This window comes from Sphingobacterium sp. BIGb0116 (assembly GCF_024808035.1).
GTDB lineage: Bacteria > Bacteroidota > Bacteroidia > Sphingobacteriales > Sphingobacteriaceae > Sphingobacterium > Sphingobacterium paramultivorum.
On the sequence record NZ_JANUDT010000004.1, the window covers coordinates 288,357 to 346,027 of the forward strand.

Annotated in this window: 48 protein-coding genes and 1 tRNA gene (2 of these 49 cut by a window edge); 20 read left to right on the plus strand and 29 right to left on the minus strand. The window is 39.3% G+C overall.

The window, feature by feature from the left end:
- Window positions 1-558: the 3' portion of a hypothetical protein gene (locus M2419_RS12310; protein WP_159731814.1), read on the plus strand. Its footprint begins 93 nt before the window's first position; the window shows 558 of its 651 coding nt (coding positions 94-651); its start codon lies beyond the left edge, outside the window; it ends in the stop codon at window positions 556-558.
- A 64-nt stretch (window positions 559-622) separates the two neighbouring features.
- Window positions 623-1,831, plus strand: a complete 1,209-nt coding sequence (locus M2419_RS12315; RefSeq protein ID WP_259255199.1) for a class A beta-lactamase-related serine hydrolase — start codon at window positions 623-625, stop codon at window positions 1,829-1,831.
- A gap of 117 nt (window positions 1,832-1,948) precedes the next feature.
- On the opposite strand, the gene M2419_RS12320 is transcribed toward M2419_RS12315, so the two are convergent.
- The gene (locus M2419_RS12320; RefSeq protein WP_075991306.1) at window positions 1,949-2,956 is read right to left on the minus strand and encodes a D-alanine--D-alanine ligase family protein; all 1,008 of its coding nucleotides are present in this window, start codon (window positions 2,954-2,956) and stop codon (window positions 1,949-1,951) included.
- 146 nt (window positions 2,957-3,102) lie between these two features.
- Between M2419_RS12320 and M2419_RS12325 the strand changes: the two genes are divergently transcribed.
- From M2419_RS12325 to M2419_RS12350, 6 genes are all read left to right on the plus strand, one after another.
- Entirely contained in the window at window positions 3,103-4,089 is a 987-nt protein-coding gene (locus M2419_RS12325) for a PASTA domain-containing protein (RefSeq protein ID WP_153846566.1), read from the plus strand.
- 143 nt (window positions 4,090-4,232) lie between these two features.
- Window positions 4,233-5,273 (plus strand): endolytic transglycosylase MltG, encoded by a 1,041-nt coding sequence (mltG, locus tag M2419_RS12330; protein ID WP_259255200.1) that lies wholly within the window; start codon window positions 4,233-4,235, stop codon window positions 5,271-5,273.
- The gene (locus M2419_RS12335) at window positions 5,273-5,680 is read left to right on the plus strand and encodes a thioesterase family protein (protein WP_153846564.1); all 408 of its coding nucleotides are present in this window, start codon (window positions 5,273-5,275) and stop codon (window positions 5,678-5,680) included. Before mltG ends, M2419_RS12335 begins: the two co-directional genes overlap by 1 nt.
- 1 nt (window position 5,681) lies before the next feature.
- The gene (locus tag M2419_RS12340) at window positions 5,682-6,647 is read left to right on the plus strand and encodes a YihY/virulence factor BrkB family protein (RefSeq protein ID WP_259255201.1); all 966 of its coding nucleotides are present in this window, start codon (window positions 5,682-5,684) and stop codon (window positions 6,645-6,647) included.
- A gap of 227 nt (window positions 6,648-6,874) precedes the next feature.
- Window positions 6,875-8,806, plus strand: coding sequence for a 30S ribosomal protein S1 (rpsA, locus tag M2419_RS12345; RefSeq protein WP_153846562.1), 1,932 nt, complete (start codon window positions 6,875-6,877; stop codon window positions 8,804-8,806).
- Between the two features lie 100 nt (window positions 8,807-8,906).
- Complete coding sequence (locus M2419_RS12350; protein WP_159731822.1) at window positions 8,907-9,746, plus strand: sulfurtransferase; 840 nt, start codon at window positions 8,907-8,909, stop codon at window positions 9,744-9,746.
- Between the two features lies 1 nt (window position 9,747).
- Here M2419_RS12350 and M2419_RS12355 read toward each other — a convergent pair whose 3' ends face one another.
- From M2419_RS12355 to gyrB, 4 genes are all read right to left on the minus strand, one after another.
- Complete coding sequence (locus M2419_RS12355; protein WP_153846560.1) at window positions 9,748-11,649, minus strand: ATP-dependent DNA helicase RecQ; 1,902 nt, start codon at window positions 11,647-11,649, stop codon at window positions 9,748-9,750.
- Complete coding sequence (locus M2419_RS12360) at window positions 11,646-13,730, minus strand: ComEC/Rec2 family competence protein (protein ID WP_182329966.1); 2,085 nt, start codon at window positions 13,728-13,730, stop codon at window positions 11,646-11,648. Before M2419_RS12360 ends, M2419_RS12355 begins: the two co-directional genes overlap by 4 nt.
- Window positions 13,727-15,706: a hypothetical protein gene (locus M2419_RS12365; protein WP_159731826.1), complete on the minus strand. Its 1,980-nt coding sequence runs from the start codon at window positions 15,704-15,706 to the stop codon at window positions 13,727-13,729. The genes M2419_RS12360 and M2419_RS12365 overlap by 4 nt, the downstream gene beginning before the upstream one ends.
- Window positions 15,707-15,918: 212 nt before the next feature.
- Window positions 15,919-17,877, minus strand: a complete 1,959-nt coding sequence (gene gyrB, locus M2419_RS12370) for a DNA topoisomerase (ATP-hydrolyzing) subunit B (protein ID WP_153846557.1) — start codon at window positions 17,875-17,877, stop codon at window positions 15,919-15,921.
- Between the two features lie 191 nt (window positions 17,878-18,068).
- Between gyrB and M2419_RS12375 the strand changes: the two genes are divergently transcribed.
- Together M2419_RS12375 and M2419_RS12380 are read left to right on the plus strand one after the other, a co-directional pair.
- Window positions 18,069-18,686, plus strand: a complete 618-nt coding sequence (locus M2419_RS12375) for an OmpH family outer membrane protein (protein ID WP_088160428.1) — start codon at window positions 18,069-18,071, stop codon at window positions 18,684-18,686.
- An 88-nt stretch (window positions 18,687-18,774) separates the two neighbouring features.
- Window positions 18,775-19,680 carry a CorA family divalent cation transporter gene (locus M2419_RS12380; RefSeq protein WP_153846556.1) on the plus strand — a complete coding sequence of 302 codons (906 nt, stop codon included), beginning with the start codon at window positions 18,775-18,777 and terminating at the stop codon, window positions 19,678-19,680.
- Here M2419_RS12380 and tsaB read toward each other — a convergent pair.
- The 5 genes from tsaB to mscL form a co-directional block, all read right to left on the minus strand.
- Entirely contained in the window at window positions 19,675-20,382 is a 708-nt protein-coding gene (gene tsaB, locus M2419_RS12385) for a tRNA (adenosine(37)-N6)-threonylcarbamoyltransferase complex dimerization subunit type 1 TsaB (protein WP_259255202.1), read from the minus strand. The two genes, M2419_RS12380 and tsaB, sit on opposite strands and share 6 nt — an antisense overlap.
- 14 nt (window positions 20,383-20,396) lie before the next feature.
- Window positions 20,397-20,651 carry a membrane protein insertion efficiency factor YidD gene (gene yidD / locus M2419_RS12390; RefSeq protein WP_159731830.1) on the minus strand — a complete coding sequence of 85 codons (255 nt, stop codon included), beginning with the start codon at window positions 20,649-20,651 and terminating at the stop codon, window positions 20,397-20,399.
- On the minus strand, window positions 20,614-21,030 hold the full coding sequence (locus tag M2419_RS12395; protein ID WP_159731832.1) for a ribonuclease P protein component: 417 nt from the start codon (window positions 21,028-21,030) through the stop codon (window positions 20,614-20,616). The genes yidD and M2419_RS12395 overlap by 38 nt, the downstream gene beginning before the upstream one ends.
- 60 nt (window positions 21,031-21,090) lie before the next feature.
- Window positions 21,091-21,249 carry a 50S ribosomal protein L34 gene (rpmH, locus tag M2419_RS12400; RefSeq protein ID WP_075991291.1) on the minus strand — a complete coding sequence of 53 codons (159 nt, stop codon included), beginning with the start codon at window positions 21,247-21,249 and terminating at the stop codon, window positions 21,091-21,093.
- 240 nt (window positions 21,250-21,489) lie between these two features.
- A complete protein-coding gene (mscL, locus tag M2419_RS12405; protein WP_046673978.1) occupies window positions 21,490-21,897 on the minus strand; it encodes a large-conductance mechanosensitive channel protein MscL in 408 nt (135 codons plus the stop codon).
- Window positions 21,898-22,175: 278 nt separating this feature from the next.
- Here mscL and M2419_RS12410 point away from each other — a divergent pair, with 278 nt between their 5' ends.
- Complete coding sequence (locus M2419_RS12410) at window positions 22,176-22,817, plus strand: response regulator transcription factor (RefSeq protein ID WP_120335355.1); 642 nt, start codon at window positions 22,176-22,178, stop codon at window positions 22,815-22,817.
- 29 nt (window positions 22,818-22,846) lie between these two features.
- Here M2419_RS12410 and M2419_RS12415 read toward each other — a convergent pair whose 3' ends face one another.
- The 14 genes from M2419_RS12415 to mraZ all read right to left on the minus strand — a co-directional run bounded on the left by M2419_RS12415 (window position 22,847) and on the right by mraZ (window position 39,882).
- Window positions 22,847-23,989 carry a sugar phosphate isomerase/epimerase gene (locus M2419_RS12415; RefSeq protein ID WP_153846552.1) on the minus strand — a complete coding sequence of 381 codons (1,143 nt, stop codon included), beginning with the start codon at window positions 23,987-23,989 and terminating at the stop codon, window positions 22,847-22,849.
- 88 nt (window positions 23,990-24,077) lie between these two features.
- Complete coding sequence (gene ftsZ / locus M2419_RS12420) at window positions 24,078-25,775, minus strand: cell division protein FtsZ (RefSeq protein ID WP_259255203.1); 1,698 nt, start codon at window positions 25,773-25,775, stop codon at window positions 24,078-24,080.
- A gap of 140 nt (window positions 25,776-25,915) precedes the next feature.
- Window positions 25,916-27,292, minus strand: coding sequence for a cell division protein FtsA (gene ftsA, locus M2419_RS12425; RefSeq protein WP_070564959.1), 1,377 nt, complete (start codon window positions 27,290-27,292; stop codon window positions 25,916-25,918).
- 25 nt (window positions 27,293-27,317) lie between these two features.
- A complete protein-coding gene (locus tag M2419_RS12430; protein WP_120335351.1) occupies window positions 27,318-28,154 on the minus strand; it encodes a cell division protein FtsQ/DivIB in 837 nt (278 codons plus the stop codon).
- A complete protein-coding gene (gene murC / locus M2419_RS12435) occupies window positions 28,147-29,502 on the minus strand; it encodes a UDP-N-acetylmuramate--L-alanine ligase (protein ID WP_259255204.1) in 1,356 nt (451 codons plus the stop codon). The genes M2419_RS12430 and murC overlap by 8 nt, the downstream gene beginning before the upstream one ends.
- A 9-nt stretch (window positions 29,503-29,511) precedes the next feature.
- Entirely contained in the window at window positions 29,512-30,612 is a 1,101-nt protein-coding gene (gene murG / locus M2419_RS12440) for an undecaprenyldiphospho-muramoylpentapeptide beta-N-acetylglucosaminyltransferase (RefSeq protein WP_259255205.1), read from the minus strand.
- Window positions 30,613-30,625: 13 nt separating this feature from the next.
- The gene (locus tag M2419_RS12445; RefSeq protein WP_153846547.1) at window positions 30,626-31,831 is read right to left on the minus strand and encodes an FtsW/RodA/SpoVE family cell cycle protein; all 1,206 of its coding nucleotides are present in this window, start codon (window positions 31,829-31,831) and stop codon (window positions 30,626-30,628) included.
- A 30-nt stretch (window positions 31,832-31,861) separates the two neighbouring features.
- Entirely contained in the window at window positions 31,862-33,235 is a 1,374-nt protein-coding gene (gene murD, locus M2419_RS12450; protein ID WP_182333234.1) for a UDP-N-acetylmuramoyl-L-alanine--D-glutamate ligase, read from the minus strand.
- 2 nt (window positions 33,236-33,237) lie between these two features.
- Window positions 33,238-34,482, minus strand: a complete 1,245-nt coding sequence (gene mraY / locus M2419_RS12455; protein WP_075991283.1) for a phospho-N-acetylmuramoyl-pentapeptide-transferase — start codon at window positions 34,480-34,482, stop codon at window positions 33,238-33,240.
- 4 nt (window positions 34,483-34,486) lie between these two features.
- A complete protein-coding gene (locus M2419_RS12460; RefSeq protein ID WP_153846546.1) occupies window positions 34,487-35,947 on the minus strand; it encodes a UDP-N-acetylmuramoyl-L-alanyl-D-glutamate--2,6-diaminopimelate ligase in 1,461 nt (486 codons plus the stop codon).
- Window positions 35,947-38,064 (minus strand): penicillin-binding protein, encoded by a 2,118-nt coding sequence (locus M2419_RS12465; protein ID WP_182329971.1) that lies wholly within the window; start codon window positions 38,062-38,064, stop codon window positions 35,947-35,949. Before M2419_RS12465 ends, M2419_RS12460 begins: the two co-directional genes overlap by 1 nt.
- Window positions 38,065-38,072: 8 nt before the next feature.
- Complete coding sequence (locus M2419_RS12470) at window positions 38,073-38,486, minus strand: FtsL-like putative cell division protein (RefSeq protein ID WP_075991280.1); 414 nt, start codon at window positions 38,484-38,486, stop codon at window positions 38,073-38,075.
- A 15-nt stretch (window positions 38,487-38,501) separates the two neighbouring features.
- Window positions 38,502-39,416 (minus strand): 16S rRNA (cytosine(1402)-N(4))-methyltransferase RsmH, encoded by a 915-nt coding sequence (gene rsmH / locus M2419_RS12475; RefSeq protein ID WP_153846544.1) that lies wholly within the window; start codon window positions 39,414-39,416, stop codon window positions 38,502-38,504.
- A 4-nt stretch (window positions 39,417-39,420) separates the two neighbouring features.
- The gene (gene mraZ / locus M2419_RS12480; RefSeq protein ID WP_159731836.1) at window positions 39,421-39,882 is read right to left on the minus strand and encodes a division/cell wall cluster transcriptional repressor MraZ; all 462 of its coding nucleotides are present in this window, start codon (window positions 39,880-39,882) and stop codon (window positions 39,421-39,423) included.
- Window positions 39,883-40,317: 435 nt separating this feature from the next.
- Between mraZ and aspS the strand changes: the two genes are divergently transcribed.
- The 3 genes from aspS (at window position 40,318) to M2419_RS12495 (ending at window position 44,763) form a co-directional block, all read left to right on the plus strand.
- Window positions 40,318-42,069, plus strand: a complete 1,752-nt coding sequence (gene aspS / locus M2419_RS12485) for an aspartate--tRNA ligase (protein ID WP_153846542.1) — start codon at window positions 40,318-40,320, stop codon at window positions 42,067-42,069.
- 96 nt (window positions 42,070-42,165) lie between these two features.
- Complete coding sequence (locus M2419_RS12490; RefSeq protein WP_153846541.1) at window positions 42,166-43,554, plus strand: LutB/LldF family L-lactate oxidation iron-sulfur protein; 1,389 nt, start codon at window positions 42,166-42,168, stop codon at window positions 43,552-43,554.
- A gap of 72 nt (window positions 43,555-43,626) precedes the next feature.
- Window positions 43,627-44,763 (plus strand): acyltransferase, encoded by a 1,137-nt coding sequence (locus M2419_RS12495; protein ID WP_182329973.1) that lies wholly within the window; start codon window positions 43,627-43,629, stop codon window positions 44,761-44,763.
- 187 nt (window positions 44,764-44,950) lie between these two features.
- On the opposite strand, the gene M2419_RS12500 is transcribed toward M2419_RS12495, so the two are convergent.
- Window positions 44,951-45,487, minus strand: a complete 537-nt coding sequence (locus M2419_RS12500) for a hypothetical protein (RefSeq protein ID WP_259255206.1) — start codon at window positions 45,485-45,487, stop codon at window positions 44,951-44,953.
- A gap of 100 nt (window positions 45,488-45,587) precedes the next feature.
- Complete coding sequence (locus tag M2419_RS12505) at window positions 45,588-46,496, minus strand: energy transducer TonB (RefSeq protein WP_088160411.1); 909 nt, start codon at window positions 46,494-46,496, stop codon at window positions 45,588-45,590.
- A gap of 72 nt (window positions 46,497-46,568) precedes the next feature.
- Between M2419_RS12505 and M2419_RS12510 the strand changes: the two genes are divergently transcribed.
- Window positions 46,569-47,390 (plus strand): hypothetical protein, encoded by an 822-nt coding sequence (locus tag M2419_RS12510; protein WP_088160410.1) that lies wholly within the window; start codon window positions 46,569-46,571, stop codon window positions 47,388-47,390.
- 68 nt (window positions 47,391-47,458) lie between these two features.
- On the opposite strand, the gene tsaD is transcribed toward M2419_RS12510, so the two are convergent.
- Window positions 47,459-48,460 carry a tRNA (adenosine(37)-N6)-threonylcarbamoyltransferase complex transferase subunit TsaD gene (gene tsaD, locus M2419_RS12515; protein ID WP_088160409.1) on the minus strand — a complete coding sequence of 334 codons (1,002 nt, stop codon included), beginning with the start codon at window positions 48,458-48,460 and terminating at the stop codon, window positions 47,459-47,461.
- Between the two features lie 52 nt (window positions 48,461-48,512).
- Here tsaD and M2419_RS12520 point away from each other — a divergent pair, with 52 nt between their 5' ends.
- A complete protein-coding gene (locus tag M2419_RS12520; protein ID WP_153846536.1) occupies window positions 48,513-52,892 on the plus strand; it encodes a translocation/assembly module TamB domain-containing protein in 4,380 nt (1,459 codons plus the stop codon).
- A gap of 295 nt (window positions 52,893-53,187) precedes the next feature.
- Here the strand turns inward: M2419_RS12520 and M2419_RS12525 are convergent, their stop codons facing one another.
- On the minus strand, window positions 53,188-54,513 hold the full coding sequence (locus M2419_RS12525) for a trigger factor (protein ID WP_153846535.1): 1,326 nt from the start codon (window positions 54,511-54,513) through the stop codon (window positions 53,188-53,190).
- 68 nt (window positions 54,514-54,581) lie between these two features.
- Window positions 54,582-54,663, minus strand: a tRNA-Leu gene (locus M2419_RS12530).
- A 149-nt stretch (window positions 54,664-54,812) separates the two neighbouring features.
- Here M2419_RS12530 and M2419_RS12535 point away from each other — a divergent pair.
- The 4 genes in view from M2419_RS12535 to creD are tightly spaced (at most 51 nt apart) and all read left to right on the plus strand, a layout consistent with a single transcriptional unit that may run on beyond the window.
- Entirely contained in the window at window positions 54,813-55,424 is a 612-nt protein-coding gene (locus M2419_RS12535; protein WP_153846534.1) for a hypothetical protein, read from the plus strand.
- Window positions 55,421-55,723, plus strand: a complete 303-nt coding sequence (locus M2419_RS12540; RefSeq protein ID WP_075991269.1) for a transcriptional regulator — start codon at window positions 55,421-55,423, stop codon at window positions 55,721-55,723. The genes M2419_RS12535 and M2419_RS12540 overlap by 4 nt, the downstream gene beginning before the upstream one ends.
- Window positions 55,724-55,774: 51 nt before the next feature.
- Window positions 55,775-56,266 (plus strand): hypothetical protein, encoded by a 492-nt coding sequence (locus tag M2419_RS12545; RefSeq protein ID WP_088160404.1) that lies wholly within the window; start codon window positions 55,775-55,777, stop codon window positions 56,264-56,266.
- Window positions 56,267-56,270: 4 nt separating this feature from the next.
- Window positions 56,271-57,671, plus strand: the 5' portion of a protein-coding gene (creD, locus tag M2419_RS12550) for a cell envelope integrity protein CreD (protein ID WP_182329977.1). Its footprint extends 66 nt past the window's final position; 1,401 of the gene's 1,467 nt are visible here — the first part of the coding sequence; it begins with the start codon at window positions 56,271-56,273; the stop codon falls past the right edge of the window.

Sequence of the window (57,671 nt, forward strand, 5' to 3'; positions counted from 1 at the left end):
ACCCAAGCTCTCGCACAATTTCGCCCGCCCACCACAATACGAACTCCTGGCGGGAACATTACTTTACCAGGGTTGTATACCCCTCCACTCTATTCTTTCAATAGCGAACCGATAAGCAGTAGGTATAAATTTTATATTGTTTTGAAAAATGACAGCACTGTTGTTGCAAAAACAAAAATAAAATTGAGAACCGCAACAGCACCCAGTGAAATATCCTGGCGGGAAAAAGGCAAGAAATATACAGTAACGCCCGATCAGACGAAAGAAATCTATCGGATAGATTATTGGAACAAGAAAATAAAAGGCATTCCACAGGATAGCTGCTGGTTATTTTTGGTCGACACTGTCAGTCATGAAAAGCGAATCCGCCGCTATAGCATGACCGCTGATATCAATCAGCCTGCCATATCGCATTTCAAGATGGAAAAGGCGAAGGAAATTTTACCACTGAAAAAAGAAACCTTGGAGCCTTATGTAGAGGGAAATGAAAAAGCAAAAAAACTCCTTTCAAAAAACAAATTATTAAAAGCTATAGAAGAGCTTAATCGACAAGACTAAACAGGCACGGCACTTTGATTTAAAGCACATGCACAAATACTTCATCTTAATTTTCACCCTATTCATGTCAGACGCATACGCTCAGCAGATAGATACTGTTTACCTGGAAAAATTACTCCAAAGTCATCCTGATCTATTTCAGAAAATATTAAGTCATCCGACGAAAAATGAGGTGCAGATTCTGTATACGCAAATTGATCGTGACAAATCCAATAGGCCACATTTCAGGTCCTATAGCTATCGCCTGAATCCGAACTGGTATTTTTATCCCGCAAGTACCGTGAAGTTGCCGACAGCAATTTTGGCCTTAGAAAAAATCAACGACCTCCATCTTGCCGATTTAACCAAAGACACTCCCCTCCGCATTGATTCTGCATTTGAAAAGCAGACTAAGGTTCTTGTGGACGAGTCGGCAGCCAATGGTCTTCCCTCTGTTGCACAATACGTAAAAAAAATACTATTGACCAGCGACAATGATGCACAAAATAGACTGTTTGAATTTATTAGCCGTGCCGAACTGAATGCGAAACTAAAAAAACACGGCACCAAATACAGCCGTATCGTCAACCGTCTTGCCATTGGCGACAAAGGAATATGGGCCAAACACACCAATCCCATTACCTTTTACAATGGAAAAGATGTCATCTACCAACAAGCGGCCCAATTCGACCCAAAAGACTACACGATGAAGCTGGCCAATACTCTTCAGGGGAAAGGTTACATGAACGATAAAGATGAACTTATTCATGAGCCCTGGAGTTTTGAGGGGCTTAATGTCTACGCACTCGAAGATCAACAGTTCATATTGAAGAAATTACTATTTCCGGAAGCATTTCAGCCTAAAGAACGATTTAATCTAAAAAAGGAGGATTATGACCTACTCTATGACTATATGTCGCGCTATCCCTTTGAATCGGATTTCCCGAAATATGATCCAACAGAATTTTGGCCAACGTATAGCAAGCTCCTTTTCTATGGCCGTGAAAAAAATGCGACCTTAAATCCCAACATCCGAATCTTCAACAAGTATGGAGATTCTTATGGCTATAATATTGATAATGCTTATATCGTCGACTTTGAACATGGGGTAGAATTTATGCTCGCCGTTGTTGTGCAGTCCAATGAAAATGGCATCTACAACGATGGACGCTATGAATACGACACAGTAATCTACCCCTTTTTAAAGAATATCGGGCAGGTAATTTATCAGGAGGAACTGAAAAGGATTAAAAAGTTCAAACCCGATCTATCCAAATTTGATTTCAGAAAATAAAACACACAAAAACGGCTTTCAATGTATGAAAGCCGTTTTTTGTGTGTCGCTATTGCGGCATATTTTTATCCGCTTTGGGCCGAAGGTTGCTTGCTTCACGGTATTTCTGAAATAGCACTATTTCGATTGTAAGGCTGTTTCGATCAACTCACCGTAAAAATCCCCCTCCTTCATTCCAAAAGCCCGTACCTGCTGCGGAATAAAGCTTTGCGGAGTCTGACCGGGAATGGTATTAATTTCGATAAAATAAAATTTATCGGTATCGTTTTCCAAAAAGAAGTCCACGCGAACCATACCTTTACAGTTCAATCTGACATAGATTTCTCTTAAAATACGCGCAGCACGCTCCTGCTGTTCGATCGTCAGGTCTGCCGGCGTAATCTCCTCGGTCAATCCAGGTACATACTTGGCTTCATAATCAAAAAATTCGCGTGTAGTCCGAACTTCTGTGGCAGGCAAAACAACAAGCTCACCTTTTGAATTCCGAAAAATTCCCTCGGAAAATTCTCGTCCAGTCACAAATTCTTCAACAATAACCTGTTTTCCTGTATTTTCCGCATCAAAAGCTTTGTCAATCGCTTCCTGCAGTTGTGCCGATTCCTTTACTTTGGTCATTCCGATACTACTTCCACCGGCATTAGGTTTCACAAAATAAGGGAGTGAAAGATTACTTTCGACGATTTTGAGTGCCTCCGGGCGTTGCGATTCAAACAGTAGGACCGATTTTGCCAAATGCAACTCGGGAATATCCGATAAGATCGCTTTTGTATACCCTTTATTCATAGTTAATGCGGACGTCAAAGCATCACATGAGGTATATGGAATATCTAATAAATCAAAATAGCTCTGAAGTCTTCCATCTTCTCCAGGCACACCATGCACCATAATAAAAGCTAAGTCAAAAGTCAAGATATCCCCATGCAATGGAAGGGTAAAATCAGCTTTTGAAATCGGATGACGCTTTCCGTCTAAATCTTCATAGTACCATGCTTCTTTGGTCACTGTAATCAAATATATATCGTATTTGTCGTGATCAAGTTGAGAATTGACGAAGGCAGAACTTTTAAAAGAAACTTCAGCTTCTCCTGTATAACCTCCAGTTATTAATGCTATTTTTGCTTTCATAAATTTTAGCGATTCGAATAGCAAATATAATTTGCTATACACGGAAAAACGAATAATTTTGTGAGGAATAATTTTATTTAATCATTCTGCAAACTTGGCTTTAATATTGCGGTTCTATGCAGAATTAATTTTTATCAAACAGAGAAATGTCCAAAGTCGTACAATATCTTCAGACCCCCACTTTTAGGAAAAATCTTATTGCCGCTCTTATTGCGATAGTATGTCTATTCCTTTTCGTTTATATTGGACTGAAAATATATACCAAACATGATGAATCTATCGCCGTTCCTAAAGTGAAAGGCCTTCATATCAGTGCTGCCATCCAAGCTTTGGAGGACGCCGGGCTGGAATATCAAATTGACTCCGTCTATCAGATGGATGCCAAACCTGGCATGGTCATAGAGCAGGATCCCGAACAAGGATTTCATGTAAAATCGGGTCGGACTATTTATTTGACCATTATCACACAGGTTGCACCTGAAGTTGCTTTTCCGAATATAAAAGATAAAACATTGATTGAAGCAACAGCCATCTTGAAAAACCATAACCTTCGAATCGGAGACACTTCTTATGTCGCAGACATCGCCAGGGATATCGTATTGGATGCTCAATTTGCGGGACAATCTATCCGTAACGGACGTATGATTCCTAAAGGTTCACGTATAGATCTAGTTTTGGGAAATGGACTGGGAGCAAATGAGGTGGAGATACCTAATTTAGTTGGGCTTCCATTAAACGAAGCAAAGTTCGCCTTGTCCGGAGCTGGCTTAGGTCTAGGTACTGTAACCTATGATCCAAGCGTAACGGATACAGCCACTGCAGTAATCAGTGTACAATCACCAGGAATAGAAAAGGGCCTGACCAGTTTAGGGGCTAAAATTGACGTAACACTCTCACTCACGGCACCAACAGCAACGACTGGTGCTCCAGCTGGAGGTACGACAACACCTAAACCACAGGCAAACCAAACACAGGTTACTCCGCCAGCGGCAAAACCTCCGGTTCAGTCAAAGCCTGCTGCTCCAGCAAAAAGTAACACAACAAATACCCCTGCAGCTAAGCCGACAACGACAAATCCTGCAGCAGGGCAAAAAAAGGAAAAGGAAAATAAAGGGAATAGTCTAGGCTTTTAAGCCCACTGACTTAAAAATGAAGCTGCATTGAATGATCTCCATAATAATGGATTAGAGTTCTTGGCAGATTCATCAACCATTGACTGCTAAGGGCTATATAAACGCCATGAATAGCGAACAACAGATGAATAAAAAATTTTAGAATGGAAAATAAAAAAGGAATACCAAGTTGGTTAAAAATCATTGCGCTAATCGTTATCGTTGTTGGAGGTTATTTTGCCTGGACATTTTATAAAGCATTTTATGCTTCGAATGTATCGGGAGAGAAAAAGTACCTGTACATACACGAGGGTGAAAAATATGAAGATGTATTGAAATCAATCAAGGATTCAAATCTCGTGGATGATATCGCTTCCTTTGAGCGTGCAGCCCAATATAAAAAATATGAAGAAAGCGTAAAACCCGGACGTTATCTGTTAACCCCAGGAATGAACAATAGACGCTTAGTCGGCAATTTGATTGGTGGCTACCAAGAACCGGTAAAATTCAGATTTTCCAATGTGCGACTGAAAGAGCATATGGCCGCACTCCTTGGAAAAAGTTTCGAGGCAGATTCTGCACAATTTATCGCTGTATTGAATGATGAGGCTACCGCACAGAAGTATGGATTTATAAAAGAAAATCTGATTTCTATGTTCATCCCTAATACCTACGAAATCTACTGGAATACGGATCCTGAAAAGGTAATCGCTCGTTTTGATGATGAGTGGAAAAAGTTTTGGAATGCGGATCGTACGGCAAAAGCAAAAGCGCTTAATCTGACACCACAACAGGTGAGCACATTGGCATCGATTGTGAAAGGTGAAGCCTTACACCAGGATGAAATGCCCATGATAGCCGGCTTATATTTAAATCGTCTCAAAAAAGGGATGTTATTGCAAGCAGATCCTACGGTGATCTTTGCTAATAATGACTTTACAATTAGAAGGGTATTGAATAAGCACCTCAGAACAGACAATCCTTACAATACTTACATCTATAGAGGATTGCCTCCAGGCCCTATATCAATTCCAAGTATCGCTGCAATTGATGCAGTCTTAAACTTTAAGCAACATGATTATATCTACATGTGTGCCAAAGATGATTTTTCGGGTTACCATAATTTTGCAAAAACAGAAGCTGAGCATTTAATCAATGCACGTAAATTTCAACAGGCTCTGGACGCTAGAAATATTAAAAAATAATGTTTGTATTTGACCATCAGATTCGCGTCCGCTATGCAGAAACAGACCAAATGGGCTATGTCTATTATGGAAACTATGCTGCGTTTTATGAAATAGCGAGAACTGAAATGTTGCGGAGCACAGGGATATCCTACCGGGAACTGGAAGAAATGGGGGTCATGCTCCCCGTTGCGGAGATGAAAACGAAATATCTGAAACCAGGCAAATATGATGACTTGATCACAATACGTGTAACAATTCGTCAGAAACCCGCCGTTCGCATCATTTTCGAATATGAGCTTTTCAATGAGAGTGGGGAACTACTCAACCAGGGAGAAACAACATTGGTCTTTGTCAATATGGAGAAAAATAGGCCTTGTATGCCGCCACAGGTTTTCCTGGATAAGATGAGTAAATATTTTAATTGATATGGGGAAAATCCACCAATGGCTATTAAATTTTGAACCTTATTTTAGATTAATCGAACGGAGTAAACGCGTCGTACTACCTGGCTTTGGCTCACTACCACTTTACACTGTGGCCGTATTTTTTTTTCAGGAGCTTTCCAGAGATTCCATAGCCAGCAAGGCTTCTTCCCTCTCCTATAGCTTTCTATTGGCCATTTTTCCGGGAATCATTTTTCTATTTACATTAATCCCTTATATTCCGATTAATAATTTTCAGGAACAGTTGTTGGATTTCCTTGCCGTAGTTATTCCTAAAAATGCATTTCTCGTTGTTGAAACGACTTTGGAGGATATTATCAAGAATCAAAATGGCGGGTTGCTATCCTTCGGTTTTGTGTTTGCGGCCTATTTCGCGACCAATGGTATGGCCTCCCTCATGAATGCGTTCAATAAGGCTTCATTGATGACGGAAAGAAGACCGTGGATCAGAAAGCGATTGCTTGCTTTAGCTTTGGCTATCCTGATTATTTTTGCGTTAACCGTGGGAATGACGATATTCACCATCGCCGGTGTTACGATAGACTACCTCAAGGAAACGACAGGTATTAAATCCAGCTTCTGGGCTATTCTACTTAAAATCGCCCGATGGTTGATTATATTCGCTATTTACTTTTTCACGGTAAGCTGTATTTATAAATTTGGCCCTTCTACCTCCAATAAATGGAAACTCTTTAGTCCCGGAGCATCTATGGCTACCATTCTAGCGATATTGACGTTTTCAATATTTACATTTTATATCAATCATTTCGGCGCATATAACAAATTGTACGGATCCATCGGGACATTAATCGTTATCATGCTCTGGATTTACTTGAATACGCTTATTTTATTATTGGGTTATGAACTGAATGCGGCAATAGCGCTGTCTAAACAAACCATTGTTATTGCCAAGCCACGCATTTTCAACTCTTTTAAGAGAGAAGACTAGTCGTTTTAAGCCTCTTAAAATCTATTTTATCGGAAAAGGATTTCCACAAATAAAGTCGAGAATTAGCAATAGTACAATTCAAATACCATCCGTTGTAAGATTGGCATTTAAAAAGTGCCCTATAACTGAAAGTCTTTCAATAAAATAAGAAAAATAAAATTTTGCATTTAAAGTTTTTTTGTACCTTTGCAACTCCTACAAAGTAGGAAAAAGGAGAAAATTAATTAATGGCAAAAAAACAAGAAGCAGAAAAAGAATTAGCAGCGAAAAACGCAGAGCTACAAGGTGCTGACACTAAAGTAGTGAAAGACACTGAAAAAATTGAATCAGAAGCTGATTCAAACTTAATCGATGAAATCAAATCAAACACTTGGATCACACCAGAAGGTGAATTTGACTGGGATGCAAATGATAAAGGTTTCGGAAATTATAGCGAAGCTGAACGCGCTAAACTTGAAGCACAATACGCAGATACTTTCAACCAAGTTAACCAAGGTGAAATTATTGAAGGTACTGTAGTTTCTATCAACAACAAAGACGTAGTCTTAAATGTTGGTTTCAAATCTGACGGTTTAGTTTCTTTATCAGAATTCCGTGACTTACCAGAATTAAAAGTTGGTGACAAAGTTGACGTATTCGTTGAATCTCAAGAAGATGCTAACGGTCAATTAGTACTTTCTCGCAAACGTGCTAAAACTCAAAAATCTTGGGAAGCTATCAATGAGGCATTGGAAAATGATGCAATCATTACTGGTTTCGTTAAGAGCCGTACTAAAGGTGGTCTTATCGTTGATATCAAAGGTGTTGAAGCATTCTTACCTGGATCTCAAATCGATATCAAACCTATCCGTGACTACGATATATACGTAGGTAAAACAATGGAATTCAAAGTTGTGAAAATCAACCACGAATTCAAAAACGTTGTCGTATCACACAAAGTATTAATTGAAAACGACTTAGAAAACCAAAAATCTGAAATCGTTGCTAAATTAGAAAAAGGTCAAGTATTAGAAGGAACAGTTAAAAATATCACTGACTTCGGTGTGTTCATCGACTTAGGTGGTGTTGACGGTTTATTGCATATCACAGACATCTCTTGGGGTCGTATCGAGCATCCAAAAGAAGTTTTATCGCTAGATCAAACAATCAACGTTGTTGTATTAGACTTTGATGATGAGAAAAAACGTATCGCTTTAGGCTTGAAACAATTATCTGAGCATCCTTGGGAATCTTTAGATACTGCATTAGAAATTGGTTCTAAAGTTAAAGGTAAAATCGTAACAGTTGCTGATTACGGTGCTTTCTTAGAAATCATCCCTGGTGTTGAAGGTTTGATCCACGTTTCTGAAATGTCTTGGTCACAAAACTTACGTTCTCCACAAGAGTTCTTGAAAGTTGGTGATGAGATCGAAGCACAAATCTTAACGCTAGACCGCGATGAGCGTAAAATGAGCTTAGGTATCAAACAATTGACTCCAGATCCTTGGAAAAATATCACTGAGCGTTACCCTGTAGGTTCTAAACAAACAGCTGTTGTTAAAAACATGACTAACTTCGGTGTATTTGTTGAGTTAGAAGAAGGTATCGATGGTTTGATCCACATCTCTGATTTATCTTGGTCTAAAAAAATCAACCACCCTAACGAATTCACTAAAGTTGGTGAAACATTAGATGTAGTTGTTTTAGAATTAGATGAAGAAAACCGTAAATTATCTTTAGGTCACAAACAATTGGAAGAAAACCCTTGGGATACTTTCGAAACGATCTTTACTGAAGGTTCTATCCACGAAGGTACTGTGATCAAAGTTGGTGACAAAGGTGATATCGTAGCTTTACAATACGGTGTTGAAGGTTTCTGTCCTTCTAAACACTCTGTTAAAGAAGACGGTTCTTCATTGAAAGTTGATGAAGTTACTTCATTCAAAATCATCGAGTTCAACAAAGAGAACAAACGTTTGGTAATTTCTCACTCTCGTATCTGGGAAGAAGAGAAAGAAGAAGCTCGCAAAGAAGAGTCTAACAACCGTAAAAAAGACGCTAAAGCTGAATCTTCAGCTGTGAAAAAAGTAAAAGATTCTGTTGAAAAATCTACTTTAGGCGACTTAGACGTGTTAGCTCAATTGAAAGAGCAAATGGAAAATGATAAAAACGCTAAGTAATTAGCAATTTCAATCCATAAAAAGCGGCTGTTCCAAAAGGACAGCCGCTTTGTTTTTATAGGGATGCTTTTGTAATTTTGTATCAATAAACGTTATTGTTATGTCATTCAAATCAGCCTTAATTAACCCCACCGAACTTCAGGAATTATTGGGACAGCATACAGACATTGTCCTTCTCGATTGTACGATCGACAAAGTAGGCCAATCCATCAAGGATACCAAGCTCGAAATACTTCCCCATTCTCAATTTTTTGACATCGAAGGAAAGCTATCGGATCCAACTTCTAAATTACCGCATACCCTCGTGTCGGCAGAAGTATTCGAACACGAAATGCAAAGCCTGGGAATTAATCAGGATAGTACGGTCGTCTTATATGACAGATGGGGCGTTTATTCAAGCCCAAGGGCATGGTGGATGTTTAAGGTCATGGGATTTGAACAGGTCTTTATTCTAAATGGCGGTGTTCCCGCTTGGAAAAATAACAAACTGCCACTCGTAGACCAGTATACAACCACTGCAAGACCCAGTAACTTTAAAGCCCAATTTCAAGCAAACCTGTATGCCGATAAAGAGTATATCTTAACACATTATCGGGATGCTCAAGTGAATATTTTTGACGCCAGAAGTAAAGGTCGATTTAGTGGTTTAGTAGCTGAACCCCGGAAAGGCCTTCATGGTGGGCATATTCCCCACTCCAAAAATTTCCCTTTCGAAGAATTATTTGACGGAATCGTTTATAAACCCGTTGATGAATTGAAACAGCAATTTGATCATTTTAATGCGACCGGAAATGAATATGTATTCTCCTGTGGATCGGGTATCACGGCCTCAATCTTAGCATTTGCTTGTCATCTTGCTGGTCACGAGCAAATCCGTGTATACGATGGTTCTTGGTCGGAATGGGGCCGTGAGGAGCTCAATCTACCCATCGAAAAATAGTTTAAAACAAGGTATTCCAAGAATAGAGATTATCCTCCAAGCGAATTTTTTCGGCATCTAGGAGATCACGGATAATCTCTATTCTTTTCTTTTCTGTACCTATCGTCAAACTTGCCACCAAATCATGAATATTTTTTGCTCCAGCAAGCAAACTGTTTTTGATTTCTGCTTTTATATTTGCCCGCTGCTTTTCCTGATGATTGCGGATCAGACATAAATCGCATACTTCACAGAACCCCGCATTTTTCTCTCCAAAATATAACAACAGCGACTGACTACGGCAATTGCTATGTTCAATATAACCGATCATGCCATTGACCTCCTCTTCCTTCACCTGATGTCGATCACGAATAAAAATATGATCGATATGCAGGTGTTTGTAATCGACGCGGTTCTGCAAAAAGGTCAGTTGTGGCGCATCTGTAGAAGGCAGATAGCTCGCTATTTCCAATGTCTCCAACGATTTCAACAGCTCGACAACACGATCATAAGGCAGCCCTAACTTACGTGCAAACTCATATTCATTAATGAGGATATAGTTTTCAAATACACCTCCATAGCTGCGCAAAATAGCTTTAATGAGCTTATCATATTTTACATACTGCACCTGAACTTTATACAATTCGGCGCTATCAATTTCAAACTTAAAGCGTGAGGGTATTGTGACAGCTTCTGACAAAACCAACCAAGTGTCGCGCTCCAGAAACTTCAGCGCATTCATAACAGGAACCAATGGCAGCTGATATTTTTTGGCAAATGCAACAACATCAAAATCTACAGTCACTCCTTCGCCAGAACCATAGGGAATCTGAAAATGATTACAAAGGTAATGATAGGTCTGTTGAATAAATGGAATATCAGGAAAGCTAGCTTGCAAATTATCGACAAGCTTCTGCTCATCTGCCTTTTGATAAAGAATAACGGGATAGGCCTTCTTGCCATCTCTTCCTGCCCTACCGGCTTCTTGATAATAGGCCTCCAGCGAATCGGGCAAATCGAGATGAATCACAAACCGTACATCGGGTTTATCAATTCCCATCCCAAACGCATTTGTCGCTACAATAACGCGAACAACATTTGTCATCCATCCCTGCTGTTTCTGATCCCGTTCCTGCCCCGAAAGCCCAGCATGATAATAATCTGCTGAAATGCCGTTATTGACCAAAATACGGGCTATCTCCTGCGTTTCTCGCCGATTTCTGACATAGACAATACCGGATCCACCCAACTTATGTATAATCCGTACCATGCGCCCCATCTTATCCTCTTCTTCAATGGCCATATAAGCCAAATTGTCGCGGAGAAAGCTTTTGACAAATACATTTTCTTTCGGAAAATTCAGTTTCTGTTGTATATCGCTGATGACACGCTCAGTTGCGGTCGCTGTAAGAGCCAGAAAAGGAACCTTGGGATGCAGTTCCCGTAACTTAGCGAGTTCTAAATAGGGCGGTCTAAAATCATATCCCCATTGAGAAATACAATGCGCTTCGTCTATGGCAAACAGATTTACATTCATAAATCGTATGCGCTCCCTTACTATATCATTGTACAATCTTTCGGGAGAAAGATAGAGAAATTTTATTTGCCCATAGACGCAATTATCCAATGTAATATCCACCTCCCTCTTCCGCATTCCAGCATAAATTGCGACCGCTTGAATTCCATTTTTTTTCAAATGCTCAACCTGATCTTTCATCAATGCTATAAGCGGTGTAACGACAATACAAATCCCTTCTCGCATCAAGGCAGGTACTTGAAAACAAATCGACTTTCCACCGCCAGTCGGCAATAAAGCCAGTGTATCTTTACCTGAAATGACCGATTGAATAATTTCTTCCTGCAGGGGTCTAAATGAATCGAATCCCCAGTATTGCCTTAAGATTGATATACTATCTTGCGTCATAAGTTCTCCTTATCCCAAACATACGCAAAATTATCCTTCATGAGATAATTCTGTATCCCCAAACTATCTAACATACGTTGTATATGCCTGGATTTCTCCATCGAATTGGATCCATCCAGTATAACAAGTTTTGGTCTAATTTGCTTCAATAAATGGGGTAAACCATTTAGTAAATTTTTCCTGACAATAACGAGGTCAGCTTGTGGCATAGTTTCAACGGCATGGCACAGAATAGCGATATTACCCAAGGGGAGCGTAACAAGATAGTTTTTCCGCTCCCGACCATTCAAAGCTACAAACTGAACTTTTTCACTCGTCAATAATTGGATTTCTCTTCCACATGAATATTGCAAGCCTGAGGCTTGCAAAGAATCAAATGTACTGTAAACGATACCGCGCCCACCTTTGAAATACCCGATCGTCAACTCATGCTTCGTATTATAGACCCGAAACCGTTCTACATCTTTATTTTCTAAGCATTTTTGCGCAGTGATCAATAGTATTCCAATTGTACAGCATCCCCCTAACCAAACGTATTTTTTATCTTTCCATTGAAAAGCATATAAAAAAGAAAATAGTGCAAAATAGGTCAAAAATAGAAGCTCCAGCCCCATAGGTTCAACTTTTATTGTTGAAAAAGCCAAATGGTCAATAAATTTCAAACAGTATAAGATGAAAGCAATGAGATGCTCCAAAAGGAAACCCAATAAATCGTTAAGCCCCTGCATTGGATTGATTGTCATGATAAAACCAAGGTACATCACTAAGGTTGAAGGCAAATCGACTAATACATTGGCTATCAGAAAATAAGTTGGGAATTGACCAAAATAGTAAAGGCTCAGTGGCGTTGTCAGTATCTGCGCAGCAATAGAAACAGCCAATGCATCTCTCAAAAGTCGTAATATTGGTCTTTTGACCGGAAGGAATCCCTCGACAAGCGGCGAACATATCGTCATACCCAAAACGGCGAGAAAGGACAGCTGAAAACCCACATCAACAACAGCCCGGGGAACGACCAGCAAAATCAATAATGCGGCAATAATAAGCGAATTCAGTGTTGAAAAGCTTCGTTTAAAATGCTGTGCACACAGCACAAAACTAATCATAATAGCTGCCCGCGTAATGGGCGGATCAAGTCCTGCAATAAAAGCATATATCCAGATCATACTCCATAACAAAATTAGTGGCAGCCATCTGAGATAGGAAGGCCAGGCAATTCGCTTGAAAATAAGGGATAAAAAACCGAATAAAACAGCAACATGCATTCCCGATACACTTAACACATGTATCGTTCCTGTATTGGTGAACACCTGGATGCTTTCGGCACTGATATCGCTCCGAGAACCATATAATAAAGCTGACGCAATAGCAAAGTGCTCATCCCTTTTGATATGGGGACGAAGCTTAACCAAAAAATATCTCCTCGTTTGTAAAGCGAGCCCAGTTAATGAAAAAGCCGTTGTTTCTTTCCTGTTGATCAGCTTATACCGACCAAAGACTGCGAAAATTTCATGATAGATATGCTGTCTTTTCAAATACTGTCTGTAGTCAAATTCCATTGGATTGAATGGCGGAGCTATTTCCTTTACTTGACCTTTTAACCACAATAGATCACCAAACTGCAGTGAATTCTTCTGGCTAGATTTTAGCGATAACATTAGTCTACCTGTAGTTTCAACAAATTCACCTTTTTGGTAAGCTCCTACTACTTCTGCCGAAAAACGAATGATATCCCGCTTCATTTTTGGCTCTTCAATAATTTTGACTACATAACTATCCGTCATTATATGGGAAAAATGACTGATTGTAACCAAAGGGTCCTCGCGCCAAAATTGGAAAATTCCAAATAATACAACAGACACATAATACCCGTAGCTATAGCCATATCGGCGAATTCTTCCCTTTAATAAATAACAACAAAACGTTATCAAAACCAGCACAACCAATAACTGTTGAACGCATTGGAAAATATGGAGCGACATCGGCAATCCAGGTGCCAGAAGAAGCGTCACAAGATATGGAACAGCAAGCTTCAGCGTAGGAAGCCGCTCCAATCTTTGCAGAAAACTCAACTTTTTCATAACTGCCACCTCAACTGCACCTTAACCTCCGATTTTTTATTGCCCTCAATTTGATCCAGTCCAGTCCCAATACTCCCCCTTTCGGGATAGTAATAGATCGCATATTTGGCCCATACCTGAACATGGCGGCTTAACCGATACTGCAGATTTAAATACATTCTCCATCCCCTTGTATTGTACATTCCAAAACCAGATGCATATAATACATCCTGCTCATAAGCATAGATCCGATTATCATAACTTGCCGCATCGAAATACGCAACGCGTATATTCGACTGGAATTTTCCAGCGCTAGACTTCCAAAATATATCCTGATAACACATATATCCGAAACTATTTCCCTGATACTCTTTTTGGAATAAATTGGCTTCCACACGGGAGCGAATAGTCCATATTGAACTTAGGCGGTATTGAAATTCTACCCTGAACTGCTGTTTGCTGGTATTCACAAGCCCATTCTCGGTTTGTCCCTCTCCTTGGTAGTTAACTTGTTTCAATCGGTTGCGATAGCGCAACGAAAGTTGGCCTTTTTTGTACCACATGTAACTCAGCTGGCTAAAGAAATCAGCACCTGTAGATAGCGTATCAGCCTGATACTTTGCTCCCGGAAAACGAAATATATCGGCATAATTTGACCAGAGTAATTTTCTACCCAATTGATACGTTAGTCCCAAATAAGCCCCCTGCTCGTTGGAGGTGTTATCCGATTCACCAAATCCCTGTCCATAAAAAGTATGAAAATTCTTCTTATAGTCCCGAAGCAATATAACCGACGATAAACGTGGATGCAAACTTATGATAGATCCTGCTAACAGTGCTGAACCACCATCCATGCTGTTGGCATATTCGCCAAATAAATAAGCATTTCGAATTGTATAGTTTGCATATAGACTTATATTTCGTAAAAAATCACCTTCAAAGTCAGCTTCTTGCCGTATTGCCTTCCCTTTTATTTTGAAGACATTCAATTGCGTCTGATTGAAATGAACACCCATTTTGAACCGCTTATAGCGCCACAATAGATTCAATCCATAGGCCAGTTGAGATGCGGCATGACGGTATTGCTGTTCGGTTGCAGTTCGATGCAAGCCTGAGCTTGCAATCGTTGAAATCGTAGGCGGAGAAGTTGTACGGTCAACTTTTCCATCAATGGATTGGTAGGAGAAATAAGGTGTAATTTCAACCTGCCTAATCTGTAATGTTCCTGCAATGCCACGCATAAAATTAGCCTCATTTAATGACGTATATGACTTTACACCGATCCCTTGTCTTGCAGTATGCTGTACCAATCCCCCTTTTCCAAAATTCAAACCGTTCCACATACTGAGTCCCTGGCCAAATTGCAAAGCATAATCGCCGATCACGATATTCTTGAAACGGCCTAAAGACTTTATCGATATACTTAGGCTATAGAAATCAAATCCCATTTTTTGTCTGTCTCTAAAAAATGGTTCTCCGGCATCTTTCTCCATGTTAAGCGCGAGATGAATCGCATCATTCAATTGGGCTCGATATCTTATCGCATAGCGATTCGCATCGCCGAGATAATGGGATCTCGCCGTATCCATTATACGATAGCCTTTTGCTTTTTCGAGTGCCCGGGCGTATCGTATTATAAATTCCTGTTTAAAATTTCTCGATTTCAGAGTTTCAAGGGGAGACCCGGCGCCTACACTTACGAAAGGTAACAGCAAACTGATTATCGGTTCATTAAATCCTTCAATGGACTGTAATTCGAGTGCGTTGATAAAATCTCCTGAAATGGCCCTATGGTCCAGTAGGCGTCCGATCAATAAAGGATTTAAAAATTGTAATTCAGAGAGCTCTCTGCCATCAGTCTTATTGAGATCGATGGGGTGTTTGAGATAATAATACCACTTTTCAGTCAATTCGCTCAAATCAGCATCCTCAGGAAGTTCTTCCGATAAGCTTTCAAATAAATCTTGGAGATCGATTTTTTCATTTGTTTGCGCCATACAGGTTAGTCCAATAAAACAACCTATAAAGAGCAAAATTTTGCTACAATATTTCATAATAGGTTTTAATTAATATTGGCTAAATGCTAGGCGATGAACCTTTTTCCCGGCAGAAAGCGGTTCACTGGTATGAAATTAGGAAATATAAAAGAATAAAAAAAGCCTGATGAAAAATTTCATCAGGCTTTTTTATTCTTTTATGATCAGATCAATTAAATATCAATTTTAGCATAGCGTGCATTTTTCTCGATAAATTCACGACGCGGAGCAACTTCATCACCCATCAACATCGAGAAGATACGGTCACATTCCGCAGCGTTTTCAATCGTCACCTGTCTTAAAGTACGCGTTTCAGGGTTCATGGTTGTATCCCATAACTGTTCAGCATTCATCTCTCCAAGACCTTTATACCGTTGTACGTGTACGCTATCCTCTTTACCTGATCCTTTCAAACGTTGAATCGCATTGATACGTTGGTCTTCATTCCAAGCGTACTCATGCTCTTTTCCTTTTTTCACTAAGTATAGCGGCGGTGTAGCGATATATACATATCCTCTCTCGATCAGTTCCTTCATGTATCTGAAATAGAACGTCAAGATCAATGTTGTAATGTGGGACCCATCCACATCGGCATCGGTCATGATGATGATGCGGTGATAACGTAATTTTTCAATATTCAGTGCCTTAGCATCTTCGGCAGTACCTACACTCACCCCCAAAGCTGTAAACATATTTTTGATCTCCTCATTTTCGTAGATCTTATGTTCCATCGCTTTTTCGACGTTCAGAATCTTACCTCGTAAAGGCATGATTGCTTGATACTTTCTATCACGACCAGACTTGGCAGTACCACCCGCAGAATCCCCCTCGACAAAATAGATCTCACATTTCGTAGGATCGTTGTCTTGACAGTCGGCTAATTTACCTGGAAGTCCAGAGCCACCCATAACGGTTTTACGTTGGACCAAATCACGGGCTTTACGTGCAGCAGCACGTGCTTGAGCTGCAATGACAACCTTTTGAACAATAGATTTTGCTTCGCGTGGATTCTCTTCCAGATAAACACCTAAGATCTCACCAACAGCAACATCTACAGCCCCCATCACCTCAGAGTTACCTAATTTAGTTTTGGTTTGTCCCTCAAATTGAGGTTCTGCAACCTTCACCGAAATTACGGCTGTCAATCCTTCACGGAAGTCATCGCCAGTAATTTCCACTTTCAAGTTTTTAAGCAAACCAGACTTGTCCGCATACGCTTTCAAGGTACGTGTCAAACCACGACGGAATCCTGCAACGTGAGCGCCACCTTCAATCGTATTGATGTTATTCACATATGAATGGACATTCTCCGAATACGTATCGTTATATTGTAAAGCCAGTTCAACAGGGATACCTTGTTTTACGCCTTCAACATAGATAGGTTCAGGAATCAACGACTGACGGTTACCATCTAAAAATTTCACAAACTCTTTCAGACCACCTTCCGAATAGAATGTTTCTTTCTTTTCAGAACCGTCCTCATTTGTATCACGCTCATCATTCAAGGTCAAGTTTACACCTTTATTTAAAAATGCAAGCTCACGAAGACGATTTGCCAATGTATCGTAATTATAAACCGTAGTCTGCGTGAAAATCGTCGCATCTGGATGGAACGTTACAATAGTACCCGTCTTATCCGAAACACCAACTTCTTTCACATCATACAAGGGCTTACCAATTTGGTACTCCTGCTGATAGATCTTTCCATCACGATGAACCTCGGCCTTCAAAAGGGTAGACAGCGCATTCACACAGGAAACCCCAACACCATGCAGACCACCAGAAACCTTGTATGTATCTTTATCAAATTTACCTCCGGCGTGCAATACTGTCATTACAAGCTCTAAGGCTGATTTATTCTCTTTTTTGTTGATCCCTGTAGGAATACCCCGACCGTTATCGCGGACAGAAATCGAGTTATCTTTATGGATAGTAACAAAGATATCTGTACAATATCCCGCTACAGCTTCATCGATTGAATTATCAACAACCTCGTATACCAAATGGTGCAATCCTTTTACACCGGTGTCACCGATATACATGGATGGACGCTTACGAACCGCCTCTAAACCCTCTAATACCTGAATATTATCGGCCGAATAGGTGGATGCATTCTTATTTTCTTCGCTCATTGAAAACCTCTTAAATGTAATATTCAAAAATACGAAATTTTGGCCGATTTATCAAGTCCGTGAACAAGTATTGCACCTATATTCCGAATTATAATACACAGGATAATTTTACTTTTTTATTACTAAAAACTAGAATTTCGATTTTTTTATGTTAGGTTTGTTTTCAGTAATAATTTGCAAATAACAAAAAAATGAACACTATATTTTCAATTGTATCGAAAGTTTCCTTTGGCCTTTTATTGGTTGGAACTATTGCATCATGTAACCAAGGTGCAAAAACAACAAACGAACCTGCAAAAAATGATTCCAATACCGTAAGCAAGGAGAGCCAGGGAAGTAACAAAGATAAAATCGTCTATTTAAACTCGGATTCACTTTCTGAAAAATATCAATATTTTAAGGACATTAAATCGAAGCTTGAAAACAAAGTAAAGAAAGCACAAACGGATCTGCAATCTAAAAGTACTGCATTCCAACGTGAAGTTGCCGAATATCAAAAAAATGCAGCTACAATGTCTGCTCCTGATCGACAAGCTACTGAACAAAAACTAGCGCGTAAACAAGATGAGCTTGCACGTTTAGACCAAACAGCTTCTTCCTCTATTGCAAAAGACGAGTCTGAAGAGTTCAACAATGTTTATAATAAAATTACCGAATTCCTGAAAAAACATGCTGCAGAAAATGGCTACAAACTGGTGCTTACCTATTCAAAAAGCAACCCAACTGTATTGTATGCTGACCCATCTTTGGAAATCACTAATGAAGTAATCAAACAGTTAAACGAAGAATATAAATCTTCAAACAAATAGAAGATCATAATAATTTAGGAAAGCCATCGACTCCGTTGATGGCTTTTTTTATTTTCTTTCTTATCTTGTCCTTACTAAAATTAGATTTATGGTCAGAACGATTGTTGAAAAGGAAATCGCAAACTACGAATGGATAGATATAGCTGAGCCAACCTCAGAAGACTTCACCTTCATTAAAGAGCGCTTCAATTTGAATGAAGCTTCGATCAAGGATTCCAAAGAACCAGAACATCTACCGAAAATTGAAGAATTTGAGAATTATACCTTTGTTATTCTTCGTGTCATGTCGGACAATTTCAAGGAAAATTCAGACAGCATCGGAGAAATCACCGACCGCCTGACCATCTTCTACGGAAGCGATTTTGTGATTACTGTACACAAACGTCGTATTGAATTTTTAGAAAAACTTAAGAACATTGAATTTACGTCCATCAAGACAAAAAACAGCCGTAAACTGGCTGTATTTATCACGACTGCAGCTGTATTTACCTTTAGCCAAACGTTAGAGCAACTTTCAACACGCATCGATGCATACGAAGAATTGATTTTTCTGAAACGCATGAAGCAACAGCCAATACTGAAAAATCTCTATTTTATAAAAAGGCAGATTGATGTTGCACGAAAGGTCATCTTTCTCTACAAGGAGGTTGTTGAGCATTTTCATTCATCCTCCAAAAAGGATGTGTACACCCGGGATTTAAAAGATCTGCAGGTCCGGACATCAACCTTGTACGAAAACTTATCGGAAAATGTAGCACAGCTGCTTAATGTGTATTTCAACATCTCGTCTAATCACACCAATGAGATTATGCGTATCCTGACAATTTTCTCCGTATTTTTTATGCCAATCACTTTTGTGGCAGGAATTTATGGAATGAATTTCAAAAATATGCCCGAATTAGAATGGTACTATGGATATCCGGTAGCCATGGGGATCATGGTCGCCATATCCCTTGCGATTTATTTGTGGTTCAAAAGAAAAGGCTGGCTATAATAAGCCAACCTTTTTCTTTGCCGTGGTAACCACAAAATCTTTAAGATAGAATGGCTCGAAATAAGCGACATCCTCAAACTCTCTGCGCTGAAATTTATCAAAAGCCAACGTCGATAGAAAAGCCGCGGAAACATTAAATCCGCTCAGCACATCCACGTGATCCGTTGTGCTGAACAAATCTTCGAATTTATCGGCTCCCGAACCAAACAAATGGACACGATGGTAGTTCAGCAATAATTCATTGAAATAATCAACATCGATGATCTCTGCAGATGTTGCTCTCACCAACGTAGCATCATGATTATAAACTGCTGTATAGACTTCCATCCGACGGGCATCGAGCATAGGAAGATAAGCTTCATCTTCTGTTAAACCGAATTGCCCTTTATACCCTAAAAACAACGCTTCTAACGTATTAATAGCGATTAAAGGTATATCTAAGGCACAACAAAGACCTTTGGCCGTAGATACCCCTATACGCAAGCCAGTATACGAGCCAGGCCCCATACTCACCGCAACAGCGCTCAAATCCTGCATCTTTCGGCCTGTCTGTTTGAGAATTTCCTCAATCAAAATAGTCAATTTAGCCGCATGAGCATTCTGTTCATCGAGATCGATAACTTGCAACGTTTGACCATTTTCACTCAAGGCAACCGAACATACAGTGGTTGACGTATCAATTTGTAAAATTAAATTATTCATCGTCGTTATAGAAATCAAGGTACAGGATCATGCCCATGGCCACCCCAAGGGTTGCAACGCCCAATTCGTTTCAAAGCCATCCAGCCACCTTTAAAAGGACCATATTTCAGAATAGCTTCCTTACCATACTGAGAACAGGTAGGCGTATATCTACAATTGGCGCCTAAAAATGGTGAGATAAAAACTTGATAGAAACGAATAATAGCCAAGAAAATAAAACTAAACAAGGGTCTAATCCCCTTTTTCCAAATAAGCTTCAGCACATTCATTCTGCAATTTTTTCAGCATTTTATTCATTGCGGTGCTAAACACATCATACGCTAAGATCTGCTTGCCTACATATTGAATAGCTAAATACAAAGTTACATTATGTTTCAACAAAAACGGAATCAAATCATTCGATTTTTGTAAACGGTAACTTTCACGCATCATTCGCTTAATTGAATTGCGATCAACTGCTCTTTTGAACCTACGTTTGGATACGGAAATGATAGACTGACTGGAGGGAATATCGTCAGTCAAGTTGTTTTTCTCGAAGATAAAAACAACTCTAAACGGATACAAGACAAAAGAAGAACCGCTTTTAAAAAGCGCATCAATACGCCTTTTCGCACATAACCGTTCTTCTTTTGTAAATGTATTTCTCATACGATGACTTAATCTTATTAGAAAAAGTTCTTATAAGCGGCCACCGATCCTTGTCAAAGATTAACCTTTGTGACGGTATTCGTCAGACACTGTAAGACGTTTTCTACCTTTAGCTCTACGTGAAGCTAATACTCTTCTACCGTTTGCAGAGCTCATACGCTCTCTAAAACCGTGTTTGTTTCTTCTCTTTCTTTGCGATGGCTGAAATGTTCTTTTCATGACGCTATTATGCTAATTTGTTCTTACTTCAATTAATACAAAACTCCCCAAGAGGAATGCAAAAGTAAAGTTTATTTTAGACAAAAACAAACAATATTACGAACATTTAAAGTTAATGTGACGCGGACAAGCTAATTTATTCAGCTACAGCTTCAAAAAACAATTTTTCAATTACCACAAAATAAAAAAACAGCACAGTTCGACTGTGCTGTTTTTTATAAATAAAGTATATACCTTACACTATTTATTTTTCAGAATATCCCTGATCTCAGTCAAAAGCGTTTCTTCTTTGGTTGGTGCTGCAGGTGCCGCCGGAGCTGCCTCCTCTTTACGTTTCAATGAATTTAAAGCCTTAATAACACAAAAAATACAGAATGCTACAATTAAAAATTGAATAACCACATTAATAAAGTTTCCATAATTAATAGATACTTCAGCTTGTTTAGTAGCTTCATCAGCAGCCTTCAAGATCAATTTTTTGGAGGAAAAATCAACACCACCTGTTAAATAACCAATGGGTGGCATGATAATATCATCAACCAATGAGGTGACAATTTTACCAAAGGCTCCACCGATAACAACACCGACAGCTAGATCGACCACGCTGCCGCGCATTGCAAACTCTTTAAACTCTTTTAAAAATCCCATATTTAAATTTTTTAGTCCATAAATTATGACAAAACTAGTAATTGTCACATAAATCTAATTAAAATATGCCAATTTTTTATCGTTAAACTCATATTGTGCTATATTTTCTAGCCTATGTCCTATTTTATATAAAAAAACACGCAACTCGCCCCACCCCAATTTTTATTAACTTAATTTCTTATATTTGCGCGTTAACTAGTAAAATATCAAGATATATTGTATATTGTTAGTACTTTATTTCATACGGTAATTAAAGCCCAGCATCAGATAGCATATCTATGAAAAAGATTCTTATAGCAGACGACCACGGTATTGTACGGTTAGGAGCCTCCGTTATTATTAAAGAAACTCTTCAAAAGGCAGAAATATTCCAAGCTGAAACCTTTGACGAGGTTCTTGAAAAAATAAAGGTAGAGGATTTTGACCTATTATTGCTGGACATTAATATGCCGGGAGGAAATAATATACGCGTCGTTGAGGAGATCCTTCAAATTCGACCGAGCATCAAAATTTTGATTTTCTCGTCTTATGACGAATCACTATATGCGCTACGCTATATCGAAGCAGGAGCAGTAGGCTACCTCAACAAAACAACAGCAATGGCTGAACTTTCCAATGCTATTCTGGCTATTCAGGATAGAGGGAAGTATATGTCGAGCAATGTACAGGATCTATATATTCAGAAATTGACACAGAGCAAGTCTGAACTGACGAAACTAAATCCCTTGGCACGTTTGTCAAATAGAGAGGTGGACGTTGCTAAGCAATTGATAAAGGGACTGGGGATTATTGAAGTATCTAGCTTGTTGGAGTTAAGCCCTTCAACAGTGAGCACCTATAAAAGCAGAATCTTTGAAAAGCTCAATGTTTCTAATATTCCTGAACTTATTGAACTCTTCAGAATACACTCCAACAACTAGTCATTTTGTTGGAGTGCATTTTTATCCTACTAAATTAACTCATCAATAGTAACAACTGGAACATCTTTTACGTTCAGGTCTTTTAAAGGTTGAGATTTCTTATAAGAATACCCCACCTCTGCTTCTAAATCCCATAACATCGGCGCTAAAAAGTTGAGGCACGTCGTAAATCCCTGAACCGTTGCAGAAAAATCACCTGTATCTTTCGAATTCTTAGCTTCGTTTTCGATCTCAAAGGGACCACTGAAACCACGTTCTTGCAATAAGTCAACAAAGCCGCGCCAATCCATACTATCGGATCCACCAAAGCCCGGTAACATTGCTTCATAGTGATGTCTATCCCAGTCATGCCCAGGAATACTTACGTTGGCCTTTTTAGCCAATTCAGCATCAACATGCTGCATAGGGTACATTCCACCCCAATCAATACGTGCAGCGGTCTGTAAATTACGTGTAGTCTTCACATGTATACGCTGTAAGCGGCTGATGTCTGTATTACGAATAACCTCAATCGGATTTGTATTTTGCCAAACATCATGTGAAGGATCATAAATCTCACCATGAGCTTTACTCGGAATCATCGCATACATTAATTTACGAGCGGCCAGCACAGCGGGAAGATTGTTATAGGTAGAGCTATAACGTGATGAGCGCCATCCTTCCATTGGGCAGTTCTCATAGAGGATGGTTACGCCTAAACTCTCTGCATAATTAACAATGGGGGCAAATACACGTTTATATTCTTCAAGATTTTTTTGAAATCCATCAATTTGATTGCCCAATTCGTGATTATACCCAACGAATGTTCCTACCTTGACGTTATTTGCATCACCACCAAGCAAATGTGCAATACGGATCAATTTCAATAAATGATTTTGATTCTTCACACGTTGCTCAGGATCACCACCAATCATATTTTCAAAAGCACCAAGCGAAAGTTTTAAATCAGCCTGATTGAACAGCTCAATGATTTCCCTTGCTTTTGCAGGAGTGAAATCATCATAATCCAAATGTGTTGCGGTATGATCTTCTCGGGTACCATCTTTTCTAAACACACAAAGGTCTATCCCCCCCGCTCCGATTCTTTTGGTTGTCTGAATCAACTCCGGTAAGGATAATTTATCAAATGCAGAACTCATTACCCATACAGGGTTATTTAATTTTGTCGTCATAGCTTGTATAATTGTCTTATTTCGGTATTTAAAGATACTAAAAAAGCCATCCGATTGGATGGCTTTTTGTTATTTTATGGTGAATCAACTAGTCTACATTATCATGTAGAAAAGAATTGTTCGGTCTGATTTCAGTATTTCCATCTTCAAAAGAAAGTGTAAAACGAGACACCTGAGATTGTGAAGAATGCGGTGTATCTTCCAATGACATTTGTTTTCTCTTATAAGCAGGCTCATTTTCCAACTCATGTAGACCATTAGAAGATTTTAGTTTCATGCTCAATTCTTTAAGACGCAAGATACGCTCTTTCGTACGAACCAGCTGATCTTCAAACGAAACCTGCTCTTCTTCCACCTGAGGAACTTCTACTTGCTCATTTGTTGTACTTGATGAAAAGGTAGGTTTCTCCTCATATCCCGATGCAGAAGGGGCTGCATAAGAATCAAAAACTGTTGGCATCTGGAATTGAAACACAGATGGTGAGGTTTTCAATTGAAAATCACTGTCTCCAAATGAAGTTTCCTCTTCATAACCACCATCAAAACCTAAATCATGACGTATAACTTGAGGTTCCTCAACAGCCACCTGTTGTTGCACAGCATTTCTTGGTGAAGTGAACAAATCAGATTGCAAATTATTCGGAGTTGGCGTATTTGAAGAAGGGACTGGTGCATCCACACGTTGAACCGGAGTTACGAAACTATTCGTAGCTGGAACTTCTCTTGGTGCTACCTGAGAAACAGGTTTAATAAAAGAATTAGCCGGTTCAGCTGTTAAGGGCATAGACACCTTTGTATTTTCACGTTCTTTATCGCGTTCTTCAGAAGTTTGAAAACCAGTTGCAATAATTGTTACTGACAGCTCATCCTCAAAGTTCTCGTCAATACAGTTACCCCAGATCAAATCTGCTGATAGACCAGCTTTTTCCTGAATGTAATCCGTAATGATCGCTACCTCATCCATGGTTACTTCTTTCGTTCCAGAAGTAATATTTAACAAGATATAACGAGCGCCTTCAATCTCATTGTCTTTCAACAATGGTGAAGCCAAGGCTCCCTCTACAGCACGTAATGCACGATCTTCACCTTCAGCTATTGCGTTACCCATAATAGCAACACCGCTATCATTCATAACGGTACGCACATCTTTAAAATCGACGTTTACATAACCAGGGATAGTAATAATTTCGGCAATACCTTTTGCAGCAGTAGTCAAAATATCATCTGCTTTTGCGAAAGCCGCGGTCATGGTTAAATTTCCGAAGATTTCACGCAAACGATCGTTAGAAATAACAAGATAAGAGTCTACATATTTACGTAATTCCGAAAGCCCTTCCTCCGCTTGAGAACGACGGCGTTTACCTTCGAATGTAAACGGTGTAGTTATGATTGCAACAGTAAGAATACCCAATTCCTTAGCGGCTTTAGCCAAAACGGGGCTTGCTCCAGTACCGGTACCACCACCCATACCAGCGGTAATAAACAACATCTTCGTATTGGTACCCAACATGCGTTTGATATCTTCAATACTTTCGATCGCTGAATTTTCACCTACATCAGGATCTGCTCCTGCTCCCATACCTTCGGTTAGACTTATTCCCAATTGAACTTTATTTGGGATCGGGCTCAATTCCAATGCTTGCGCATCAGTATTACACACGATAAAATCTACCCCACTAATTCCTTGTTTATACATGTGGTTTACGGCATTGCCGCCACCACCACCAACCCCAATAACCTTGATTATTGAAGATTGTTCTTTTAACATTTCAAACTGTATTGACATAACTTATCCCTATTTAACTTACAATGAAGATGATATCAAAACGAATCAAACCCACTATATGTAATGTAATAATAATATAATTTCAACAAAAGTTTTCCACATTTGTTAAATTGTGGAAAACTTCAACTATTGTGGAAAACTTACTTCTTATCTAAAAAACTTGCGTCATCGATTTCGTTACCGTCTTTGATAAAACGTTTGAACCATGACAATAATCCTTGCTCTTTTTGTTGTTGTTCAGAAACCTCTTTTGTTGTCACCGTAGCAGCCTGCACTTTTTTCGATGGGGCGTGCATTTCTCTACGGCTATCTTCTTCTTCCTCATGGGATTGAATTCCCTTAATCAACAAGCCAATACTTGTTGCATACAAAGGACTTTTCAATTCTTCAAACAACGGTTTTGGTAAAACCTCATTCTTAGAAAGATATTCATTCGGAAATCCGATACGGCAATCTATTCCAGTAATATACTCAACAAGTTGTACCAAATGCTTTAATTGAGCACCACCACCGGTAATAACAATACCACCGATCAGTTTATTTTCATATCCTGAAGATTTGATTTCATAGTACACGTGCTCAATAATTTCTTCCATTCTAGCTTGAATAATATAAGCCAAATTTTTCACGGAAATTTCCTTTGGTTCACGACCTTTCAATCCTGGCACACAAATCACCTCATTTTCTTTATTTTCATCAGCTAGAGCCGATCCGAAACGAGTTTTCAACAATTCAGCCTGAGAACGCAAAACAGAACATCCCTGACGGATATCTTCCGTTACAATATTACCGCCTAAAGGAATCACAGCAGTGTGACGAATAATTCCTTCATGGAAGATGGCAACATCTGTGGTTCCACCACCGATATCCACTAATACAACGCCAGCATTTTTTTCGTCTTCATCCAATACAGCTTCAGAAGACGCTAAAGGTTCGAGAATCAATTCAGCAACTTCCAGATTGGAATTATCAATACATTTTTTGATATTTTTAATATCTGTTACACGTCCCGATATAATATGGAAGTTTGCTTCAATACGGCGACCAGCCATACCGATTGGTTCGCGAATACCGGGTTCGTTATCTACCGTAAACTCCTGTGGTAAAACATGTATAATTTCTTCTCCTGGAGGCAGTACCAGTTTATACATATCCGAAATCAGTCGTTCGATATCGCGTCGAATGATTTCATCATCACCATCGGTTTTGGTAAATATTCCACGGTGTTGAATACTTTTGATGTGTTGGCCAGCAATTCCCACATTCACCACTTTAATATCCACATTGGACTGTGCTTCGGCTATCTCAACAGCCTCTAAAATACTCCCCACAGTTTTCTGGATATTAGCAACCACCCCCCTGCTTACACCTGCAGAGTCAGCTTTGCCCACACCTAATAATTCAATTTTGTTTCCTGAGCTACGTCTCCCAACCGTAACACAAATTTTGGTAGTACCAATATCGAGTCCCACGATAATTGGGTTTTCTCTTTCAATTTCTGCTGCCTTTGAGTTCATAATTTCCTGTATTGTTGCTGTATTACTATAATGTATTATTTGCTACTTTTTTTGTTTGATCATCTGAAAAACTCCAGTTTCCCCTCTTTTCACAGATAATCTGACCTCCATATTTTACGTTGACAACACCGTAAGCATTTATACCCACTTTTGGCATGATCTGCGTATAAAAGGTCTTTAATAATTCAAATTTTTGTTCCAATGAATCTGCCGATCCAACAATCAACTGCTGTGTACCTATACGAGGCACAAGTTCAATATCCTTATCCCCGTTGACATAGATCTGCACAACTTGATTACTCCATAATTCATCGTTTTTGATAAACTCAATAACCTTCACCAAATCTTTAACCAAGGGCGTTGATATGGTATCCAGTGCTTCATTATATCCTTCTGCGATGTTACCCGTTGCAACCATGATATGCGGTATATACTTCAACGTTGTCGGTATCTTCAACCCATTGGGGTCCACATAAAATTCTTTTCCATTTTTGTTGATGACCCGCATGACAGCCTCGCGCTGACTAATATTAATTCTGATCGTACCATCCATATCGGCATGTATACTGGCATCGGAAACATAAGGTAATTTACGCAAGGTTTTTTCAACCTTTTGAAAGGGAATTCCATTGACTTTCTTTCCCGCAAAACTACCATAGTTTTGTTCTATCAGTTTGGAGATATCAGCCTGATCAATAAAAGCTTCCGTGCCTTCAATGACAATTTTGATATCTTTACAAACCTGCTGCTCATCACGTTTCCCCACAATAGTCATAATCACGACGACAACTATTACGCCGATAAAAAACAGCGTAAAGTAGAGTACACGATTCCATTGTATGTTACGTAACTTTTTAAGCATGCTCTAAAATTGTCTGTAACGGTTTAACCAATTTGTCAATATCACCTGCCCCAACTGTAACAATCAGTTCTGGCTTTTCATCGCGCGCGAATTCCAAGACTTCTTCTGCTGTTACAAGCTGTTTTTTCTCTGCCGTAATTTTATCCAATAACCAACTCGAATTGATCCCTTCAATAGGAAGCTCACGGGCTGGATAAATTTCCATTAACAACAGATTGTCTGCCATGGACAATACCTCTGCGAAACCATCCACAAAATCCCGCGTACGGGTAAATAAATGCGGCTGAAAGACCACATTTAGTTTTTTTGTAGGATACAATTTGCGCATCGAAGTTAAAAATGCTCGCAGTTCCTCTGGATGGTGCGCATAGTCATCAATATACACCGCTCCAGGTTTACGGACAATATATTCAAACCTTCTTTTCACTCCTTTGAATGTTGTCAATGCTTTCTTGATCGCTTCATTTTCAATCCCAAGTAAACGGGCTACTGCAATCGCGGCTACCGCATTTTCAACATTATGGGTACCAGGAATACCTAAATGGATATCGTCTATCCGTCCGTTGGTATCTTGGTAATCAAAAAAGAACTCTCCCTCGCGTACATGCACATTGGAAGCATATGCATCAGCGATTTCATGGCCTGAATAACTTATTTGCCCCGCAAACTCGAGGCCTTTTTTTATAATACGTGTTCCCCCTTCAAGTACTTTATCCAAGAACAATTGGAATGATTCGAGCAGATGGCTGCGATCTCCATAAATGTCCAAATGATCAGCATCCGAAGAAGTTACTATTGCAATATTGGGGTGAAGTGTCAGAAATGAACGATCAAATTCGTCAGCCTCCACCACAACTGTATTATTATTACCATAAAGCACATTTGTACCGTAGTTAGAACTGATTCCTCCTAAGAAGGCAGAGCAGTCATAGCCCGAGTCTTTCAATACATGTGCCACCATTGTAGAAGTTGTCGTTTTACCATGTGTACCGGCAACAGCGACTGTAAATCTACTCTCACTAATGATTCCCAAAACTTGAGATCTCTTATAGAGAATATGTCCTTGGGATTCGAAAAAAGCTTTAATCTTCGAATCTTTTGGAATAGCTGGTGTAAAAATGACCAATGTTTCCGCAGTAGGTATGTGAAAAATGGCATCAATAGTATTGACATCATCTTGATATGAAATCACAATTCCCTCCTTGACCAACGTTTTAGTCAACTCAGTTTCTGTACGGTCATATCCATTCACCTCACAGCCCAAATGCTTAAAATAGCGCGCAAGACCACTCATGCCTATACCACCTATTCCGATCAAGTAAACTTGTTTTATTGCATCTAGATTCATACGATTCGTCTATTTTTTATTAACCAATTTATATACCTCCTCAGCAATTTGAACATCAGCATTCAACTTACCGAGTTTTTTAATATTTCCACTTAATTGTCCGACATGATCTGCATCTTTTAATAAATTTAAAGCAGCAGGCACCAAATCTTTTTTTGCATCACTATCCTTAACCAATAACGCAGCATCTTTATTAACCAACGCCATTGCATTTTTTGTCTGATGATCTTCGGCCACATTGGGCGAAGGCACAAGGATAACAGGTTTACCGACTACACAGAGCTCAGAAATCGTACCAGCTCCAGCGCGGCTAATAATTAAATCTGCCGCAGCATAAGCATAATCCATACGCTGTAGAAAGGCCAACATCTTGATATTATCTGGAAGTTTACCTGCCAACTCCGCCTGTAACTTTTCAACGTAAAAACTACCGCATTGCCAAATCACCTGCACTTCTTCCTTCAGCTCATTGAGGTAAGCAACGACACTTTCATTTAATGTTTTAGCCCCCAAACTACCTCCGAGCACCAAAATTGTCTTTTTGTGTGTATCTAACTCAAAGAACGCTACGGCCTCCTCTCTTTTTCCCGCTATCGCAATGGACTCGCGTCTTATTGGATTGCCCGTGAGCAATACTTTCTCAGCAGGAAAAAATTGCTCCATCCCCTCATAAGCCACACATATTTTTGCTGCCTTAGCGCCAACTTTTTTGTTGGTTACACCCGCATAGGAATTTTGTTCCTGCACGACTGTAGGCACCCCTAGCTTATTGGCCATCATTAATAATGGACCAGAAGCAAAACCACCTACACCTACAGCTACATCTGGTCTAAAATCTTTAATTATGCTTTTTGCTTTATTTAAACTTTTCATAAGCTTAAACGGCAAAAAGATATTCTTCCACAGCTGCTTTCTATTTATTCCCTGAATATCAAGCCCAACAATCTTATATCCTGCAGCCGGCACTTTATCCATTTCCATCCGGCCATTGGCACCCACAAATAGAATTTCATTTGCAGGATCCATTGCCATCAACGCATTTGCGATTGAAATCGCCGGAAAGATATGTCCTCCGGTCCCACCACCACTGATAATTACGCGAATTGCCATGCTTAATTTATTATTATGCAGGAATAGATCCTATAACCACTTTTTTCGGTTTAGGCTTTTCATCCAGCTCTTCTTTACCTTTTAATTCTTCAATATTTCTACTCACACTCAGGATAATTCCCAAGGCGACACTCGTAAATAAAATCGAGGTTCCTCCCATACTTACCAACGGTAGTGGAACGCCAGTAACTGGCCCTAATCCTACAGCAACAGCCATATTGGCCAAAGCCTGAATCGTCAAACTAAATCCCAAACCCGCAGCCAAAAAAGTACCGAAAGCTTTGGGACTCATCGTGACAATACGTATACATCGATACATAAATGCCAGATACAGAAATAACAGAATTACACCACCGACTGTCCCATATTCTTCAATGATAATCGCGTAAATAAAATCGGAATAAGGGTGTGGCAATACGTTGCGTTGCACACTATTTCCGGGTCCTTTTCCAAAAAGCCCACCAGTTGCTATAGCAATTTTCGCATTGTTTGCCTGATAATTTTTATCATCCTGGAAGGATACCGGCGTCGCTTCATCTTTCTTCTCTACACCAAAAAAAGACTTCACACGACTATAATAAGTTGCACGCCGAGGACCAATAGAAACGACTATAATTCCTAGCAAAACAACCCCAGCAGATACAATAGCAATCTGTTTAAAGGATATCCGACCGATCAAAAGCAATAAAACACTCACTCCAAATAGCATAATCGCGGTGGACATGTTGGCCCATGCAATTAATACGAAAACCCCACATACGGATCCCATGATGGGTAAAAATGACTTTTTCACATCTTTGATCTCCTCCTGTTTCCGGGATAACATCCGTGCAAGAAAAACAATCAATGACAGTTTTGCTAAATCTGACGTTTGGAAAGTCATCCCAATACCTGGAATAGTCAACCAACGACTTGCCTGGTTTACGCTACTTCCAAATGCTAAGGTGAATAGCAATAAAGGAATTGTAATTCCCATTAAGATTTTGGATATACCAGCATAATACCGATAATCCAATTTATGGGAAAGATACATGAGGATAAACCCAATGGCGATAATAGAAAAGTGCTTCAACAAATACATTTCTGTACCCTTTCCTTCTTTATACGCCAACGTACCCACCGAACTGTACACAGCCAAAAGTGACCATCCCGATAAGATAATCACAATGATCCATATCCATCGATCACCCTTCAATTTAGACATTATGTTCTGTAGCATATCCTTCCTCCTCTTATTGGGTTATATCATTTATAATTCCATTACAGCCGCTTTAAATTTATCGCCACGATCCTCATAGTTCTTGAACCAATCAAAACTGGCACATGCAGGGGACAACAATACGGTATCACCTTTTTGCGCCAAGTGCGAAGCCAATACCACTGCATCTTGCATAGAAGTGCTATTGACAATAATCTCCACATCTTGTTCAAATGCCGTATGAATCGCAGCCGTATCTTTTCCCAAACAAACAATAGCACGCACCTTGTCTTTAACCAAATCAGCAAGCATACTGTAATCATTTCCTTTATCGACACCACCTAATAACAATACGATTGGTGTAGAGAAACTTTCCAAAGCATACCATACCGAATTTACATTTGTCGCCTTTGAATCGTTAATGTAATTTACACCGCCGATACAGGCTACATGTTCCAGTCGATGTGGAATATTCACATACGACCCCATACTCTCTTTCATCACTTGATTTCTCAATTCCTGCACTTTCGCAATTAACCCAGAAGCCATGCTATTATAAATATTATGCTTCCCCTGCAATGACAATTCCTCAGCTCTCATAGTGAATGTATCGTTATTTGATGTATTAATAATTATTGTCTTATTGGCATTCAAATAAGCGCCCAATTCAACAAGTTGTTCTTGTGTAAAAGGCAAATAAGTCCCTTTACTATGATGTCTTTCTAATCCTTTGATAGTCTCGGGATCGTCCAGGCAATAAATAAAATAATCCTTCTCGGTTTGATTTTGTATCATCCTGAATTTTGAATTCACATAATTTTCCATTTTATGGTCGTATCGATCCAAATGATCAGGTGTAATATTCAGTATAACAGCAACATCGGCTCTAAAATGATACATATCATCCAACATAAAGCTTGATATTTCCAATACATAGCAGTCAAACTGTTCTTTGGCCACCTGCAGCGCAAAACTTTTTCCGATATTACCGGCCAACCCGACATTTAGGCCCCCATGCTTGAGCATCTCGTAGGTCAACATGGTTGTCGTAGACTTCCCATTTGATCCTGTAATACAGATCAACTTTGCATTTGTATATTGCGCCGCAAATTCAATTTCTGCAATCACGGGTATATTCTTTGCTTTCAATGCGACTACCAAAGGCACCGTCTCTGGAATGCCAGGGCTTTTCACGACCAAAGCGGCACTCAAAATTCGTTCTTCATCGTGATTACCTTCTTCAAAAGCTATTCCCTCGGCTTTCAATTGTTCCTTATAATGGTCCGCAATCAGTCCTTTATCTGATACAAATACATCAAATCCCTTTTCTTTCCCAAGGATCGCCGTTCCAACACCGCTTTCGCCGGCGCCCAAAACGACCAAACTTCCAGATTGAGGATAATATGTTGTTGCAATATTTGACATCATTATCTAATTTTCAATGTTACAATAGTAAGAATGGCCAATATGATTCCTACAATGACAAAACGAGTTACAATTTTTGCTTCGTGATACCCCTTCTTCTGAAAATGATGATGTAATGGCGACATCAAAAAGATCCGTCTACCCTCACCATATTTCTTTTTAGTGTATTTGAAATACGACACTTGAAGAATAACCGAAAGGTTTTCCAACAGAAATACACCACACAAAATCGGAATCAACAATTCTTTCCGAATCAGAATAGCAAAAGCAGCAATTATACCTCCTATTGCCAAACTACCCGTATCACCCATAAAAACTTGGGCAGGATATGTGTTATACCATAAGAAACCTACGCAAGCCCCCACAAATGCCCCGGCGAAAATCACGAGTTCTCCGGAATTGGGGATATACATAATATTGAGGTAATCTGAAAAGATTACGTTACCTGACACGTACGCTAAAATAGCTAAAGTAACACCAATAATAGCGGATGTACTCGTGGCTAAACCATCGATACCGTCCGTAATATTTGCGCCGTTTGAAACTGCCGTAACGATAAAAATAACGACAACTAAAAAGACGACAAAAGTTAGATAATCGCTCTGTAGTCCGAATATTTTAAACACCTTAGCATAATCAAACTCGTTATTTTTATAAAACGGAATATTTGTCTTAGATGATTTCACGTTTTCAGCATAGGTCTTCTCACCTGTACCTTCATTGATAACCACTTCAACGGGCTTGGTAGAGGTTGGTTTATCCACCCCTTTTCGAACAACGATATCTGGATGAAAGTACATCGTACAAGCAATTATGGCTCCCAAGCCAACTTGTCCAACAACTTTAAACTTACCAGCTAAGCCCTCTTTATTATGTCTAAAAACCTTTATATAATCATCTAAAAATCCAATTGCGCCCATCCAAAGTGTTGTCACAATCATGATAATCACATATATATTTGTCAATTTCGCAAATAACAAGGTAGGGATAAGGATACCTGCTATAATGATGATCCCACCCATTGTCGGCGTACCAGCTTTCTTTTTTTCACCTTCAAGCCCCAAATCACGAATTGTCTCTCCGACTTGCTTATTATGCAAGAATTGAATCAATTTTCCCCCAAAAACCGTGGTAATAATCAATGAAGCGATTACAGCCATAGATGTCCGAAAAGAGATGTATTGAAACAAACCTCCTCCAGGTATATGAATATATTCGCTAAGCCACGTAAAAAGATGGTACAACATATTTCTATTGTTCGTTAAATGTATTCTCTAAAACTTCTTTATCATCAAAATGATGCTTTACACCATTTACATCCTGATATTTTTCATGCCCTTTTCCTGCCACTAGGATAATATCCCCGGGATTAGCCAGCTGATATGCCGTCCGTATAGCTTCCTTACGATCAGCTATAGAAAGCGTCTTCGCCTTCTGGTCTGCTGCCACACCAGCCTCAATATCTCTAATAATCTGATAAGGATCTTCCGTACGCGGATTATCAGATGTAATTAAAAAACGATCACTATAACGCAGAGCCGCCTCTGCCATTTCAGGTCTCTTGGTCTTATCCCGATCGCCTCCGCATCCTAACACCGTGATGATTTTTTGCTCTGGACGTCGCAATGAACTTATGGTCTTCAACACATTTTCAACCGCATCAGGTGTATGCGCGTAGTCTACGATCCCAAAAACACCCGAAGCCGATTTCATCGTTTCAAATCGTCCCTCTGCCCCCTTCAAGTTACTGAGTGCGGTCAACACTTTCACCGTTTCCTGCTCAAGCAAGATAGCGGTAGCATAAACCGCCAAAAGGTTATATGCATTGAAATCGCCGATCAATTTCACCCATACTTCCTGTCCGTCAACACTCATCAACATACCATCGAAATGGCTTTCGATCACCTTTGCTTTAAAATCTGCACCGGAACGTAAGCCATAGCTTTTCCGGTGTGCCACTGTATTTTGAAGCATAACCTGACCATTTCTATCGTCAGCATTCGTCAAAGCAAAAGCATTCGCATCTAAATCATCAAAAAACTTCTTTTTCGCTTTAATATAGTTATCAAAAGTTTTATGAAAATCCAGGTGATCATGCGTAATATTCGTGAATATTGCGCCCGCAAACACCAAGCCTGCAATACGTTCCTGAACGACAGCATGTGAACTAACCTCCATAAATGCATAGTCACAGCCATCATCAACCATATCCCGTAACAATTTATTCAATTGAATAGGGTCTGGTGTTGTGTGTGTGGCTGGTATAATCTTTGTCCCAATCTGGTTTTGCACCGTAGATAATAGGCCTACATGGTAGCCCAACTCAGTAAACAGCTGAAACAACAATGTAGCTACTGTCGTTTTACCATTTGTTCCAGTCACACCAACCAGTTTCAGCTGTTCCGAAGGGTTTCCGTAGAAATTAGCAGCAGCTACACCCAAAGCATAAGCAGAATCGGCCACTAAGATATAGGCGACAGAGTCTAATGTCTCTTTTGGCAACTCTTCTACAATAACGGCTCTTGCTCCGGAAGTAATTGCCTTGTCTACAAACAAGTGACCATCTGTTTGAACACCCCGCACTGCGATAAACAAACTTCCCAACTCCACTTTTCTGGAATCAAAGCACAAAGAGTGCACATCGACCTCTTCAAGGTTCCCTACAACCTGCTGTACAGGGATAGCATGCAATACTTTTTTTAAATCCATCATTACTTAAGTTCTAAATTTATCGCCGTTCCAAAAGCCAGTTTCTGTCCTGCAGCTAACGACTGTATTCCTACTCTTCCTTTTCCTGTCACGTGCGCTTTAAATCCTGCATTCTCCACAACATATAAAGCATCCATCAATCCCATTCCGACAACATTCGGAACAATTCCTTCTTTATATTTTAAATCTATGAATGGCACGCCTCGTGTCGAGGTATCCACCTCTCCCCGCGCAATCGTATCCCAATTCACGGTATTAATCCCCAACCTTTCGTAGACCTTTTTACTTGCTTCTTTCGATCCCTGTAAAGTCAATGGCATTCGCCCACCCACATTCACTGCTTTAAAGGTCTTTTTCCCCTCCATCTCCATATCATTAGCATAAACCATATCGGCAAGTTCTTTAAATACAGGTCCGGCAACAGATCCACCATAATATCCATTTCTCGGGTTACGAATCACCACAATAATGGAATATTTTGGATCTTCTGCCGGAAAATACCCGGCGAATGAAGATTGATATCGTCTAGCACCGTACCCTCTCGAGCCATCAGCCATCTGTGCTGTACCTGTTTTACCACCAGAACTATACAATGGACTGGCAACACTTCTACCTGTCCCTTCAGTCATAACACCTTCCATCATTCCCCGCACCTCTGCTAAAGCATGATCCGAGGCGATCTTTTCGTTAATGACTTTCGCTTGAAACGTTTGAATTGTATTTCCTAAATGCCGAATTTCTTTAACAAATAGCGGCGCTATCAACTTACCGTTATTTGCGACAGCATTATAAAATGTCAACGTTTGCAATGGCGTAATTTTCATTTCATAGCCGTAAGCCATCTGTACCAGCGACAACCCACTCCAGCTTTTACTTTTCGAAGATTTCACCAAGGGTATACCTTCCCCTGGAATCTGTAGATCGAGTGCCTTACCAAAACCAAAAGAATGCAGTTTTGATGTAAACTGATCTGGGTTATCTTTGTAGGCCTGATAAACAAACTTAGTAACACCCACATTCGACGATTCCTCAAAGGCCCTTTTCGCAGAAATTATAGACTTCTTAGGCGCATGTGAATCACGAATGGTATGCTTGTAAATTGGCCAATTACCATTACCAATATTCACTGTTGTACTCGAGTCTATTTTCTTATCATCAATCAAAGCCAAATAAGAAGCCAACTTAAACGTTGAACCTGGATCTGCACTTTGCGCAATCGCAAGATTGAACTTTTCACGATAGACCCCATCTTTATCACGCATAAAATTGGCCACCGCACGCACCTCTCCTGTTTTCACCTCCATCATCACAACACAGCCCTCATCCGCGTTACTCGTTATCATCTGCTTCTCCAGCGCCCTTTGCGCCATATCTTGCATATTCACATCAATGGTCGAGATAATATCAGACCCATCTACCGGAGCGACCTCGATATCTTTGTTAACGGGAATCCATACCCCGCCGGCAATACGCTGCATTAATCTTTTTCCGCTTTTCCCGTCGATAAACTCACCATAGGCTCCCTCCAGTCCAACATGAATATTTTCCTTCACATTTTTATAACCGATGGTTCGAGCAGCGAGATTGACAAAAGGTAAAATACGTTTGTTCTGCCTATCTGTGATCAAACAACTTGGAAAACGCTCCTTGTTGACACGGGCAGATTTAAGTAGGGGAAATTGTTTTATCCGTTTTAAATCCTGATGTGACACATTACGTTTCAGCAACAAGTAGCGCTGTTTTTTATTCCGCGCCTGTTTTAATAATGTCAAATACTGCCGAGATGATTTATCTTTAAAAAAATCAGCAAGTTTAATAGCCAAGGAGTCAACTTTCAAATTGAAATACTCTTCACCCTCTTCCGGAATAGCCATTGCATCAAAACGAAGCTCATATTCAGGTACTGAGGTAGCCAATAAGCTTCCGTCATTTGAATAAATATTACCACGAGCAGCCTCCACCTCCCGTTCCTGAATAGAAAGGCTATCCGCTAAAGCTTTCCAATGCTCTCCATCGACATACTGCAACTTTGTCATTTTTCCAAATACCAAAAACGCAAGTAGTACAATAAGCCCAAAAGCAAAGTAGACACGAACAAGAATCGTATTTCTGATACTCATAACTCTTCCTATTTATCTTCCTTATTCTCTATAACTTCAACCTTGATCGGTGGTTCTACACGCTCTTTCAATCCCAAAGAATCTACACGTTTGGCAATTTCTGTCTGTGTAGACATTTTCATCAGTTCAGCAGAGAGCGATTTATGATCCCAGCCCAATTCCTTCACCTCTTTACTCACTTTATCGATGCTCCGAATAGTTCGCTCTGCAAAATGACGATTGGAAATATACAACAACATCAGAAAGGCGATAAAAGCTCCAAAAGGCAAGTACTGCAATATTTTATTTAACGAAAGGTCTCCAACGGTAAAAAGCGTTTTAATAAACGCTTCTGTTTGTTCCGCCTTTTCTTCGACAGTTTCTTGTAGTTCCTCTTGAACTTCCTCACTCAACTCTTTCTGTCTTATCGTATTTCTGCTCATCCTCTCGCTCCATTTTTAAGACAAATCCAACTTTTCAGCAATACGCAGTTTCGCACTGCGCGATCTATTATTTACCGCCAACTCCTGCGCAGATGCCGTAATTGCTTTACGGCTCAACACATGAAATGGCTTAATTTCATTTCCAAAAAAATCCTTTTCAACTTCCCCTTTGAATTTTCCTTTGGCCATAAAATTTTTAACCAAACGATCCTCCAGAGAGTGATAGGACATCACCGCCAATCGACCTTCAACATGCAGCACATCAACTGTTTGCAACAAAAATTCCTGTAAGGCTTCCAGCTCACGATTCACTTCTATACGAAGCGCCTGAAACACCTGCGCATGATACTTATGTTCTTTACCTTTCGGAACCATCCGTTGAATCACCTCTTTCAATTCGGCAACAGTCTGAATCGGCTGTGCCAAACGCGCAGTAACAATTGTTTTTGCAAGCGACTTGGCATTCATGATTTCACCATACATCCCAAAAATGCGGTGAAGATCTTCCTCCGAATAAGTCGCCAAAAGCGACTTCGCATCCAAATCACCAACCTGATCCATACGCATATCCAGATCCGCGTCAAAGCGGATAGAAAACCCGCGATCAGCAGCATCAAATTGATGCGAAGAAACACCTAAATCCGCCAAAATACCGTCTACAGTACGCACCCCCTCCAAACGAAGGCTATTCTTTAAAAATCTAAAGTTTTGATGTATCAATGTAAAACGAGGATCGTCGATTGCATTCTCCAATGCATCCGGATCCTGATCAAAAGCAAACAACTTCCCTTTTGGCCCCAATCTCTTCAAAATCTCCCGAGAATGACCACCACCACCAAAAGTTACATCCACATAGACACCATCCGGCTTAATAGCCAAAGCATCCATACATTCTTGTAACATTACCGGAACATGATATACATTCTCCATACACTTATAGTCCAAAATTAATATCTCCCATTACCTCTGCCGCCAAAGATGATATATCTTCTACACCGCCTTCACCCATCAATTCCTCATACCCTTCTTTTGACCAAACCTCAATCTTGTTAAACTGACAAGCCAAAACCAGCTCAGTGCTTATACCTGCAAATTCCAACAAACTTTTTGGTAACAAAACACGACCAGCAGCATCCAATGTCAATTCCGTAGCACCGCGTGTAAAAGCACGAACAAACGCACGAACCTTGGGATCGAATTGATTCAATTTAGCCAGCTTGGCTGTCATCAAATCCCACTCTTCCCTTGGATAAAATACCAGATGTTTCTCAAAACCGCGATTCACTACAAGGCCATCCCGCTCTACATGAGGCATTTGCCTCTTGAGCGCAGCTGGCAACACCATCCTTCCTTTGGCGTCTAGCTTGCATTCGAATTCTCCGATCAACTGAGTCATATAGTCAATTATCCTATTCTAATTTAAATGTAAAAGTATACACTTTCTCCCACTTTCCCCCACTTTATCACATAAAAAAGTTTTCCACATCGACAAATAGCTACAACAAACAGAAGTTGACTTTAAAAAAAATACACATAAAACCTTATTTACAAGCAGTTAAACACCAATTTATCTGTAAAACAAGCTATTGCATGAGACGCGATTTTTCGCTCTTTTTTTTATCAAAATCAGAAATGAATTGTAAAAATTTCCTCTTTAGAAATTTAATTTTACCCAATTTTTCTACCAAAAGGGGGCAAAGTGGGAGGCACCAAAAACAGAAACAAAAAATGTGGAAGAAAGTGGGAGAATGCCACTCAAATAACCTGAATAGAATTCGTTATTGTCGAGTAAAACCAATAATTTTGCGTCAAATATAATTTTCATAACGATATGCACAGAACACACACTTGTGGAGAATTAACACTAGCTGACTTAGGGAAAACGGTTACCCTAAGTGGATGGGTTCAAAAATCGCGCGATTTGGGCGGTATGACTTTCATCGATGTTAGAGACCGATATGGTATCACACAATTAACGTTCAATGCAGATGATGATGCTTCCTTGCGCGCAAGTGCCCGTGAGCTCGGAAGAGAATATGTCATCAAGGTAACTGGAGAAGTTATCGAACGCTCTAATAAAAATGCTAAAATCTCCACTGGAGATATTGAAATCAAGGTTTCAAATCTTGAAATATTAAATGCCGCTAAATTACCCCCTTTTACAATAGAAGATGAAACAGATGGTGGTGATGACATCAGAATGAAGTTCAGATACCTCGATTTACGTCGTAACCCCGTACGTGAAAACCTTATTTTACGTCATAAGACCTCACAAGAGGTACGCCGTTATCTTGATTCCCAAAACTTCCTGGAAGTAGAAACCCCATATCTGATTAAATCAACTCCAGAGGGAGCACGCGACTTTGTCGTACCTTCCCGTATGAATCCTGGAGAATTTTATGCGTTACCACAATCCCCACAAACCTTCAAACAATTATTGATGGTTTCAGGTTTTGATCGCTATTTTCAAATTGTAAAATGTTTTCGTGATGAAGATTTGCGTGCAGACCGTCAACCAGAATTCACGCAAATAGACTGTGAAATGTCTTTTGTAGAACAGGAAGATGTTTTAAATATCTTTGAAGGGCTTGCAAAACATATCTTCAAAACAATCAAAGGTATCGACTTAGGTACTGTTCCGCGTATGACTTACGCAGATGCGATGCGCCTTTATGGATCAGACAAACCAGACATCCGTTTCGGAATGCAGTTTGTTGAACTAAACGATGTTGCCAAAGGAAAAGGTTTCCCTGTATTTGATGCAGCGGAATTAGTAGTTGGTATCAACGCGGAAAATTGTGCACATTATACCCGAAAACAACTGGATGCATTGACAGATTTTATCAAACGTCCACAGATCGGTGCAACAGGGTTGGTATATGCGCGCGTGAATGAAGATGGTTCAGTGAAGTCGTCCGTTGATAAATTTTTCACGCCAGAACAACTGTCGGCAATTGCAGTAGCGTTTCACGCGAAACCTGGCGACTTATTGTTAATTATGGCTGGTGGAACAGACAGAGTTCGCAAACAACTCAATGAATTACGCCTCGAAGTTGCGTCGCAACTTGGTTTCCGCAACAAAGAAACCTTTGCACCATTATGGGTCGTTGATTTCCCACTATTGGAATGGGACGAAGAAAATGGCCGTTTCCATGCAATGCACCACCCATTCACTTCACCAAAACCGGAAGATATCCCACTTTTAGATACCAATCCAGGAGAAGTAAGAGCAAATGCCTATGACTTTGTTTTAAACGGTGTAGAAGTAGGTGGTGGATCAATCCGTATCCATGACAGAGAGCTTCAATCGCTCATGTTCAAACATTTAGGATTCAGCCCTGAAGAAGCAAAAAAACAATTTGGGTTCCTTATGGAGGCCTTCACCTTCGGTGCTCCTCCACATGGCGGATTGGCTTTTGGTTTTGACCGACTAGTATCCTTATTGGCAGGTTTAGATTCCATCCGCGACGTCATTGCATTCCCAAAAAACAATTCGGGAAGAGATGTTATGATTGACGCACCGTCAACCATTCACCAAGAGCAGCTGGACGAGCTAAGCTTGAATATTGCAATAAAAGCATAAATTATTTAACTCGATTTTCGAGAAACAATTTATTAACAGTATATTTAAAAGTTGGTAATTTTTACCAACTTTTTTTGTGAAAAATTAGCAGATTAGATGGCAGAGAGTACCGCTAATACGTTTATTAAGGAAAGTGCGCAAAAAGCATTTGACACCAAACACCGCGATATTATCAATTACAATATCGACAAATACAGCATGGCTTTCGAAAAAGGCAAGAGCAAATTTGCGGACCTTGAAAATAGCAAGATAAAAGCGAACCTGATCAAATGGAAGGTCATGGAAAATCTCGATCGTTATTTGTTGCAATTTGAAGCAAACTTCACGGCTAGAGGCGGAAAAGTAATCTGGGCCAATGACGCTACGGAAGCCTTGGACGAAATCTATTCGATCATTGCGCGTAAAAAAGCAAAATCTGTAGTAAAGTCAAAATCGATGGCGACAGAAGAGATCGAGCTTAATCATTTTCTGGCCTCCAAAAATATTGAAGCCATAGAAACTGATCTTGGCGAGTATATCATTCAGCTTCTGGATCAAAAACCTTATCATTTTGTTACGCCGGCCATGCATTTGAGCCTGGAAGATATTGCCAAGCTTTTTCACGAGAAATTTGACACACCGCTAGATGCATCTGCGGAACAGCTTACAATGAAGGCCCGTGAATTACTTCGAGATCGCTACCTATCGGCAGAAGTTGGAATTACTGGAGCCAATTTCTTAATTGCTGAAACTGGAAGTATAGCAATTACCGAAAATGAAGGAAACGCCCGATTGACATCGACCTTCCCCAAAACACATATTGCCGTTGTTGGAATAGAAAAAATCATTCCCAACCTACAAGATTTAGAAGTCTTTTGGCCACTCCTATCCACACATGGCACGGGCCAAAATCTAACGGTATACAACACACTACTCACTGGGCCGAAACAGCCTTATGAATCAGATGGCCCCGAAGAAATGTATGTTATACTGCTTGACAATGGCCGCAGCAAGCTCTTAGCGCAAAAAGAACAACGTCAAGGTTTATACTGCATCCGTTGTGGCGCCTGTCTGAATGTATGTCCAATCTATCAGAACATCGGTGGACATACCTATGAAACGACATATCAAGGCCCAATTGGATCGCTCATATCGCCACATTTGAATGGCATGAAGGAATTTAAACACCTAAGCTACGCTTCCACACTCTGTGGAAAATGTACAGAGGTCTGCCCCGTTGGTATTGACATACAGCGCATGCTTCTCGTCAACAGAAAAGATTCAGTTGATCAAGGTCTGGCAACAAAAACAGAACAAAAAGTCTGGCAATGGTTCACCTACGGGATAATGCGCAGAAAACTGATCGATTTCTTTGGTGGGAAATTCAAAAATTTCTTTCTCAAAAAACTCTTTCAGAAAACCTGGGGAGATCAACGGGAACTACCCAAATTGGCTGACAAATCTTTCTCCAAACAATGGAAAGAACATCAAAAAAATAAAGAATAACAAAAAAGTGGCATTAGTCGATCAAACTAATGCCACTTTTTTTGTTAGCTTCGCTCCCAAACCTCATTACAAATGACTTCTGAAAATACAAAAACTTATCTTCCCTGGATTGATTTCTTACGTATTCTTGCCTGCTTCATGGTACTCATATCCCATAGCTGCGACGCCTTTGTCGGAACATTTGACAACAGCAGCACCTTCCACCAAGGTGTGTTCTGGGGAAGTATTGTTCGCGCCTGTGTCCCCTTATTTGCAATGATGTCAGGTATACTCCTATTTCCTGTCAAAACCGATCTGGCCACATTTTATAAAAAGAGAATCGGAAGAATAATTGTCCCACTGATCTTTTGGTCAATTGTATTGCCAATAGCTTTTTTTGTATACCTGAACTTTATTAAAAGTAGTCCCAGTGCTTTGATCGATATGAATAATTTTACGATGCAGGCAACAATTACAAAAATTTATACAGCAATATTTAATTTTAACTACGATACTACCCCCCTTTGGTATATGTACATGTTAATTGGTCTATACCTAATCATACCTATCATTGGCAGCTGGTTGAATCAGGCAACAAAAAAAGACATTCAATATTTTCTTGCGTTCTGGATGGTCACACTCCTCATTCCATACATAAAAATGATTGCTCCAACATTGGGATATGCTGGCAACTATGAGCAGATGGGAATCTGGGGTGTCTGTAACTGGAATGAATTTGGCACCTTCTATTATTTTTCAGGTTTTCTGGGCTATATTGTGCTAGCTTATTATTTGGTCAACTATCCTTTTCAATGGTCTATCACCAAGACCATAGCGATTGCCTTACCTTTATTTATCGTTGGATTTCTAGCCACATTTTTTGGCTTTTTGGTGACCCAGAAGTACTATCCTGGGAATTATGCCAATCTCGAGGTTATTTGGTATTTCTGTAATATCAACGTAGCGTTGATGACCATTTCTATTTTTCTTGTCGTTCAAAAACTGAAGATACCCGAATCTAAATGGATAAAACGCCTTTCATCAGCCACGTTTGGTATTTACTTAGCGCATTTTATCATTGTTCAAGCATTGACAGACATCTTCTTGACTATTCCTAATCTTCCAGCCACACTGAAAATCCTCTCCATAGCGCTCCTAGGTTTTAGCTTAAGTTTTCTGATCACCAAGCTGATGGATAGTAATTCAATAACAAGAAGGTTTATCAAATAAGCGTATCCTAATGGGAGTACCGAAGCATTTTGCAATCATGTAACCTTGAGCTAGACAAAACACTTCGAATAAATGACGAGCTTAGGTAATAAGGATGAGCTTACATAATAAGAAAGAGGGAACCAATGGTTCCCTCCTCTACTAACACTCACCAATATTTAATATGAAAACTATCCTTGTTTAATTTTTATGATGCTTTTACCTCTGCATCATTTGTTTTAGTTACTTCACCTTTTTTTAAGTCCTTTCTTTTTAGCTGTCTGTCTTTTTTCCAATGTTCTTTGTGCATTTTACGATTTTCAGCGTAGGAATCCTTTAACGTTTTTTGTTGCTCTGGAGTTAACATTCCCATCATTTTTTCATGTTCTGCCACACGTTGCTTTTTCATTTTTGATCGATGTTCCTGATGTTCGGCAGCCATTTTTTGATGGTCTTTTGCTTGCTTCAAATTAAAGGCATAGATATCTTTACGCTGTTTATCTGTAAATTTCAATTTTTGATCCATGCGATCAGTTTTCATCTTAGCAACTTCCTCTGGAGTTTTATTTTTAAAACCATCGTGCATTCTTCCCATTTTATGTTTATGCACGGAAGTTTGCATTTCTTTCATTTCTGGTTTAACATCTTTTTTTTCTTGAGCGAAACCGGCTAACATCAATCCAGATAACGCCAAACTTAACATCAACTTTTTCATTTCTTTATTTTTTATAAAACCAACAATCATTCTTTTTAATAAGTACCCTTTTTCAACTTATTTATCAGTAAGAGTCTTCTCGGCTATCGAAAGTTTAATTGATGATCTGTTAAATAAAGTTAAGAAGCATTTATTGTGAGACAGCACTTAAACGGATCGGTAATGTATACGCTACACGCACTTTAAGTCCATTTTGTACTCCAGGTTTCCATTTTTTCGCTTTCTTCAATAAGTTTATCGCAGCATCTCCCGTACCAAATTTCATATCACGTTTAACAGCAATATCTGTTAGTGACCCATCTTTTTCAACGACAAAAGAAACCTCTATAACACCAGATACCCCTTGATCCAAAGCCTGTTGTGGAAAGTTATAATTCTCGGCGATCCACTTCATAAACGCAGGTAGTCCCCCTACAGGTGTTGGCATAATTTCTACTGATGTAAATGTATTGTTAGAATTATCATCAGTTCCACCTCCGGATAATGAACCATCTTTAGAACCTGTAATATCACCATCCCTTTTTGAAGAACCAAATTCACCACGCGCAATATATGTACCCGATGGACTTGCCTTCAATGTGATCCTTGAGGTCATTGTATTGGGATTTTTCAACTCATCCTGACTCACAAGTTCTTCCGTAACTTGATTTGCTTTGGCCACTTTTATATCGGGCATTCTAACCAAATCAAATTTGGACACATCTTGGGCAACCTGCTGCGGGGCTTTCTCCTGCATCATGACAGGTTCTTCAGGAACCTCCTCTTTTTCCTCTACCTTCTTTTGAATTTCTTCCAGCATGTCGGGCCCAATATCTTGTACCGTATAAATCACGGCCGGAACAGTTTGCTTAAAATATTTATTATATGCATAGGATCCTGCGATCAGCAAAACTGCAAAAGAAACAACAATTCCCAAACCCACATTTGTTGCTTTATCAGAGAGATTTCGCAACTCATAAGCACCGTACATTTTGTTGCGACCCGCAAAAATAACGTCCAGCCATTCTTTGCGGTAGATATTCAATTTAGAGTTCATCATAACATTAAAGTTTAAATCTTTTCATTATGATGAGGGAAAGCCTTATATTTCACAAAAAAATTCAAAATACTTATGAAGTCACTTTTTTCAGCTATTTTTCTACTTACATTATATGCTTGTGGTAACAATCAAAATCAATCCAAGACTGCAATTAAGCATGAAAATAAGGAAGAGACAATTTCGCCATATTTTGGTTTTTTAAACCAGCAAAAGGACTCACTAATCGCTCTTCCTATGGATCAAGCAATGGAGGGTCCCGAAAAATATAATTATGTCATTGTGGAAAATCAGGTCAGTCCGCTTGAATTTGTTCAAAATAAAATGGATAATAAAGAGAGTAACGGAAGACAGACCGCTCAGAACTTCGCAAATAGCGAAGGTTCATTATTTAAAATTAGCGATGCGATTAAATCTGGCGAATTTGGTATGCTTGTCAATAAAGCTTTTATAGACCAGTATAAAATTGAGAAGTTTACAAAAATTCAAAAAGAAACTTCTCCAGAAATTAGGGAGCAGCTTGAGAAGAAATACAATAGGAAGATTAATAAAAGTACAACAGTTGCCATCCTCAGTGATCAGTCCGAGTTTAATCTTACTGTGTTTGAAAATCAACAAGACTCTGCTTTAGCTGTATTTTCCTACGCAAAGGATGAACAGCTGATCAATTTGGATTTCCCGGCTTTATACGATGATATCAGCACTTGGCGTGTTGATGATGGCGGTCAGTTTGACAACGAGGCTTTTCAGATACTAACAGTATTACGTTCTGAGCAAGGAATTAGTTTTATCAGTATCTTTTGGGGTGCTGAGGGTTATGAACTGAACTTTTACCAGCCAAAGAAAAACTTATTTACCTCTACGGCACAGGCCTATGGGTACAGTTCCCCCTTATAAAATAAACCATTTTAAGTTTCCCCAGTACAAAAGGATAGTGCCCGGGGAAACTCAAATACCCGTATTAACTACAGATGCATCCTAGCCATAGGAGCGACGTCCTGTCCTACGAAATCTTTCTTTAAAAATTTGTGATAACCTGCAATAGCAATCATCGCGGCATTGTCGGTGCAGTATTCAAATTTTGGAATAAACACCCTCCAATTGTATTTCTCACCCATTTCAATTAAGCTTTGTCTCAGGCCAGAATTAGCCGAAACGCCGCCTGCGATGGCAATATCCTTTACCCCTGTCTCCTTTGCCGCTTTCTTTAGTTTATTCAACAGGATGGATACAATACGCGATTGTACACTAGCACATAAGTCGGCCATATTGTGGGTCAGAAAATCCGGGTTCTGTTTCAATTGATCTTGAACCAAATATAATATCGCGGTTTTCAATCCTGAAAAGCTGAAATTTAAACCAGGGATCTGGGGTTCAGGAAGCCGATAAGCTGCCGGATTACCTTCTTTTGCAAATTTATCAATAAGCGGTCCACCAGGATAAGGAAGATTCAGGATTTTAGCTGTTTTATCAAAAGCCTCCCCTGCAGCGTCATCCAATGTTTCTCCCAAAAGTTCCATTTCAAAATAATCCTTTACCAACACAATTTGCGTATGACCACCAGAAACAGTAAGACATAAAAACGGAAAACTAGGCTTCGGATCCTCAATAAAATGAGCCAGAATATGCGCCTGCATATGGTTTATATCAATTAAAGGGATATTCTGTGCGAGTGCAAATGATTTGGCAAAAGATGTTCCCACCAAAAGTGCACCTAATAATCCAGGTCCCCGCGTAAAACTCACTGCATCTATTTGATTTTTGCTTACTTTTGCTTGGCGAATGGCTTCTTCCACCGTTGGAATAATATTTTGTTGATGAGCACGTGAAGCGAGCTCGGGAATCACTCCACCATATTTTGCGTGGATTGCCTGAGTTGCAATAACATTTGAACGTATTTCACCGTTAATACAGATAGAAGCGGAGGTTTCATCACAAGAGGATTCAATCCCTAAAATAATAGCCATAGCTTGAGGTAATAAATTTTAATACAAAAGTATCAAAAAAATAATTAAAATAGTGTCAATAGTCCTTGGTAGTATATTCATTATACTGCTTGCATTGGCGTTATCCCTACAGTTGAAACCGGTACAAAATTATGTTGCCCAAAAAGCTGTCGACTATTTATCCAACGAACTAAACACCAAAATAAGCCTCAAAAGTATCTATTTCAAACCTTTTAAATCTATTGTAGTAGAAGATTTTCAACTCTATAGTCCACAGGGAAAAGAAATATTAAAATCAGGAAGGTTAGAAGCCAACGTCAACCTTTCTCAGTTCATTGAACTGAACAAGATTGTGATCAACAAACTAACCATTGAGGGTACCCAAGCTACTTTTGAGCAATTTCAGGACAGCTCAAACATCTCATTTTTAATTCGTTATTTCAACCCACCTAAGAAAAAGAAAAAGAAAAGTTCAAAAAAAATCATCTTCGATTTAAAGGAACTTGTTATTAAGAACAATGCGTTTAACTATGTTAACCATAGACGTAAACATTACAATAAAGTCGTCGATTTTGGAGATTTAGGGATTTCCAAACTTAACGCCCATTTTGATAAGATAAAAATCGATTCTAATCAAATTTCAGCGAACATCAAGACATTCAATCTTCGCGAAAAGAAGGGTTTAGAGATCAAGGGCCTTCTTGCCCAAACGAAGGTAAGCAATACAAGTATCGAGCTCAGTGAGCTTATGCTAGCCACCAACCGTTCTACATTCAAAAATTACATCAAACTTAGCTACAACAACTTTGACGATTTTTCGGACTTCATCAATAAAGTTCATGTAAAACTTCTTGCACGGGACTCCCGTATTCACTCCGAGGATATTGCTTTCTTTTCCTCGCCTATGCACCAAGTCAAATTTGACGTCAATATCAAGCGGGCAAATCTAGAAGGAACTGTATCTTCCATCAACGCATCACAGGTCGATTTAACAATTGGAAAAAAAACTAGTTTAGCAGGCGACCTCCAGATTATCGGTCTACCAGATATCGACAAAACTAAATTTATTGTTCCCAGCATAGCAATTTCTTCTGAGCACAAAGACTTAAATGCAGTTATTACAGATCTCGGAAATCTAAAAAATTTCAAACTCCCTGAAATTGTCCAGATCTTCGACAAATTTTCATTCAAAGGCAGCCTAAATGGATTATACAATAAATTTAAGACAAAGGGAGTTTTCACGACTGCGATCGGTAATGTTGAGGCTGATGCCTTACTGGATATCCAGAAGGAAATAAAATATGCGGGCAATTTTCAATCTAAAAAATTCGATGTAGGTACGATAACAAAATTAAAAGATCTGGGAGCAACAGGCTTCAATTTACAGGTTGACGGAACAGGTACCGATCCTAAGAAAATGAGCCTAAAGATAAAAGGAGATCTTAGTAATTTCAATTACAAGAATTACAGTTATCAACGTATACAAATTGAAGGAAATACAGAGAAACAGTTAATTCTTGCTTCAGGGCAAATATATGATCCAAATTTAAAACTACAGTTTACCACAGATATCGATTGGTCTGTCAAACCCAACTATCACCTGGATGCTGATATCCAACAAGCCAATCTAAAAAAACTCAACTTCTTTCAAGGGGATTCCATCAACATTATTAACACGAAATTCCACACCAGTTTAATTGGGGACAACATCAATAATATTACCGGCGAATTTAAATCAGACAGTGTCAATTTCACTTCCTCTAAGGGCCAATTCGTCATCCGCAACATCAATTTCCTTGCTGAAGGAGATGAAAATGCACGCTCCCTAACCTTGCAGTCGGCTATCGGACACATTGATCTCAAAGGAAGAATAGACCTCAATACAATTGTTCCTTATTTTAAAGCTTTAGCCATGCGCTACGCTCCGGCAATCGGGTTTGAAAACAACATTTTTAATCGCCAGGACTTTGACCTGAATATTAATATAACTTCTTTTAAGCCGATCGCAACATTCTTTCGAAAGGACATTGCGTTAGACAGCGGTGCAACGCTCAATGCAAAATTTGAAAGTGAAAAACAAACGGCCAGTTTTAATTTTTACGCACCCGAATTCAAGTACAATGGCATTCGGCTAACTCACCTGATTGTCGATCAAAATGCCAACTTGAAGAATATGGAATTGCAGACCTCCATCGATCGCATAAATTTTACCGACAGTACCTATATTAAAAACGTCAATATTTCAAACACCTTGGCAAACGATAGTTTACAATTCAACATCAAAATGTCGGAACTTGAAGCAAGCAATAGTCTGGATCTTAATGGCGTCATACGCTTTGCCCATGCCAAACCTGCCTATATCAATTTCTATCCATCGAATATCTTAATCAATAGAGAGCGATGGCTTGTCAATAATGATGCACAATTGAAAATATCGAAAGGAAAATGGTACTTTGAAAAACTAACACTGAGTCACGACGAACAAAAAGTTCATATCGATGGCATCCTGTCCAACGAAGTCAGTGATCAGATCAATCTCAAATTTCAGGACTTTAATCTTACATCCTTAAATGGGATCACCAAACCCCATGGCATCAATCTCTCCGGAAATTTAAATGGAAATATTGAAGTTAATTCCGTATTCAAAGCACCCTTTATTGTCGCCAATATAAAAACATCTCCTATCCTGTATAACAATATTCCGATCGGCTCATTAGCACTGAATGCCAACTACGATCCCGAAAATCAATTGGTTAAACTAGACAGCAAGATAGAGGAAGGAAATAAATTAATTCAGTTACAAGGTTCCTATAACCACCTAAGCGAAAACAATAAGCTTAATCTGAAAGCTAAACTGGAAAATACAGATGTATTTGTTTTTCAGCCATTTTTACGAAGCTTAGTATCCAATATGCAGGGCAAGGTCACTGCAGATCTTGCTATTGAAGGAGACATCCTGAATCCCAAAATTACGGGTTCTGGAAAATTGGATAACGCTTCGATGGTCATCAATTACCTAAAAACGCCATACCGCCTTTCCGACGAAATTGCGGTTACCAATAACCGAATTTTTCTCACAGGGCTAAAAGTATACGATCCCAAAAACAATGTAGCAACCATTGATGGCGTTGTAGATCTCAACAAATTGAGTGATCCCGATATCGATGTAACTGCCGAAACCAAGAATTTCATGGTATTAAATACCACAATAAAGGACAATAATGTATATTATGGCACTGCTTACGCTTCAGGCACCTTTCAGTTTAAAGGACTAACTTCGGCCATGAACATCAATATCCGTGCTAAATCCGAAGAAAATACGATTATCAATATTCCCTTCAATAGTGCCAGTACAATCTCAGATACCGACTTTATCTACTTTATTGAGAAAGACTCGACCAAAACGAAGAAAAACACTAAAAAACGAGATTTCAACGGTCTGACGATGAATATGGACCTCTTGATCAACCCGAATGCAGAAATAAATCTATTCTCCAGTATGGGCGAATTATCAGGAAGGGGAAATAGCAATCTCAACATGCGGATATCTTCATTGGGGGATTTTGAAATGTTTGGGGATTTTATCATAAACAGTGGAAAATTCAATTTCACTGCCCAAGACTATATCAACAAGATTTTTGATCTCAAAGAGGGCGGAACAGTGCGATGGGCAGGAAACCCAACCGAAGCGAATATCAATATCAATGCCATCTATCAACAAAGAACAAGCTTAGCGCCTTTGTATAATGCAGCAGGCCGGGAAGAAAATCCCGAGCGTGTATTGGCACAGGCCGACATGATCCTAAAAGGGCAGTTAAGTCAGCCGGAAATCACGTTTGATATCAACTTTCCACAAAACCCCGGGGTTAAGGATGAACTGCAAGGATACTTTTCAGATGCCAACAATGTCAATCAACAAGCGCTTAGCCTAATCGTGAGACGAAGTTTTACACCTGGTACACAGACAGACTTCGGTAAAGAAGTAAATAACACCTTGCTATCCGCAGGCACAGAAATAGCATTCAACCAAATCAACAACATCATAGCCCAATCGCTAAACATCAATTTCTTTGATATTAATATCAAATCTTTAAATGATGCATCTGCCTCACTGCGTCTATTCAACGACAGGCTTGTTTTGACAGGAGGTATCTCCGACCGTAGAAGTCAGGCTCTAACGGATTTGAATGTATTTTCAGATCGGGTCTCAACCGATGCCGAGGCTATGTTTTATTTAAGAAAAGACGGACGTTTGGTCCTACGTGCTTCCAATCGCCTAAATACACGTAACTTTCTTCTTAGCCCCAATGACGGCGAATATATTAGTGCTTTCGGATTACTCTATCGGCAGGAATTCAACACCTTCTCGGAGTTCTTGAAAAGGCTATTCCCTTTTGGCAAGAAGACGACTACGACAGCTCCTGCTGAAACAAAGAAAAGCAAGGTCAATTGACCTTTCGGAATAGTCCCTTTGCTATTTCAACAGGCCTCTTCCAACTCCAGCAGACCTCTTTCAATTCTGGCAGCCCAACTCCTATTCCAACCGCATTGTCCCTATTCTGGGAGTCCGCTTCGATTCCACCAGCAGAGCTTTTTTTCAGCTCCATATAACGGCCGACACAGGCGATCTTTGGATGATATGAACAACAAAAAAAAGAATAGTGTAAAAGCTGCGACCACACTGCGCTGAAAATAAAAAAGTCCCTCCAAATAGATTGAAGGGACTTTCTTTTTATTTTAAAAATCGCTTATGCTAATTTCTCGAATTCTTTGTATTCAATGTCACTAGCATTCAATTTCACTAAACCTTTCAAGTGATCAAATACTTTTAAAGCTTTAGCTTCTTCGAACAAACGATTACCTTGTTCTCTATCTTGCAACAATTGAATTGCAAATTGGTTCAACTGCTCATCAGAAGGCTCTTCGTTGATGTTGTACATCTTAATTTGCGCGTAGATACGTTCTTTTGCTAAATTGATAACTTCATCATATTTAACTTCAAGACCATTTTCAGTAACAACGCGATTTTCGATAATTGTCCATTTCAAGTTATTCAAGAAATCAGCAAAACCTTCGTTCAATTCTTCTTCAGAAATGCTTGGGTTAGTTGCTTTCAACCATCTTTTCAAGAATTCTTCAGGGAAAGATACATCAACCTTCTCCATACCAAAAGTATACATATCATTACGTAATCTTTGATCTGAATTTTGTTTGAATAAATTCTCAACTTCTTCTTTCACTTTTTCTGTGAATTGAGCTTCTTCTGTTACTTCACCTTCCGCGAATAATTTATCGAAAAATTCTTGGTTAAGATCAGCTTCTTCTAAGCGGTTGATATTCTTAACAGTCAATTCAAATTTAGTGACGTCTAAAGCAGTTGCTTCTTCCTCAGTGATACCTAAGATACGTGCTAAATCTTCAGTTTTGAATGCTTTTTTAACATCAATCTTAACAACATCGTCTTTTTTAAGACCAACTAATGATTTTTTAATCTTAGCATCTTCTACGATATCTGTACGGATAGAAGTTGTTTTTTCTAGACCTTCCTCTTTATCTTGTTTCAATGTTGCATACAATACATCACCTTCTTCAGATACTTCTGGATTAGTCATTTTTCCATAGCTACGACGCAAGTTCTTGATACGATCTGCCAATGTCTCTTCATCAGCTTTGATTTCGTACGAAGTAAATTCAGTCTCAGCGGTAAAAGGTAATTCAAAAGCAGGAGCAAGACCAATTTCATATTTGAAGTTGAAATTGTCTTTATAATCCCAGCTGTATTGTGCATCATCTTCCAAAGGAAGTGGTTGACCTAAAACTTCTAATTTATTTTCAGCAATATAATTGGTGATTTTCTCATTCACTAATTTATTGATCTCATCAAATAAAATAGATTTACCATAAGTACGTCTGATATGTCCCACTGGAACTTGACCTGGACGGAACCCTGGTAATTTTGCTTTTTTAGCTTGCGCTTTAATCTCTTTGTCGACTTGAGGATTATAATCTTCAGGTGCTAATGCGACGTTGACTACCGCATTGATTGCATCTACATTCTCGTGTGAAATATTCATACTCTTTTTAGCTATATCGCATTCATAAAAAAATCCTCCCGAGGTTTTAAGTTCGGGAGGACATCAAGTGCGGAAGAAGGGACTCGAACCCCCACGCCTCGCGGCGCCAGATCCTAAGTCTGGTGCGGCTACCAATTACGCCACTTCCGCATTAGGATTTCTTTTGATGCCACAAAGATAGAAACCAAACCTATATCCTGCAAGTATTTTCTACTCTTTTTTTTATTTTTTTTCAATATTCTCCCAACCCCTTGCATAATTCATTATTATTCATTTACTTTGAATATCAAAGTACTTTTATGGAACAGAAAGATTTATTTAGAGAACTTGGGCAGATCAGATCATTAATGGAAAAATCGTCCAAATTTGTTTCAATAAGCGGATTATCAGGTGTACTCATGGGCTGTTATGCTTTGGTCGGAACGCTATTGGGATACTATATTATACATCAACCCGAAAGCATCGCTCTACTATTGGGCAAAAATCTGAATGAGCCCCTACTGTTTTTAATGATTGCGCTGATCGTCCTGTTATCATCCCTAGTGACCGGCTGGCTAATGGCACGTAAAAAGGCGAGAAAAAATAAGCAGTCGATTTGGAACATTACAAGCAAATCTCTTTTATTTGCAGTTTCAATCCCTTTACTAACAGGTGGCATGATATCCTTGTTGTTTTTTGTCCAAGGCTACTACCAGCTGATTGCTGCTATGCTGCTGATCTTTTATGGACTGGCACTGACTGCGGGTAGTATCTATACCTTTGCCGAAGCAAAAGGCTTGGGTATACTGGAAATCTGTCTGGGTTTGATTGGTATATGTTTCCCGGACAACGGATTACTATTGTGGGGATTGGGATTTGGTGTGCTACACATCATCTATGGTTTTATCGTTTACAAAAAGTACGAATCGTGAAATTAGATCTTTCCTTATATGACAAAATATTTGAAAACAGAGTTCGCCTCCAAATTATGAGTGTTCTCGCTGCCAATGAAGAATATGATTTTAATTCATTGAAAGAATTGTTGGATGTAACCGATGGTAACCTTGCTTCCAACCTAAAAACATTGGAAAAAGAGGAATACATTATTGTCGAAAAAAGCTTTGTTGACCGGAAGCCGAACACCAGATACAAAAGAACGACAAAAGGACTTAAAGCCTTTGAAAACCATCTTATTGCACTTGAAAATTTAATAAAACAGCAATACAAATAATTTTTTTATCTATTCACTTTGAAAACCAAAGTACTTTTAAAACATAATTAAATGAAAGGAATTAGACTGAAACTGATGCTGCACCTCTACAATTGGTCCTCCAAAGTGTATGCAAACATCTTTAAATGGAACAAAAAAGCCTGGGGAATCTCTAAAGCAGATTTCATGACCTACCCCATTGGAAGCATCGGCCATAATTTGGGGCTCTTTTATGAAAGTAAAGGTTTCGATGTCATGCCCAAACTGGAAAATCACGATGTCTTTCATATCCTGACTGAAACCGGAACAGAGATACAAGATGAAATTGCCATGCAATTCCTTTTGCTTGGTAATGGAAAGATAAGCCTGTATCTCATGGCAATGATTTTTATTGGCGGCACCTTATTTCCTGAATACTTCGGTTATTACAAAAAACATTTTCAAAAGGGGCGATCGCTCCAAAGTTTTCATCATTTAGAATTTAAAGAAATCCTTCACTGGCAATTAACGGAGCTTCAAATTGCCTTATACAGCAAAAACATTCAGCTAAACTTAAACCGCTAAAACCATGAACTACAACAATTTACCTCCGACAGAGCAATCCTCATTTTTTGAGAAAATCAGTAATTCTACTGTCCTAAAGCTATTTGTCATTTTCTTTCTTTCCCTCATACTACTTATTCCGCTAGCCTTAATCAGCGATTTGATTGAAGAGCGGAAAAACCGCGAACAGGAAGTATCCGATGGAATTACATTAAATTGGGGAAAGGATCAGGTTATTTCAAGCCCTGTTCTCGCCATCCCCTATCGCGAGACTATCCCACTGTCTACCGAAAAAGCCGAAAAATCTAACCTTAGAGAAGAGCTGAAATGGATATTTGTCTTACCCAAAACTTCCAATATCGCAACAGATGTAACACCACAACATCTCTCTAGAGGTATTTATAATGCGGTAGTTTACAACAGCAACATAACATTAGAAGGTTCTTTTGACAAAATATCCCTAGAAAAACTCGAGATCCCTCATGAGCAAATTGACTGGAAAGGCAGCAAGCTTATTTTCGGTATCCAGGATTTTAAAGGCTTAGGCAAGCGCCCATCCTTGAATTGGGATGGAAACGAGTTAACTTTCGATCCAGACTTTAATAATCTCAAATTATTTACTCAAAATTTAGTCTGTCCGGTATCTTTGGATCCGCAGAAAACGGACAATCGTTTCAAGATAAAACTAAATCTAAAAGGATCCAAATCATTGAATTTTCTCCCTCTTGGTGACCAGACAAACATCCAGGCTAAGGGTAACTGGGCTAATCCAAGTTTCACTGGTGCATTTTTACCGAGCAAACGTAATACCGAAACATCCAATTTTTCCGCTTCATGGGAAATCCCATCTTTCAGTCGGAAGTTACCACAACAATGGACTGGCGATGCTCGTTCAATCTATCAGTTCGATAACAACCTCGAAAATGGAAATGAGGGCAATGAGCACAAAGCGGCTCAAACCGCCACTACTACACTTGCCTCTGCAAATAACCTATTGGATAACACGGACATGATTACAATTAACTTCTTACCAGATATCAACAACTATCAAAAAACAACACGGGTTGCCAAATATGGTATTTTAGTCATTCTCCTGACCTTTACTTCGCTCCTATTCACCGAGGTGATCAAGAAAAAACGGATCCATATCATTCAATATATTCTAATTGGAGCAGCGATGGTTCTTTTTTACACATTGCTACTCGCGCTATCCGAGCATATTGGATTTAATCTAGCTTATTTAACCGCTTCCGTGGCGACAGTTATGCTGATTGGCAGTTTTATTAAATCTATTACCAAAGACCAGAAATCGGCGCTGTTGCTCAGTTCAATTCTGGCTTTATTTTATCTCTTTATCTATATCCTCATGCAACTTCGGGATTATTCCCTTGTCGCTGGAACAATTGGCATCTTTATCATTTTGGCG

Coding starts and splice junctions, on each gene's coding strand:
- yidD (WP_159731830.1), bottom strand. CDS start 20,651: ATGAATGTGCTGAAGCTTATTTGGAAAAAGGGGATTAGACCCTTGTTT.
- rpmH (WP_075991291.1), bottom strand. CDS start 21,249: ATGAAAAGAACATTTCAGCCATCGCAAAGAAAGAGAAGAAACAAACAC.
- M2419_RS12325 (WP_153846566.1), top strand. CDS start 3,103: ATGTCCAAAGTCGTACAATATCTTCAGACCCCCACTTTTAGGAAAAAT.
- M2419_RS12315 (WP_259255199.1), top strand. CDS start 623: ATGTCAGACGCATACGCTCAGCAGATAGATACTGTTTACCTGGAAAAA.
- mraY (WP_075991283.1), bottom strand. CDS start 34,482: ATGTTGTACCATCTTTTTACGTGGCTTAGCGAATATATTCATATACCT.
- M2419_RS12535 (WP_153846534.1), top strand. CDS start 54,813: ATGGAACAGAAAGATTTATTTAGAGAACTTGGGCAGATCAGATCATTA.
- M2419_RS12355 (WP_153846560.1), bottom strand. CDS start 11,649: ATGACGCAAGATAGTATATCAATCTTAAGGCAATACTGGGGATTCGAT.
- murC (WP_259255204.1), bottom strand. CDS start 29,502: ATGAATCTAGATGCAATAAAACAAGTTTACTTGATCGGAATAGGTGGT.
- M2419_RS12375 (WP_088160428.1), top strand. CDS start 18,069: ATGAACACTATATTTTCAATTGTATCGAAAGTTTCCTTTGGCCTTTTA.
- M2419_RS12350 (WP_159731822.1), top strand. CDS start 8,907: ATGTCATTCAAATCAGCCTTAATTAACCCCACCGAACTTCAGGAATTA.
- M2419_RS12380 (WP_153846556.1), top strand. CDS start 18,775: ATGGTCAGAACGATTGTTGAAAAGGAAATCGCAAACTACGAATGGATA.
- tsaB (WP_259255202.1), bottom strand. CDS start 20,382: ATGAATAATTTAATTTTACAAATTGATACGTCAACCACTGTATGTTCG.
- M2419_RS12415 (WP_153846552.1), bottom strand. CDS start 23,989: ATGACGACAAAATTAAATAACCCTGTATGGGTAATGAGTTCTGCATTT.
- M2419_RS12495 (WP_182329973.1), top strand. CDS start 43,627: ATGACTTCTGAAAATACAAAAACTTATCTTCCCTGGATTGATTTCTTA.
- mscL (WP_046673978.1), bottom strand. CDS start 21,897: ATGGGATTTTTAAAAGAGTTTAAAGAGTTTGCAATGCGCGGCAGCGTG.
- rsmH (WP_153846544.1), bottom strand. CDS start 39,416: ATGGAGAATGTATATCATGTTCCGGTAATGTTACAAGAATGTATGGAT.
- M2419_RS12460 (WP_153846546.1), bottom strand. CDS start 35,947: ATGATGGATTTAAAAAAAGTATTGCATGCTATCCCTGTACAGCAGGTT.
- M2419_RS12410 (WP_120335355.1), top strand. CDS start 22,176: ATGAAAAAGATTCTTATAGCAGACGACCACGGTATTGTACGGTTAGGA.
- mltG (WP_259255200.1), top strand. CDS start 4,233: ATGGAAAATAAAAAAGGAATACCAAGTTGGTTAAAAATCATTGCGCTA.
- M2419_RS12525 (WP_153846535.1), bottom strand. CDS start 54,513: ATGAATATTTCACACGAGAATGTAGATGCAATCAATGCGGTAGTCAAC.
- ftsA (WP_070564959.1), bottom strand. CDS start 27,292: ATGAACTCAAAGGCAGCAGAAATTGAAAGAGAAAACCCAATTATCGTG.
- mraZ (WP_159731836.1), bottom strand. CDS start 39,882: ATGACTCAGTTGATCGGAGAATTCGAATGCAAGCTAGACGCCAAAGGA.
- M2419_RS12395 (WP_159731832.1), bottom strand. CDS start 21,030: ATGAGAAATACATTTACAAAAGAAGAACGGTTATGTGCGAAAAGGCGT.
- M2419_RS12490 (WP_153846541.1), top strand. CDS start 42,166: ATGGCAGAGAGTACCGCTAATACGTTTATTAAGGAAAGTGCGCAAAAA.
- M2419_RS12365 (WP_159731826.1), bottom strand. CDS start 15,706: ATGGCGCAAACAAATGAAAAAATCGATCTCCAAGATTTATTTGAAAGC.
- gyrB (WP_153846557.1), bottom strand. CDS start 17,877: ATGAGCGAAGAAAATAAGAATGCATCCACCTATTCGGCCGATAATATT.
- M2419_RS12340 (WP_259255201.1), top strand. CDS start 5,682: ATGGGGAAAATCCACCAATGGCTATTAAATTTTGAACCTTATTTTAGA.
- M2419_RS12335 (WP_153846564.1), top strand. CDS start 5,273: ATGTTTGTATTTGACCATCAGATTCGCGTCCGCTATGCAGAAACAGAC.
- M2419_RS12320 (WP_075991306.1), bottom strand. CDS start 2,956: ATGAAAGCAAAAATAGCATTAATAACTGGAGGTTATACAGGAGAAGCT.
- M2419_RS12470 (WP_075991280.1), bottom strand. CDS start 38,486: ATGAGCAGAAATACGATAAGACAGAAAGAGTTGAGTGAGGAAGTTCAA.
- murG (WP_259255205.1), bottom strand. CDS start 30,612: ATGGCAATTCGCGTAATTATCAGTGGTGGTGGGACCGGAGGACATATC.
- tsaD (WP_088160409.1), bottom strand. CDS start 48,460: ATGGCTATTATTTTAGGGATTGAATCCTCTTGTGATGAAACCTCCGCT.
- M2419_RS12500 (WP_259255206.1), bottom strand. CDS start 45,487: ATGATTGTTGGTTTTATAAAAAATAAAGAAATGAAAAAGTTGATGTTA.
- rpsA (WP_153846562.1), top strand. CDS start 6,875: ATGGCAAAAAAACAAGAAGCAGAAAAAGAATTAGCAGCGAAAAACGCA.
- M2419_RS12430 (WP_120335351.1), bottom strand. CDS start 28,154: ATGCTTAAAAAGTTACGTAACATACAATGGAATCGTGTACTCTACTTT.
- M2419_RS12445 (WP_153846547.1), bottom strand. CDS start 31,831: ATGCTACAGAACATAATGTCTAAATTGAAGGGTGATCGATGGATATGG.
- M2419_RS12545 (WP_088160404.1), top strand. CDS start 55,775: ATGAAAGGAATTAGACTGAAACTGATGCTGCACCTCTACAATTGGTCC.
- M2419_RS12510 (WP_088160410.1), top strand. CDS start 46,569: ATGAAGTCACTTTTTTCAGCTATTTTTCTACTTACATTATATGCTTGT.
- murD (WP_182333234.1), bottom strand. CDS start 33,235: ATGTCAAATATTGCAACAACATATTATCCTCAATCTGGAAGTTTGGTC.
- aspS (WP_153846542.1), top strand. CDS start 40,318: ATGCACAGAACACACACTTGTGGAGAATTAACACTAGCTGACTTAGGG.
- M2419_RS12465 (WP_182329971.1), bottom strand. CDS start 38,064: ATGAGTATCAGAAATACGATTCTTGTTCGTGTCTACTTTGCTTTTGGG.
- ftsZ (WP_259255203.1), bottom strand. CDS start 25,775: ATGTCAATACAGTTTGAAATGTTAAAAGAACAATCTTCAATAATCAAG.
- M2419_RS12360 (WP_182329966.1), bottom strand. CDS start 13,730: ATGAAAAAGTTGAGTTTTCTGCAAAGATTGGAGCGGCTTCCTACGCTG.
- M2419_RS12505 (WP_088160411.1), bottom strand. CDS start 46,496: ATGATGAACTCTAAATTGAATATCTACCGCAAAGAATGGCTGGACGTT.